Genomic DNA, 54493 nt, shown 5'->3' on the forward strand with positions numbered 1-54493 from the left:
GCCTGTTTCAGCAGCGCCGAATCTTCGCCGTCGTCGTCGGCGAACACGTTGTTGCCGGCGCCGTTCAGCATGCTGATGTGCACATGCATGCCGCTGCCGGCGTGCTCCTCATACGGCTTGGCCATAAAGGTCGCCTGCATGTTGTGGTTCTCGGCCACCATGCGCACCAGCCGCTTCAGCGCCAGCGCGTGATCGCAGGCCTGCAGCACGTCGTCAGTATGGTGCAGGTTGACCTCGAACTGCCCCGGCGACGCCTCCGCCACCGCGCCGTCCGCCGGAATACCCTGCAAACGCGCCAGTTCGTCGATCTCGCTCAGCACATCGGCGAAATGGTTCAGGTTATCGACGGAATATACCTGGCTTTGGGTGTTGCGCTCTTGCGTGCCCGGCGCGCACGGCGGCTGCAGATAGCCCTCCGCATCGCGCTGACGATCGATGAGATAGAACTCCAACTCTACCGCTACCACGGGGGAAAGCCCGCGCTGACGCAAACGCTGCCACACTCGGTTCAGCACATTGCGCGGTTCAACGTCAAAGGGAGTGCCATCTTCATCCAGCATGGTGAGCAGCACCTGCGCAATATATTGCGGGTCCGCCGCCGACGGCGTCAGCGTGCCCGGCACCGGCACGCATACGTGATCCGGCTCACCCAGCTCCTGCCCCAGCCCGGCCTCTTCGACGACGTTGCCGAGAATATCCATCGCAAATACCGACGCCGGGAAGTAACACCCCTTCTCCAGCTTATTCAGGCCGCCGACCGGGATGCGTTTGCCGCGGAAGCTGCCGTTCAGATCGGTCAACAGTACGTCGACATGTTGGGTTAACGGATAACGTTCCAGGTACTTCTTCACTTCGCGCTGGAACGCGCTACTTCGTCTCTCTTCACTGTGCTGAACAAAGTTTTCCACTTCTACGATGTTGGTCTGCATGGTTCACCCGCCGTTTGTGTTTTGCTGTCGTCGATGTTTATTGACCGTCTTGTTCAATATAATGCCCACAAATGAAACGTAGATGAAACAAATTTGTTTTGCAAGTGTTACTTTTGGTTTGAGTATTGCCCAATCGACTGCTAGATTTATAGAATATTGAACGAAATCGGCGGTGGAGAAGCTTATCGTTCATAATTTCGAACGTACCAAGGGGATAGCATGGACAATATATTTAACAGACCAGTCATCGGCGTCGTCATGTGCAGGTATAGGTTAAACGGGCACCTAACACAGACCTTGCAAGAAAAGTACCTGAATGCCGTCATCACCGCCGGCGGCTTGCCGATCGCCCTGCCGCACGCGCTGGCGGAGCCGGAAATGCTGGCGGAACTGCTGCCGCGCCTCGACGGCATTATGCTGCCGGGCAGCCCCAGTAATGTGCAGCCGCACCTTTATGGTGAAAACGGCGATGAGCCTGACGCCGATCCTGGCCGAGACGCGTTGAGCCTGGCGCTGATCCGCCAGGCGTTCGACAGGCGCATTCCCCTTTTCGCCATTTGCCGCGGCATGCAGGAGATGGTGGTCGCCACCCAAGGCACCCTGCATCGCCGCCTGTACGAACTGCCCGAGCTGCTGGAGCATCGTGAAGATCACGATCTGCCGCTGGAACAGCAATACGCCCCCGCCCACGAAGTCATCGTTCAGGAAGGGGGGCTGCTTTCGCAACTGATACCGGATTGCAACAGATTCTGGGTGAACTCGCTGCACGGCCAGGGCGCCAAAACCCTGGGCGCGAGCGTTCGCATCGAGGCGCACGCCGCCGACGGGCTGGTGGAGGCGATCAGCGTGCGCGATCAGCCCTTCGCGCTCGGCGTACAGTGGCACCCGGAGTGGAACAGCGATGAGTACGCCCTGTCGCGCCTGTTGTTTGATGGTTTCATCACCGCCTGTCGGAACTATCAAAAGGAAAAACGCCCATGAGCGACGTCAGCTTGGCACCGGGAAAACGTCTGTCGCAGATCCGTCAACAATTGGGGTTGTCGCAGCGCCGGGTCGCCGAACTGTCTGGGTTAACCCACAGCGCCATCAGCACTATCGAGCAGGACAAGGTCAGCCCGGCCATCAGCACGCTGCAAAAGCTGCTGACGGTGTACGGTCTGTCGCTGTCGGCGTTTTTCGCCGAGCCGGAAAAACCAACGGAGCCGCAGATCGTGATCGGCAGTGACGATCTGATCGAAATCGGCAGCCAGGGCGTTTCGATGAAGCTTATCCACAACGGCGACCCGAACCGCACGCTGGCGATGATGATCGAGACTTACGAACCGGGCACCACCACCGGCGAGCGCATCAAGCATCAGGGGGAAGAGATCGGCACGCTGCTGGAGGGTGAAGTGGTGCTGCAGGTCAACGGCCAGAGCTATCACCTGCTGGCCGGGCAGAGCTACGCCATCAATACCGGCATCCCCCACAGTTTCAGCAACACGTCGGCGCGCATTTGCCGGATTATCAGCGCCCATACGCCGACGACATTCTGATCAACGGAGCCAGGCATGAACTTTCACCATTTGCAGTATTGGCAACAACGGGCGCAGGCCCTGAAGATTGAGCACCAGCTGTTTATCGACGGCCGCTACCAGCCGGCCGCCGCGGGGAAACGTTTCGCCGTGGAAGATCCCGCCGGCCGCCGTGAGCTGGCGCAGGTCGCGCGCGGCGAAGCCGCCGACATCGATCGGGCGGTCAGCGCGGCACGCGCCGCCTTTGAGCGCGGCGACTGGGCACAGGCCGCCCCGACGCAGCGCAAAGCCACGCTGCTGCGCTTCGCCGATCTGATGGAACAGCATCACGAAGAGCTGGCACTGCTGGAAACGCTGGACACCGGCAAACCGATTCGCCACAGCCTGCGCGATGACGTGCCGGGCGCCATCCGCTGCATCCGCTGGTACGCCGAAGCGATCGATAAGGTCTACGGCGAAATCGCCCCCACCGGCCGCGAGGCGCTGGCGCTGATCGAGCGCGAACCGATCGGCGTGGTCGGCGCCATCGTGCCCTGGAACTTCCCGCTGCTGCTGGCCTGCTGGAAGCTCGGCCCGGCGCTGGCCGCCGGCAACAGCGTGGTGCTCAAACCCTCCGAAAAATCGCCGCTGAGCGCCATCCTGCTCGGCAAACTGGCGCAGCAGGCCGGACTGCCGGACGGCGTGCTGAACGTGGTGCCCGGCTATGGCCACGACGCCGGCAAGGCGCTGGCGCTGCACCGCGACGTCGACGCCCTCACCTTTACCGGCTCCACGCTGGTGGCGAAACAGCTGATGATTTACGCCGGCGAATCGAACATGAAACGCGTCTGGCTGGAGGCCGGCGGCAAGAGCGCCAACATCGTCTTCGCCGATTGCCCGGATCTGGATCAGGCCGCCCGCAGCGCCGCCGCCGGCATCTTCTATAATCAGGGGCAGGTGTGCATCGCCGGCACTCGCCTGCTGGTCGAAGCGAGCATTGAGCAAGCGTTCCTGCAGGCGCTGCGCAAACACGCGGCGGCCTTCGTTCCCGGCGATCCGCTCGATCCCGACACGGTGATGGGTACGCTGATCGACAGCGGCCACTGCGAAAAAGTGGCCGGCTATATCGATCGGGGGCTGAGCCAGGGCGCCGCACTGTTCCTCGACGGGCGCGACCATCCGCAGGGCGACCACGCTGGCTATCTGGGGCCGACCATCCTCACCCAGGTGAACAACGCCATGAGCGTGGCGCGCGATGAAATCTTCGGCCCGGTGCTGGCGGTGACCACCTTCGACAACGAGCAACAGGCGCTGCAGCTGGCCAACGACAGCGAATACGGCCTCGGCGCCGCGGTCTGGACCCGCGATTTGGCCCGCGCGCACCGCATGGCGCGCCAACTGAAAGCCGGCACGGTGTTCGTCAACAACTACAACGATGGCGACATGACCGTACCCTTCGGCGGCTACAAGCAGAGCGGCAACGGCCGCGACAAATCGCTGCACGCGCTGGACAAGTTCACCGAATTGAAAACCACCTGGATCTCGCTGGAATAAGGGCTTATCTCATGACTGAACACGTAAAAAGCTACTATGCGGCCACGGCCAACGCACATCAGCCCTATCCGCAACTGAACGAATCGATCGAGTGCGACGTCTGCGTGATCGGCGGCGGCTATACCGGCCTCTCCTCCGCGTTGTTCCTGGTGGAGGCCGGCTATAACGTGGTGGTGCTGGAAGCGGCGCGCATCGGTTTCGGCGCCAGCGGCCGCAACGGCGGCCAGTTGGTCAACTCATACAGCCGCGACATCGATGTGATTGAAGAGCGCTACGGCGCGGAAAGCGCCCGCCTGCTCGGCAGCATGATGTTTGAAGGCGCGGAGATCATCCGCAGCCGCATCAGCCGCTACGCCATCGACTGCGACTACCGCCCCGGCGGCATCTTCGCCGCGCTGAACAACAAGCAGTTCCATGCGCTGATCGAGCAAAAGCGCAACTGGGAGCGCTACGGCAATACCCAACTCGAGCTGCTCGATGCAGATCGGGTGCGCCAGGAAGTCGCCAGCGATCGCTACGTCGGCGCGCTGCTCGATCACAGCGGCGGCCACATCCATCCGCTCAACCTGGCGCTGGGCGAGGCCGAGGCGATTCGCCTGCAGGGCGGGCGCATCTTCGAACAATCGGCGGTGACGAACATCCACCACGGCGAACCGGCGCTCATCAGCACGGCCAACGGCCTAGTGAAGGCGCGCTTCGTCATCGTCGCCGGTAACGCCTATCTGGGCGACAAGCTGGAACCGCGGTTGGCCAAGCGCAGCATGCCGTGCGGCACCCAGGTGGTGACCACCGAACCGCTGGCGCCGGAGATCGCGCAGGCGCTGATCCCGCAGAACTACTGCGTGGAAGACTGTAACTACCTGCTGGATTACTACCGCATCACTGCCGATCATCGTCTGTTGTACGGCGGCGGCGTGGTGTACGGCGCGCGCGATCCGGACGACATCGACAACCTGATCCGGCCGAAGCTGCTGAAGACCTTCCCGCAGCTGAAAGGGGTGCGTATCGACTATCGCTGGACCGGCAACTTCCTGCTGACGCTGTCGCGCATGCCGCAGTTCGGCCGGCTGGAGAATAACGTGTACTACATGCAGGGCTACAGCGGCCACGGCGTGACCTGCACCCATCTGGCGGGCAAGCTAATCGCCGAGCTGATGCGCGGCGACGCCGAACGCTTCGACGCCTTCGCCAAACTGCCGCACCTGCCGTTCTTCGGCGGGCGCAATCTGCAGATCCCGTTCACCGCCATCGGCGCGGCCTACTACACGCTGCGCGACCGTATCGGCGTCTAAAACAGCAGGCCCGGTCATCATGGCCGGGCCTGTGCGTTAACGCTTAGACGATCTTCGGTTGGCCGTCCGAGGCGGTCGCCCCACCGTCGACCGGAATGTTGGCGCCATTGATAAAGCTGGCGTCGTCGCTGGCCAGAAACGCCATCACCGCCGCCACTTCTTCCGGCTCCGCCGCACGCCCCAGCGCGATGCGCTCATTGAACTTGTCGCGGATTTCCTGTGGCCAACCGTTGGTCATGTTGGTTTTCACCAGGCTCGGGCAGACCGAGTTGATGCGCACGCCGTCACCGCCGTGGTCCAGCGCCATGGCGCGCGTCAGGTTGACCACCGCGCCTTTCGCCGCGCAGTAATAGGCCGCGCCCCAGTCACCGCCCAGACCGGACACCGACGCGGTATTGACGATGCAGCCCTTGGTCTTCAGCAGGTGCGGCAAGGCGAATTTGGAACAGAACACCACGCCGTCGATATCGACCCCAGCGATGCGGCGCCAGTCGTCGACGCTGGTTTCCAGCACGCTGCCCGCCACGTGTACGCCGGCGTTGTTCAGCAGGACGTCGATGCGGCCCAGTTTTTCCGCCACCTCGTTCATCATTTTTTCAACCGCGACGTGATCGGACACGTCGATATGTACCGCCATCGCCCGGCCCTTCGGCAGCGAAGCGGCAACCTTATCTACCGCCTCTTTGGCCCAGTCGGCCAGCACCACGATGGCGCCCTCGGCGGAGAAACGCCGTGCCGCCGCTTCCCCCATGCCGTTGCCCGCACCGGTGATAACCACGACTTTATTGTCAAAACGCATGAGACCTCCTCCATGTGAACGTATTTATATAAGTCATACAAATCTCATTACCCCGAGGATAAGACTCCCCGCCCCTGAGAGCCAGTCAAAACGTGCGGTTTATTAACCAAAAGGAGGTATGTCAGTGATTTCAATGCGCTGGATTAACCTTTATCGGATTTTGGCCAACATACTGATGGATAAAATAAAATTACGGAGAGTCACTATTTGTCAGGCGGATTGTCAGTGGGCGAGACTATTGCAGGTGTGCGGTTATGGCCACACAGAGATAAACGATGTGAATGAAAAACGGCAGCCGCCCGCAGGCGGCCGCAACTATTTTTTCTCGATGGGGACAACCAGCAGATCGACGTTCAGTTCGTTGATCGCCTGACGCGCCGAAGAGATCAGTCGGCTCCAGACATCATGATGGTGGCCGAAGATCACCAGGTCGAACCCTTTTTCCTTCGCCACCCGATTCAGTTCTTCCGTCAACGCGCCGCGGCTGACGATCACCTCTTCGACCGGATAGGACGACTGCCCTTTGATCGCATTGAGCATATTCTTCACCCGCTCCGAAAAGGTGCGATCGGTGTAGTTGTAATCGCCCACGCCCAGATCGACGTAATAACCGGCGCGATGAATGTCGATATAGATCAGGGAAAGTTTGGCATTGAGCGCAGCGGCCAGCCTGGCGCCCTTGCCCAGCAGGAACTCGGCGTCTTCGCTGAGATCCGTGGCGACAACAATATGCCGGTAAGCCATGATGGCGGCCCTCCTCGTCAGATCCGTAAACAGGATGGCGCTCCTTGCCGCATGTTTCTTATGCACCTTAAGTTTAGCCCAGCGCCGGTTCACTCGCCTGCCGCACCGTCGTTCCATCCGTGGAACGATGCATCCCGACTGCACGGTCTACCGGATTTTTCTCCCCTCCCTACACTGTAGGCAAGTGCTGAGTTTCAGCCTTATCAATCAAAGAAGATACCCACTGACCTCACGACGAGAAAAGGAAAACACCATGAGCACTCCAGCCAACTTCAACGGCCAGCGTCCTGTTATTGATGCCAATGACGCGGTCATGCTCCTGATCGACCACCAGAGCGGCCTGTTCCAAACCGTCGCCGATATGCCGATGACTGAACTGCGCGCCCGCGCCGCCGCCCTGGCCAGCATCGCCACCCTCAGCAAACTGCCGGTGATCACCACCGCCTCTGTGCCGCAGGGCCCGAACGGCCCGCTGATCCCGGAAATTCACCAAAATGCGCCGCACGCGCAATATGTCGCCCGCAAAGGGGAAATCAACGCCTGGGACAACCCGGACTTCGTGGCGGCGGTCAAAGCCACCGGCCGCAAAACCTTGATCATCGCCGGCACCATCACCAGCGTCTGCATGGCCTTCCCGTCCATCAGCGCGGTGGCCGAAGGCTATAAAGTGTTCGCGGTGATCGACGCCTCCGGCACCTACTCGAAAATGGCGCAGGAAATCACCCTGGCACGCGTGGTGCAGGCCGGCGTGGTACCGATCGACACCGCCGGCGTGGCCTCGGAGCTGCAGGGCAGCTGGAATCGCGCCGACGCTCAGCAGTGGGCCGAGGTTTACACCAAAATCTTCCCGGCCTATCAGTTGCTGATCGAGAGCTACCTCAAAGCGCAGGACGTGGTGAAAAACAACGAACGGCTGGACTCGCAGCGTTAAGATCGTGGGCATAAAAAACCCCGGCCAAGGCCGGGGCTATTAATCGCGTGCCGGTGACTTTCCCGGCTGTCATGTTATGGCGTAAGCGTCCATCCAACACTCCAACATTACGCAGCCTAAGCGCGACTTTTTCACAACAGAAAAATAGACTGAAACGCGGCGTTATTAATTCTGCGGCAATCTGTTTTTCTGTTGCCAATAATAATTAATTATTGGAACGTCATCGAGGAATCGAACCCCAGTCCGCCAACGGATAATTTCGCTGCCGCTCTTCCTGCTGAGCTAATGACGTATTGGTAAAGACTCCGGGCGAACCCGGAGTTTATTCAGGCTGAGGACGTTATTTCTTAACTGCTCCGGCTTAAACCCTCATCGCTGTCGTAAGAAATCGTACCTCGGCCGAAAATTATAACGCGACCACGTTGCCGGCAGAAGGGCCCTTCATGCCATTTTCGATAGTGAACTCAACCTGTTGGCCTTCGTCCAGCGTTTTGAAATCGTTGCTCTGGATAGCAGAGAAATGTACGAACACGTCTTTGCTGCCGTCTGCCGGGGTGATAAAGCCGAAGCCTTTACCTGCATCAAACCATTTTACCAAACCTGTCATTTTAGTAGACATAGAGATATTTCCTTTATATTTTTGCGACGCCATAGGGCGATAGAGGTCTGTTTTTATTGGAAACTTATGGGGCACTAGAGAAGAAAATTCGCGGAAGAAGAGGTATCTGAGGGATATCGCTAATACTGAGAACTGCTTTACTAAAACTGCTTTCATAAGGTCTGTACTACAAACCGATGACCCTATTTACACACGAATGAGTTATTTAAGCAAGCAATATTTAAATTATATTCATATGGCTCATAAATTTATTATCGCAAAAGGCCGCTGACGCCTGTCGCTACGGGCAGGTAAAAAAAGGTCTCGCCCTGCTGGATCACATCGGCGATTCATTATAAAACTAAGACTACCCCGTTTCTTACAGGCCGTTAACCGATGATCGATATGCCAGCCGTGCTCGCCGTTTTCACCGTCTATATCGTCGGCGTGGTGATCCCCGGCCCCAATTTTGTCGCCGTCGCCCACAAAGCCGTTTCCGCGCGCCGCAGCGAGGCTTTCGCTCTGGTGGCGGGCATTGTATTGGTCAACCTGTTCTGGGCGAGCAGCGCCCTCCTCGGCATCGGGATAATTTTCGCCTTGTTCCCCTGGTTGGCGCTAGCGGTAAAAGTGGCCGGCGCCGGCTATTTACTGTGGTTCGGCTATCGGCTTATCGCCCAGGCGGCGCCTTCTTCCGGCCCCTCCACGGTGACCGGGAAAAGCGGTTTTCGCGTCGCTTTTCTGCAGGGCATCGCCACCAACATCGCCAATCCCAAATCCATTGCGTTTTACGCCGCCGTCTTCTCATCAGCGGCGCCCGCCCATGTTTCTACGCCGACCTTCCTCGCCATGCTGTTGGAAGTCGCGGCGATAGCCAGCTTGTGGTACGGGCTGGTGGCGCTGGTGTTGTCGCACGCCCCTGTCGCCGGCGCCTACCGCCGCAGCAAGGCTTGGATCGATCGCGCCTGCGGCACGTTGATTATCGTACTGGGGCTGCGGCAGCTGCTCAGCCGATGATCGCGATCCCCAGCCGCTCCAACAGCTGCGCGGCCTGGTGGCTGTCCATTTTAACGCCCTGCAGATCGGTGGTACGTAAATCCAACTCGCCCAGTTCCGCGTTGCTCAGATCGCACTGGGTGACGTCGGCGGCACGCCAGTCGAAACCGGAGAATTCGCCGCCGGACAGATCCGAGCCGCTGAAGCTGGCGCCAAGCACCTGTGCGCCGTGCCAGCGGTTTTCCCACAGCTCGCATTTCTCCAGCACCACCTTGGCGAAGTTGGCATAGCTCAGGTTGCTTTTGGTGATATAGGCGCTGCAAAACCAGGTGCGGCTGGTGATCATGTTCATAAAACTGGCGCCGCGAAAATCGGCGCCCTGCGCGCGGCATTCGCGGATTTCGATGCCCAACGCGTTGGCATGACGAAAATCGGCCATCGATAAATCACAGCTTTTAAAACTCGCGTCTTTCAGTATCGCACGGCTGAAATTGCCGCCCTGTCGGCTGTCGCGATCGTAAAACTGGCAGCCGATAAACTCGGTGCCGGTCAGATCGGCGCCCGAAAAATCACACAGCATAAAGCTGCCGTTTTCAATCTTCTCGCCGGTAAAGCGGTTACGGTCTATCTTTTCACCCTTCAACATCAGACTCATCGCAGCGCACCTGTTTATTTATACAGTCAGTGCGGCATTTAATCCTATTCCGGCAGGGTTGGCAACCGTCGCCGATCGGCGGGCCTCCGTTCTAACGCCACCTTGACGATGCTGAATGTCCTGACGCTCTCCGCCTGAGCGACGTCGGCAAACAAGCGGGGGTAACGGGAGTTGACCACCCACACCTCGCCATCGCGCAGCGCGGCGCCGGTCGGCCCATCCAATCCCGGCGGCGTGGCGACCGCGGCGACATGGGCGCTGGCCCAGCCGTCGGCCGAGGCGAGCAGCGTCACGTCGCCGGACATGCTCCCTTTTTCACCCGGAAAAGACTGTACGATTACCAATTCGTTGGCGTTTTTGAGCCGCAGCCCGTCCGGCCCTTTCAGCCGCTGCGGCAGCCTGATTTCACTTACCGCAGGTGCGTTATCCAGCGTCACCTTCCACAGCAGCCCGCGGGTGTAGTCCGACGCAATCAGGTAGCCATCCGGGTGAGACACGATGCCGTTGAGATAAGGCTGCGTGCCCTGCGCAGCGGCGGGGGCGTCGGCCGGCATCAAACGCGCTGAGCGCACCAGAATCGACACCTGGCGCGTTGCCCGGTCGATCTTGTAAATCTGCGGCTGGAAGCTGTCGGTCACATAGATATTGCCCTTTGCGTCGAGCGCCAGATCGTTGGCCAACGTCGGACCACGGCTTAACGACGAAAGATCGTACGTCTGCTGCAGCGCGCCGGTATCGAGACTGAACTCCAGCACCTGCGCCACGCGATTGCGCGTGCCGGTGGCCGAGTAGAGGGACACGCCCACGTCTTCGTTGCACACCAGCACCCGGTTGCGCTCGGCGTCCACCAGCATGCCGGAGGTAGTGATGAGCCCCTTACCGGTGGAAAACCGCCGATAGCGGCCATCCGGGTAGACCAGGCCAAGCTGCCCACCGCGCAGGGAGGAGACCAGGAACGCACCGGCGCGTGCATTCCAGGCGATGCCCTCAGGGTAAGCGCCGGCGACATCCGGCGAGAATTCGATGCGCTGCGTGGCCTGCGCCTGCATGACGCCGCTGAGAAACAGCGCGACGCCGGCCAACGGGGTGACGCGTCGGTGCCACGGCAATAAGAAAGAAAAGAGGCTGAAACGGAACATGTGCATGACCCTGATGAGGACTCGGATCGCTAGAGTAGGATCGCGCCGCTCACGGCACCAGCCGGGAAAAAGGCAATGCGCCACTAAAAAAATCGCAGTAATCAGCGCAAAAAAACCGCCCGATGCGGGCGGTTGAGGTGACGGCGAACCGTTACTTCAGGGCTTCCTGAATGGCGTCGGCCATCGGGCCGATGTGCTTTTCCGCCGCCTTCAACTGGAAATCTACGCCGTTGCCGTCGTTGGTATCCGACAGCGTGGCCTTGATCAATTCCAGCGCCGCCTGCACCGCCACCAGCCGTTTGTGCTGTTCGTCCGTGACCGGGTCGGCGCCCATATTGGCCGGATAGTAATGTTCTAACATCGCGATCTCCTTTTGATGACGTTAACCTCTAACCTACCAGAAAACCGCGCATTTACTAAGGAAACCAGGCCCTGCGCGGCCGAGTGGCGATAAATTGCACTATACTGGGCAAACACTTTCCCCTGTAACAGGATCATCGCCATGTCATTCCAGGGAAGCTGCCACTGCGGCGCCGTCACCTTCTCCGTGGACGCCGAACTGCCCGCCGACGCCCTCAGCTGCAACTGTTCGATCTGCCGCCGCAAAGGGCTGTTGCTGTCTTTCTTCCCCATCAGCGCATTCACGCTCAACAGCGGCCAGGACCAGCTCAGCACCTACACCTTCAATCACCACAAGATCCGCCATCAGTTCTGCCGAGTCTGCGGTGCCCAGCCCTTCGCCTACGGCACTGCGCCGGACGGCGCCGCGATGTGCGCCGTCAACCTGCGCTGCGTGCCTGACATTGCGCTGGATGCGTTGCAGATCCACAGTTACGACGGCGCCAGCGTCTGAGATCCCGCGTTTTCAGCGGTAGACGGAGAATTTCTTGGTCAGCGGCTTAAGCTGTTCGGCGTCGCCGTAGAGCGCCACCGCCACGAAATCCAGCTGTTCGTAAGGGGTGTTGGCGGTGTCGGCGATCTGCTGTTCGGCGGAGTGCGACAGCATGGTGGTGGTGAAGAAGTTGGACAACACGCCCTCTTCCTTGCACTTCAGAATCAGGTTGCTGAGCTGGCTGCTGTTCTTGGCCTGCAGGATCACGATCGGATAGTGGCTCATATTGGCGCTGACGCCGTCGAGGCTGCTCGGATAGTGGTGAAACTCGCGCTGCTCGATCAGATCGGTGATGCCCGCCGTCAGATGGCAGGAAGCGTTAAACAGCGTGGCCGGTTCGTGATTACGGTTGAGGATGATATAAAATTTTTTCTCGTTGTCGCTGTACATGCTCTTCTCCTTGAATAGGCAGCCAGTTTTACCCAACCGGCGCACGGTTTCAAGGCGCGATAAGGGGCCGCGTCCGGCCCCCGTAATCACGCTGCCGACTCAGACGGCGCCTTCACCCGGACCGAGCGGCTGCGCCACCTGATGCAACACGGTGATGTTCTGCAAAAGCGTGCCGCCGTCGATCGGTTTCATCTGACCGTCGCGATCTTTATAGTGCGTCGGCTTGGCACCGTGGAAAAACAGCCCGGCGTTGACCTGCACGCCCAGATAGCCTGCGCTGGCCGGCAGGCGCTGCACGTCGGTCCAGGGGTTGGAAACCGGCACGTACTGAAAGCCTTCGCTCGTCTTGGCGTACAGCGGGCGCAGCAGCGTAACAAAGGCCATCATCGGCGACAGCGCGTCTTTAAAGATCTGCACCGGCCGATCGACCGTCATCAGGAAGCCCTGCGGCTGCTCCTCAACCGTGTCGAGGCTCAGGCTGCTGCTGATATCATCACCCCGGCCGCCATAGCTCCATTCAATGGCCGGCGCTCCACTCTCGTTCATCATCTCTGACATACACTGCTCCTTATAAAATGAATACAACACGCCTGCTGCGTGCCGGAACAGTAAACCGCTGCGGGGGGACCCGCGTCCACGCCGGGCGGCACGCTGGCGAACCAAACAACGAAGGCGCGCAATCAATAAAGCTCGAAATGAATAATTTCTCCGCGTGATAGCGCAGCATTTGAACGACCTCAGCCGTTGCAAGAGCACATAGTGATGGCGTTACCGCCACTGGAGAGTGTTATGACCACGATTAAACCGGACGCCATCGACCGCGTCTTTCCTGCCGCTACGCCCTGGTTAGCCGTCGTCAACGTGCTGTTCGCCGGCATCGCCGCGGCGCTGCACGTGGGTAAGGCCACCATCGCGCTGCCTGCGCTGCAGGCCGAGTTCGGCCGTTCGCTTGAGGCGCTGAGCTGGGTCATCTCGGCCTTTCCTTTCGTCGGGGTGTTCGGCGGTATCGCCGCCGGGCTGCTGGTACGCCGCTGGGGCGACCGGCGCCTGCTGGCAGTAGGGTTACTGATCATCAGCGCCGCCAGCTTCACCGGCGCCACGCTGCACGACTTCAGCGGATTGGTCGTCAGCCGCTTTATCGAAGGCCTCGGCTTCGTGATCGTGGTGGTCGCCTCGCCGGCGGTGCTGAACCGCATCGTCGCCCCGGCGCAGCGCAGCCTGGTGTTCGGCATCTGGAGCACCTTCATGCCGGCGGGCATCGCCATTTCACTGTTTTTCGGCCCCCATCTCGCCGACTGGCAACAAAGTTGGCAGGCCGGTGCGGCGTTGACGCTATTGGCCGCCGTGCTGCTGCCGCTGACCACGTCCCGCCGTGCCGCCGAGGCGCACGTTCCGCCGTTACATCTGCGGCAAGCGCTGGGCGCGATGCTGCGGGCGCGCCGGCCGCTGTTGCTGGCGTTAATGTTCACCACTTACAACCTGCAGTTTTTCTCGGTGATGACCTTCCTGCCGATCTTCCTGATGCAACGCATCGGCCTGTCGCTGGCGGCCGCCGGCGGCATCAGCGCGGCGGCGGTAGCGGCGAACATCATCGGTAACCTCGCCGCCGGGCTCTTGCTGTCGCGCGGTCTGCGGGCCGGGAGCCTGCTCGCGGCCACCAGCCTGGTTATCGGCATCTTCGGCATCGGCATTTTCCTGCCGATGACGCCCAACGGCCTGCTGATCCCCTTGTGTTTCCTGTTCTGCGCCATTGCCGGCATGCTGCCCGCCACCATTCTGGCCGCCACGCCGGCGGCGACGCCGGAACCGACGCTGCTGCCGCTGAGCCTGGGGCTGGTGATGCAGGGGAACTATCTCGGCCAGGTGATCGGCCCGGTCGCGCTGAGCGCCATCGTGGCCGCGGCCGGTTGGGCGGCTCCGGCCTGGCTGGTGCTGGCGGCGGCCCTGTTGGGGGCGCTGTTGGCGCTGGCTTTTCTCAGCCGGCGGCATAATGCGGGGTGATAAGCGGAAAGGTCGTTCTGTTTGTTATAAGCGGTGCTGAATTTTCCCTGGTGCAGGTGCCTGCCTATCGTGAAGGATATGGCCAGTGATGATCAAGGCCCGATAATGACAAGGCGCCGGTGGCCGCGAAATACATCAGCAGGCCGGCAAAGGCGATCAGTAGCGTTTTCTCGATGACGCCGAGTCGTTTGTGTTCAGTCATTTGCATACTCCTTCGTGATATCGGGCGAACGGCCGCCCTCATCAACACTAGGAAAGCCTGGCGCAGGCGGCAAGCGTGGCTCACAAAATGAAACACAATCGATAAATTTTGTTAATTATTTAGCCCTCTTTCTTTTCTCACGCCGCCGCCTGTTCACCGTACGGCGCCCGCCTTGCCCTTAATAACCCTATGGAATACGCCACTAAAAATCCCCTACCGGTTAAGCAAAGGTGATGATAGTGTTGTTTTCATTCAGTTCATCTATGCTGAAAATTCATCTTTTGAGGGACGACTATGATGTCTAAAGGCATTTCCAAGGGATTCTTTATTCTGATCCTGTTTATCGTTACCGCCGCCTTTCTTGACGTGCTGGGGCCTTACTACTCCTCAGTGCTGTGGGCGATTATTCTGGCGGTGATTTTCCATCCGGTGAAAAAGAAGCTGAAGCAGTACGTCGGCGAACGCAACGGCGTGGTGTCGCTGCTGACGGTGGCGCTGATCTGCCTGATCGTGTTCACGCCGTTGGCGATCATCGCCTCGTCGCTGGCGATGGAATTCAACGTGATCTACACCAAACTGCAGACCAACAACAGCCAATTGCCGACCATGCTGGCGGACTTTATGCGTCACCTGCCCGGCTGGGCGCAGCGCTTCCTGGCGGAACATAACCTCAACAGCGCCGCCGAGATCCAAAAGCAGCTTTCCGAGGTGGCGCTCAAGGGCGGGCAATACCTGGCGGGCAGCGTCTTCCTGATCGGCAAGGGCACCTTCAACTTCGTCGTCGGCTTCGGCGTAATGCTCTACCTGCTGTTCTTCCTGCTGAAAGACGGCCCCTACCTGGTGAACCTGGCGCTCGAAGCGCTGCCGCTCTCCCAGCACGTGAAGCACCACCTGTTCGTGAAGTTCGCCGCCGTCTCCCGCGCCACCGTCAAGGGCACGGTGGTGGTCGCCGTGGTGCAAGGCGCGCTCGGCGGGCTGGCGTTTTACTTTACCGGCATCGACGGCAGCCTGCTGTGGGGCGCGCTGATGGCGTTCCTGTCGATCATCCCGGCCGTGGGCTCCGCCATCATCTGGGTGCCGGCGGTGATCTACTTCTTCGCCACCGGCATGCTGTGGAAAGCCATTTTCCTGGTGGTGTTCTTCGTGGTGGTGATCGGCCTGGTGGACAACATCCTGCGCCCCCTGCTGGTGGGCAAAGACACCAAAATGCCGGACTACCTGATCCTGATTTCCACCCTGGGCGGCATGGAGATCTACGGCATCAACGGCTTCGTCATCGGCCCCTTGATCGCCGCGCTGTTCATCGCCTGCTGGAACATTCTGTCCGGCCGCGACAGCGAGGAGAACATCGAAGAGATCGACGAAGCGTTTATCGAGGAAGGCAAGAACCATCCCGACGCGGTGGAGTAAACCTCCCGCAGCGAATCACGCAGGGGGCCAATTGGGCCCCTTTTTTTGTCTGTGGTATCCTTGCCCGGCTCACAAGGAAGAACGGGTTTCGTTATGCTTATTTTTTACGCCACGCTGGCTATCGCTTTCACTCTGCTGTGTCTGCTAGCCTTTATCTATTGCGCTTACCAGCTGTCGAAGCACGGCGACGTCAAGTTTTTGGCCTCGCTTTCGGTACTGATCTTCGCGCTGCTGGCCTTCTATGCCGCTTACGGCTACGTCAGCACCTGGCTGCAACAGCAGGCGGTCGATGTCCGGCTGTATTAGCGCGATGGGATGAAAAAGACCTGCTCCGGGTCGCCGTCATCGAGATTGTCAATTTGGCCGCTGGCGACAAACCCGGCGTTCAACAGCAGCCGCTGCATCGGCAGGTTGGAGCGATTGGTGGAGGTGAACAGCTTCGGGTGTCGGCAATGGGATTTCAATGCCGCAATCAGCGCCAGCCCGACGCCCCGGCGGCGATAGCGCTCGCCGACCATCAGCATCTCGATAAAGCCGCAGCCGAAGAAGTGATAGTGCAGCACGCCGTAGCCCATCACCACGCCCCGTTCTTCGGCAAGATAACAGATGCTCTGCCCGCACCAGGTGCGGATCTGCGCCGCGCGCTGCGGCTCACGCAAGGCAACGCTGTCGAGGGCGATCAGGGCTGCGGCATCGGTTTCAGTGGCAAGACGAACAGGCATGTTTACCCCCTCATGCTTATGGGTGACGGCGGCACCGCTTCAACGAAACGGCAACCGAAGCGGGATAACTTTTACATCCCCGCCGAATTTTGTAATCCTATTATAGAGTTACTAAAACACACGCCAAGGAAGGAAAGCATTTCCCGATGAGAATACCGCAAATCTCCGCCGCCCTGCTGTGTACCCTGCTGCTGACGGGCTGCCAGTTCCACAAAACCGTGTTCCCGCCGCCGTATATCGGCACCCCGCAAGAGATCAGCACCTACGAAGTGAAAGGGCTGACGTTCGTCACCACCGTCACCTTCAGCGGTCTGTTCGCCGAAGACCTGGTGCGCGAATACGCACAGAAACATCACTACCGCTATTACGTGGTAACGATGCGCAGCAACGGTTTTAAAGATCGAGCCGAGCGCGTGAGCGCGATGATGTATCGGTAGGTATTGGCAACATATGCCGTGAAAGAGTGCCGAAAAATCCAGGTTCAGCATAGGAAAGCGCGATACGGAACGTGGCAAAGCCACAGGCCGCATGAAAGTGCGGCCTGTGGCTTCTTTTAACCCAGTTGCCGCCCTTTACCTTCTACTGTCACTACGGGCGAAATTCCAACGTGATAATTTGGAACGCATTATGAACCTCTGGCGTTGGCGGCTTAGGCAGACGCGCATCGGCAACCGCCTTCATGGCGGCACGGCAAAGATCCGGATCGCCACCTTCAGTTCGAACACCGACTGGCATGCCGTCCGGCGCCAGCGTGATACGCAATGTACAGCGTTGGCCTGAGTAAGTGGCGGCGTCTTTTAAATGGCGTTGAATCTCAGCTTGCACCTGAGTCATGTAATGTAATTTCTCTTTTCCCGGCGCCGGCGTCTTTGGGTCGCCAAGGTTGGCGAAAAGATCATCGACCTCTTTATTCGCCGTATCGTTTTGGCTGGGGGCAGTACTCTTGGCACACCCCGTTAACGTCAGCGCGGTCATCGCCGCCAATAGTATCGCGATGCCGGTTTTGTAGCCTGAATGCGTTATTTTCATATCCCTGTCCTTTTGGATGATTATCAGCCGAATCAACGTTGTATTCGAAAAAATCCCCGATGAATACTTATACAGAATTAACGCCAAACCACCAGAGACATTGTTAGTATCAAGCATCGGCATGCGGAGTATCTTGGGCCGATGGTGACATGAAGCCATAGCGCACTCACCGGGCAGTACGTCTGCGAACCCTGACCTATTGATAACTTTGTTATCCGAACGATCAATCACCCCATCAATAAATTAAGAAATTCTTAATTTTTTATCGCATTAAAAGCGTTTCAACGCTAACAATCTGGAGATTCTGCCTATAATTACTTTCCTGCTATTAAATTCATTTAAGTAACCAGGATGGTGAGTATGAAAAATAAACGACTCTTTGCCGCGCTTCTTACTGCGACTACGGTGATGTTCATAGCGGGCTGCGCTTCCAATCAGGCGATCAAAACAACGGATGGCAAGACCATTGTCACCGACGGCAAGCCTCAGGTCGATAAAGATACCGGGTTAGTCTCCTATCGAAATGCAGAAACGGGCAAAACGGAACAGATCAATCGAGACCAGATTGCAAACATGAGTGAGTTGGATAACTAAAAGGAGCTACAAATGAAAAAAACGCTTGTTCTTCCCGCGATCGCCCTGGTTGCCATCGCCGCACTGTCAGGCTGCACACGCACCAGCTACGCCATCCATACCCACGACGGTCGAACGCTCATCAGTGACGGCAAGCCGAAAGAAACCGCTGCCGGGTTGATCGGTTATACCGACGCCAATGGCGTTAAGCAGCAAATCAACAAGACGGAAGTCAAAGAGGTTTCAGAGATCCCTCATTAAGGTTCCGATAACCTTAGCCAGCTAAAATCAAGGGGGCCAATGGCTCCCTTTCTACTCAAAAAACCGGCGTACTTGCCTGCATTTAACGATAACGTCGATAAACACCTGACATTTAGCGCCAACGTTCTCAGGTTTGCCATACGGATCTCTCCTTTCCCTGCATCAAGCAGCTATAATCCAAAAAGTGGAGTTTTTTGATAATGATAAGGAGGGAGTATGTATAAAACTATCTTGGTTCCCGTGGATATTACCGAGCCGGAATTAACACAGCAGGTCATCCCGCATGTCAACGCGCTCGCCAGGCTCGAAGACTCCCACGTCCATTTCCTGGCGGTGATCCCGTCGCGCGCCACCTACGCCGCTTTCGGCTTTGCCGCCACAGCGGCGATAGAAACCAAAGACGAAACCATTGCGCTAGCGACCGAGGGGCTGGCAAAAGCGGCAAAAGAATTCAGCGTGCCTGAAGATAGAGTGACCACGCACGTTGCCGTCGGCGATCCTAAAGATCAGATCCTGGAACTCGCTGATGCGCTTAACGCGGAGATTATTGTGATGGGTTCCAACCGCCCTTCTGCGATCACTTACCTCCTCGGTTCCAATGCCACCGCCGTCGTCCGCCACGCCAATTGCCCGGTGCTGGTCGTGCGTGAATCGGCTAACGCCGCTCGGTGAGCCTATCCGATACCTCACTCACATTTGAACAATAAAAAAACGGGAGCCCTAAGGCTCCCGTTCTCATTCAAACGCCAAACACCCTTACATATGTTTAACGATAGCGTCGCCAAACTCTGAACATTTCAGCAGTTTAGCGCCTTCCATCAGGCGTTCGAAGTCATAGGTCACGGTCTTGGCGGCGATGGCGCCTTCCATGCCTTTAACGATCAGATCAGCCGCTTCGAACCAGCCCATGTGGCGCAGCATCATCTCTGCGGACAGAATGATGGAACCTGGGTTCACTTTGTCCTGGCCGGCGTACTTCGGCGCGGTGCCGTGAGTCGCTTCGAACAGCGCGCAGTCGGAGCCGATGTTGGCGCCCGGCGCGATGCCGATACCGCCTACCTGGGCCGCCAGGGCGTCGGAGATGTAGTCGCCATTCAGGTTCATACAGGCGATCACGTCGTATTCCGCCGGGCGCAGCAGGATCTGCTGCAGGAAGGCGTCGGCGATCACGTCTTTAACCACGATCTCTTTGCCGGTGTTCGGGTTCTTGATCTTCAGCCATGGGCCGCCGTCGATCAGCTCGCCGCCGAACTCTTCACGCGCCAGCTCATAGCCCCAATCCTTGAAGGCACCTTCGGTGAACTTCATGATGTTGCCTTTGTGAACCAGGGTCACGGAGTCACGGTCGTTGGTGATGGCGTATTCGATCGCCGCACGCACCAGACGCTTGGTCCCTTCTTCGGAGCATGGCTTCACGCCGATACCGCACTGCTCTGGGAAGCGGATTTTCTTCACGCCCATTTCGTCGCGCAGGAATTTGATCACTTTGTCCGCTTCGGCGGAGCCGGCTTTCCACTCGATGCCGGCGTAGATGTCTTCGGCGTTTTCGCGGAAGATCACCATGTCGGTCAGCTCAGGCTGTTTCACCGGGCTTGGGGTGCCCTGGTAGTAACGCACCGGGCGCAGGCACACGTACAGATCCAGCTGCTGGCGCAGGGCCACGTTCAGAGAACGGATGCCGCCGCCGACCGGGGTGGTCAGGGGGCCTTTGATGGCGACGCGGTAGTCGCGGATCAGGTCCAGAGTTTCGTCCGGCAGCCACACGTCTTTACCGTAAACGTGGGTAGATTTTTCGCCGGTGTAGATTTCCATCCAGGAGATTTTACGTTCGCCGTGGTAAGCCTTTTTAACGGCTGCATCAACCACGTGGATCATGGCAGGAGTCACGTCAACGCCAATGCCGTCGCCTTCGATGAACGGGATGATCGGGTTATGAGGAACAACCAGTTTACCCTGGGCGTCAACCGTGATTTTTTTACCTTCTGCCGGAACAACTACTTTGCTTTCCATCAACCTCTCCTTCAAGCGCAATTTTGTTAATGCTTTGTAAGATGCGTGTAGATACTACTTGAATATTCGGTCCGCGCCAATCCGAAACGGATTCGGTTATAATGCGCTTATCATCCGTAATCTCAACTGTTATGAAAAAATTCTCTGTTAGAAATCACAACGTTAAACGATTCAGCAAGCCGAATGCCGCCAAACCCGCCGCGCCGAAAGGGCCGCGCCGAATTGTGTTATTCAACAAGCCCTTCGACGTGTTGCCGCAGTTCACCGACGAAGCCGGCCGCGCCACGCTGAAAGAGTACATCCCCTTCCCCGACGTTTACGCCGCCGGGCGCCTGGATCGCGACAGCGAGGGGCTGCTGGTGCTGACCAACGACGGCCAGCTGCAGGCGCAGCTCACCCAGCCGGGCAAGCGCACCGGCAAAATCTATTATGTGCAGGTCGAGGGCGCGCCGCAGGAGAGCGATCTGGCGCCATTGCGCAGCGGCGTCACGCTGAAAGACGGCCCCACGCTGCCCGCCGGGGTGGAGTTGGTGGCCGAGCCGCAGTGGCTGTGGCCGCGCAACCCGCCGATCCGCGAACGTAAATCCATTCCCACCCACTGGCTGAAAATCACCCTGTATGAAGGGCGAAACCGCCAGGTGCGTCGCATGACGGCGCATATCGGGTTCCCTACCCTGCGCCTGATTCGCTACAGTATGGGTAATCTTTCGCTGGGTTCACTGCAACCCGGTGAATGGAAAACTATCGATTCCCTGTAGACCGATAACTGATGGAGGCGACATGAAGAACACACTGACCGCGCTGCTGTTCACCGCACTGGCGGCCCCACTCGCCGCCCAGGCCGCCAGCTTCGACTGCGCCAAGGCGGCAAGCCGCGATGAGCGCGCCATCTGCGCCAACCGCACGCTGAACGATCTGGACGTGCAAATGGCCACAAAATACCAATTCCTGCGCGGCCTGTTCGCCATGGGCGCGCGCGGCGCGATGCAGGACAGCCAGCAGGACTGGCTGACAAAACGCCAGCGGTGCGGCGGGGATACCGCCTGCCTGCTGCAAAGCTACCGCACCCGCATCGCCGAGCTGGACGACATCTACCGGCGCATCGACAAACCGTTGTAAGGAGAGCGCATGTTCAAACCGCACGTCACCGTGGCCTGCGTGGTGCACGCCGCCGACAAATTTTTGGTGGTCGAAGAGACCATCAACGGCAAAGCGCTGTGGAACCAGCCAGCCGGCCATCTGGAGGCCGACGAGACGCTGGTGCAGGCCGCCGAGCGCGAGCTGTGGGAAGAGACCGGCATCCGCGCCACGCCGCAGGCGTTCCTGCGCCTGCACCAGTGGATCGCGCCGGATCACACGCCGTTCCTGCGTTTTTGCTTCGTTATCGAGTTGGAACAGCCGCTGCCGACCGAGCCGCAGGACAGCGACATCGATCGCTGCCTGTGGCTGAGCGCCGACGAGATTTTGCAGGCGCCCAACCTGCGTTCCGCGCTGGTGGCGGAGAGCATTCGCAGCTACCAGCAGCCGGAGCGCTACCCGCTATCGCTGGTCGGCAGCTTCGCCTGGCCGTTTTAAGGGCGCCGGGCAGCACAAGATGAACAGTGCGCCGGCGCGGCCAACGTGGTAAAATCCTGCGCTTGTTTTTATCAGCACGGTTCGTGTTCAAGTTCGTGAGATCCCCATGTCAGACAACAGCCAGAAAAAAGTAATCGTCGGTATGTCCGGCGGCGTCGACTCTTCCGTTACCGCCTATCTGTTACAGCAACAGGGCTATCAGGTCGCTGGGCTGTTCATGAAGAACTGGGAAGAAGACGACGACGAAGAGTACTGCTCCGCCGCGACCGATCTGGCCGATGCGCAAGCGGTCTGCGACAAGCTGGGCATCGAACTGCACACGGTGAACTTTGCGGCGGAATACTGGGACAACGTGTTTGAGCTGTTCCTGGAAGAGTACAAGGCCGGCCGCACGCCGAACCCGGACATCCTGTGCAATAAAGAGATCAAATTCAAAGCCTTCCTGGAGTTCGCTGCCGAAGATCTGGGGGCCGATTTTATCGCCACCGGCCACTACGTGCGCCGCCAGGACGTGGACGGCAAGAGCCGCCTGCTGCGCGGCGTCGACGGCAACAAAGATCAGAGCTACTTCCTCTACACCCTGAGCCACGAGCAGGTGGCGCAGAGCCTGTTCCCGGTCGGGGAGCTGGAGAAGCCGGAGGTGCGCCGCATCGCCGAGCAGCTGGAGCTGGTCACCGCCAAGAAGAAAGACTCCACCGGCATCTGTTTTATCGGCGAGCGCAAGTTCCGCGACTTCCTCGGCCGTTACCTGCCGGCGCAGCCGGGCCCGATCGTCAGCGTCGACGGCCAGACCGTCGGCGAACACCAGGGCCTGATGTATCACACCCTGGGCCAGCGTAAAGGGCTGGGCATCGGCGGCATGAAAGACAGCAGCGAAGATCCGTGGTACGTGGTGGATAAAGACGTGGCCAACAACGTGCTGGTCGTCGCGCAGGGGCACGATCACCCGCGCCTGATGTCCGTCGGCCTTATCGCGCAGCAGTTGCACTTGGTGGATCGCCTGCCGCTGAGCGGCCCGTTCCGCTGCACGGTGAAGACCCGCTATCGCCAGCAAGACATCCCTTGCACCGTGACCCCGCTCGACGACGAACGCATCGAAGTGCGTTTCGACGAGCCGGTCTCTGCCGTCACCCCCGGCCAGTCGGCGGTGTTCTATCAGGGCGAAATCTGCCTCGGTGGCGGCATCATCGAACAGCGCCTGGCGTAATTCGCCTGCCACCCAAGAAAAACGCTGCGTTTATCGCAGCGTTTTTTTTATTCAAAATTCCACCTGCGCACCCAGTTCAATGACGCGATTCGGCGGGATTTCGAACAGGTCCGGCGCGCGCAGCGCATTGCGCTGCAACAGTTGGAACACCTTGCCGCGCACGCGCAGATACCAGGGCCGCTTGCCCAGCACCAGCGTATCGCGCGACATGAAGAACGAGGTCTCGTTCATGGTGAAGCTCATCCCTTCCAGGCCGCAGCGGTAAAGGATGTCCGTCACGTTGGGCGTCTCACGCCAGCCATAGCTCGCCACCACCCGCCAAAAGCTCGCCGACAGTTGTTCGATCGCCACCCGCTGCACGTTGTGCACGTACGGCATGTCGGTGGTGACGATGGTCAGCAACACCACGCGCTCATGCAACACCTTGTTGTGCTTCAGGTTGTGCAGCAGCACCAGCGGCACCGCGTGCGGCGTGCGCTCCATAAATACCGCGGTGCCCGGCACCCGCTTCGGCGGCGCCTTCTCCAGCGACTCGATCAGCGCGCTCAGCCCTTCCTGATTGTCGCGCAGCCGGCGGATCAGGCGCGAACGCTCGGTCTTCCAGGTCAACATGATCAGCAGAATGGTCAGCCCAAGCGCCACCGGCAGCCAGCCGCCGGTCGCCAGCTTGATCAGGTTGGCGCCGAACAGCGGTACGTCGATGCACAGCATGACAACCAGCATCAGTCCGCCCAGCGCGCGCGGCCAGCCCCAGTTTTTGACCGCCACGATGCTCAGCAAAATCGACGACAGCAGCATGGTGCCGGTCACCACGATGCCGTAAGCCGAGGCCAGGTTACTGGAATGTTTGAAACTGATAATCACGATCAGCACCGCCGCGAACAGCAGCCAGTTCACTACCGGAATGTAGATCTGCCCGGACTCCTGATCGGAGGTATAGATGATGCGCATCGGCGGCAGGTAGCCCAGCCGCACCGCCTGCCGCGTCAGCGAGAACACGCCCGAGATCACCGCCTGCGAGGCGATCACCGTCGCCAGCGTGGCGATCACCAGCAGCGGGATCAGCGCCCAGGTCGGCGCCAGCAGGAAGAACGGGTTGTTGATCGCCGCCGGATTGGCCAGCAGCAGCGCCCCCTGGCCGAAATAGTTCAGCACCAGCGCCGGCGCCACCAGCGTAAACCACGCCAGACGGATCGGTTTTTTACCGAAGTGGCCCATATCGGCGTACAACGCTTCGGCGCCGGTGACCGACAGTACCACCATGCCCAGCGCAAAAAACGACACTGCCTTGTATTCGAAGAAGAAATTCACCGCCCAGTAAGGGTTCAGCGCCCGCAGCACGCCGGGATGATGCAGAATCCCGCCGATACCCAGCAGCGCGAGCGTCAGAAACCAGATAACCATCGCCGGGGCGAACAGTTTACCGACGCTGCCGGTGCCGCGTTTTTGGATCGCAAACAGCGCGGTCAGCACCAACAGCGACAGCGGTACGATAAAGCTGTCCAGCTCTGGGGCGATAATCTGCAGCCCCTCGATGGCCGAGAGCACCGAAATGGCCGGGGTGATCACCCCGTCGCCGTAAAAGAAGCTGCCGCCCACCAGCCCGATCAGCACCGCTGCCGGCACCCAGCGCGCATCCAGCTTGCGGATCGCCAGCGACATCAGCGTCAGGATCCCTCCCTCGCCGTCGTTGTCGGCACGCATCACAAAACAAATGTACTTAATGGACACCACCAGCGTCAGCAGCCAGAAAATCAGCGACAAAAAGCCGTAAATCGAGGCCGGCGTCAGAGTGATGCCTTCCTCCGCCGTCAGGCATTCGCGCAGGGTATACAGCGGGCTGGTGCCAATATCGCCGTACACTACGCCGATGGCCGCCAGCGTCACCGTCGGCAGCGGCTGCTTGTTTTTTACGTGCATATTAAGATCTTTATTTGAGGGCTCACGTTGGCAGTATAGATGCAGCCGCCGCACTTTATTTGCCGCCGCAACAATAAGTTCGCGTCGCCACGCCGGCGATTTTCGCCGCCTATTTGCACAGTTCTGCGCCGCACGGCGCCTCCGCCTCGTCACGGGCGTATTAGACGCTGGGTTTACCCTCGATTTTGTGGCATGATCCGCGGCATTCGTTGTCATCGTTGTTACAGCCACGCCCGTTCGTTAACGTTCGCGGCCGCCGCCGTTACCCCTGCGATACACACAACCTTATGCAGTAAGCCATGTACCGTTCACAGCGTTTACAGGAGTAATCGTGGCGAAGAATTATTATGACATCACGCTGGCCATGGCGGGTATCAGCCAGGCGGCGCGTTTGGTTCAGCAGTTGGCCCATGAAGGGCAATGCCACCGCGAAGCCTTTCAGACCTCGCTGAAGAGCCTGCTGCAGATGGATCCGCCCTCCACGTTGGCGGTGTTCGGCGGTGAAGAACGCAACTTGCTGGTCGGCCTCGAAACCCTGATGGGCGTGCTTAACGCCAACAACAAAGGGCCGGGCGCGGAACTGACCCGCTACACCATCAGCCTGATGGTGCTGGAGCGCAAGCTCAACGCCAACAAACAGGCGATGAACACGCTCGGTGAACGCCTCAGCCAGCTCGAACGCCAGCTGGCGCACTTCGATCTTGAGTCGGACACCATCATCAGCGCGCTGGCCGGCATTTACGTCGACGTGGTCAGTCCGCTCGGGCCGCGCATTCAGGTGACCGGCTCGCCGGCTATCTTGCAGAACCCGCAGGTGCAGGCCAAGGTTCGCGCCACGCTGTTGGCCGGCATTCGCGCCGCCGTGCTGTGGCAACAGGTCGGCGGCAGCCGTCTGCAGTTAATGTTTTCCCGTAATCGTCTGTTCAAACAGGCGCAAAATATCGTTGCTCATTGTTAATCGATCCCAGGAGTTGCTACCGATGGAATTATCCTCACTGACCGCCGTTTCCCCCGTTGATGGACGCTACGGTGATAAAGTCAGCGCACTGCGCCCCATTTTCAGCGAATACGGTCTGCTGAAATTCCGCGTACAGGTTGAAGTACGTTGGCTGCAAAAACTGGCGGCCTGCGCAGAAATCAAGGAAGTTCCCGCTTTTGACGCCGACGCAAACGCTTTCCTCGACAAAATCGTCGCGGAATTCAATGAAGAAGACGCTCAGCGCATCAAAACCATCGAGCGCACCACCAACCACGACGTGAAAGCGGTCGAGTATTTCCTGAAGGAAAAAGTGGCGGCGGTGCCTGCGCTGCACGCGGTGTCCGAGTTCATCCACTTTGCCTGCACCTCCGAAGACATCAACAACCTGTCGCACGCGCTGATGCTGCAAAGCGCCCGTCAGGACGTGGTATTGCCTTACTGGCGCAAGATCATCGACGCGCTGAAAAGGCTGGCGCTGGAATACCGCGATATTCCGCTGCTGTCGCGCACCCACGGCCAGCCGGCGACCCCGTCGACCGTCGGCAAAGAGTTCGCCAACGTGGCTTACCGCATGGAACGCCAGTACCGCCAGCTGGAGCGCGTGGAGATCATGGGTAAAATCAACGGTGCGGTCGGCAACTACAACGCCCACATCGTCGCTTACCCGGAAGTGGACTGGCACCAGTTCAGCGAGGCGTTCGTGACCTCGCTCGGCATCACCTGGAACCCGTACACCACCCAGATCGAGCCGCATGACTACATCGCTGAGCTGTTCGACTGCGTAGCGCGTTTCAACACCATCCTGATCGACTTCGACCGCGATATCTGGGGCTACATTGCCCTGAACCACTTCAAGCAGAAGACCATCGCCGGTGAAATCGGTTCTTCCACCATGCCGCACAAGGTCAACCCGATCGACTTCGAAAACTCCGAAGGCAACCTGGGCCTGGCCAACGCCGTGCTGGGCCACCTGGCGGGCAAACTGCCGGTGTCCCGCTGGCAGCGCGACCTGACCGACTCCACCGTGCTGCGTAACCTGGGCGTAGGCCTGGGCTACGCGCTGATCGCCTATCAGGCCACCCTGAAAGGCATCAGCAAGCTGGAAGTGAACCAGGCGCACCTGCTGGACGAACTGGATCACAACTGGGAAGTGCTGGCCGAGCCGATCCAGACCGTGATGCGCCGATACGGCATCGAGAAGCCTTACGAGAAGCTGAAAGAGCTGACCCGCGGCAAGCGCGTGGACGCCGCCGGCATGCAGGCATTCATCGATGGCCTGGCGCTGCCGGAAGAAGAGAAAACCCGTCTGAAGGCGATGACCCCGGCCAACTACATCGGCCGCGCCACCACCATGGTCGACGAGCTGAAGTAAGCGCTTTAGCCCGATAAAAAGGCGGCCCGCGGGCCGCCTTTTTGCTTATCATTCGCCGCGCAACACCTGCAGCCGGGCTATCTGCTGCCCCTGTGCATCGAAGTTATCCTCGCTCAGCCAGCGCGCCAGCGCCTGCCGCACCGCCGGCCAGCGATCGGCGGTGATGGCGAACCAGTCGGTATCCCGGCTGCGCCCCTTGACGATCACCGCAAAGCGGAAGTTGCCCTCGTAGCGAAAGCCAAAGCGCAGCGCGGCCTGGCGGGACGGCGCGTTATGGCTGTCGCACTTCCACTCGCAGCGGCGGTAGCCCAGCGTGTCGAAGGCATAGCGCAGCAGCAGCGCGATGGCTTCGGTGGCGCTGGAGCGCTGTTTCATCAACGGCGACCAGCTGACGTGGCCGATCTCCAGCACGCCGTTGGCCTCGTCGATGCGCATCAGCGCCACCGTGCCCACCGGCGCGTCGCTGGCGGCGTCGAACACCGTCAGATTGACCAGCGCCGGGTTGGCCTGCAGCGTCTCCAGATGTTGCAACATCGCCGCCGGCGTATCGGGCCGTTCAATAGACAGATAGGTCCAGTCGCGGCCGTCCGGCGCCAGTTGAAACGCCTCGAACAGCGCGGCGTAATCCCGCTGCGGCTCGAGCGGCGCCAACGAGCAGAAACGCCCGCCGAGCGTCGCGCCGCCCGGGCGGCGAGCCGGCTGCCAATCCGGCATCGGTTCCCCGACCGGCTGACCATAACGATTCATTGCCATAAACGCCCTCCTGCGATTAACGGGAATAAACGATAAACGAGCTTCTTCTGCCGATTTTGTCGTACAGCGAGCGCGCCGGCGCGTTGTACTCCTGGGTCATCCAGTAGACCCGATCGCTGCCGCGCGTCTCTGCCAATCGGTACGCCTGTTCGAACAGCTTTTCCGACACCTTGTGGCCGCGCGCCTGCGGCGACACATAGAGATCTTCGATATAACAATAGCCGACCGCGCTCCAGGTGGACGGGTGGAACACCAGGTTCATCAGCCCCAGCAGCCGTCCCTCGGCATCCTCCGCCACCAGCCCGTACACCTGTTCATCCTGCCCCAGGCGTTCGAAGGTGCGATCGGTCACCTGCGGCGCCACGTCGGCGCGGTAAAAATCGAGATAGCCCTGCCACAGCGCCAGCCATTGCGCTTTGTCGTCGCCATTGATTCTGCGGATAGTCACTTCAGGGTTGGATGGGTTCATAGCGCCTCACGGAGTAAGATATTATTTCCATTAGGGAAATAATCGGATAGCGGCAGAATACACCGCGCAGCGGCGGCGCAATACGGACCAATTCAAAACGCAGAGCAGACCAATTTTAACCGTCGCTTGCCGCCGGCAGCGCGCTGAACACCTGCGCCAACGCAGTGATAAAGCGCACGATCTCATCCGGCGTATAGGCCGAGAAGCCGAGCACCAACGCCCCGCGCTGCGGCGTACCGGTGTAGAAGTCCGCCAGGCCGTACAGCCGTATCCCCCGTTCGGCCGCCGCCACCACCAGCCGCCGCTCCGTTGCCGCATCCGCCAACGGGCAAACCAGCTGCAGCCCGCCCTGCGGCAACGCCGGACGCGTCCAGGCTGCCAGGTGACGATGCACCGCGTCGTACAACGCGTCCAGCCGCGCCTTGTACAACGTGCGCATATTGCGCAGATGCTCGGCGTAGCCGCCCTCGTGCAGGAAATGGAACAGCGTCATCTGCGCCAGCGCCGACGTGTAGCCGTCCTGAAACTGCCTGGCGGCGACCAACGGCCGCACCAGCTGCGGCGGCGCAATCATGAAGCCGATGCGCAGCCCCGGAAACAGCGTCTTGCTGAAGGTGCCGATGTACAGTGTACGCCCGCCGCCGTCCAACCCCTGCAGCGCCGCCTTGGTTTGCCGGTCGTAGTTGAACTCGGCGTCGTAGTCGTCTTCGATGATCCAGGCCCGTTGCCGCTGCGCCCACTGCAACAACGCCAGCCGCCGATCGAGACTCAGCGAATACCCCAGCGGATAGTGATGGGACGGCGTGATGTAAACGCCTCGTCCGCCGCCCGAGGCCTGCATCAATTGCCCGACGTCCAGCCCCTGTTCGTCGATGCCGATCGGCCGCGCCTGCAGACCCGCCGACTGCACCAGTTTTTTCGCTCCCTGATAACCCGGTTCTTCGACGAACACCGCATCGCCGGGATCGAACAGCACCTGCGTACACAGCGCCAACGCCTGCTGAGAGCTGGTCACCACGATCACCTGTTCCGCCGTCGCCTTGACGCCCCGCTCCCGCTGCAGATAGTGCGCGATCTCCGCACGCAGCTCCGGCAGCCCTTGCGGATCGGCATACCCCAACAACCGCTCGCCGTGCCGCCGCAGCGCCTGCTTTTCCTGCTGCAGCCATTGCTCGATGGGGAACGCCCGCAGGTCTGCCAGCGAAGGCGTCAGCGAAGCCTGGCGACAAGTGTGCGGCGTATGGCTGACTGCCAGCAGCGCCCGGCCGCGATCGCTCAGCTCAGGCTCCGCCAGCCGCGCCTCTTGCCCCGTCGCCGTCGCCAGCAGTTCGCGGCCGAGCAGCGTGTCACTGCGATAACGCACAAAGCTGCCGCGCCCCACCGTTCGGCTGATGAACCCCTCCGCTTCCAGCCGCGCGTAGGTCTGTTCCACCGTGTCGCGCGCCACCGTCAGCCGGGCCGCCAACACACGGCTCGGCGGCAGCTTCGTCCGCCAGGCCAGTTCTCCGGCGGCAATCAGTTGCAACAGAGCCTGATGCAGCGCCGAACGTCGGGTCAGACCTTGCCGCCGCTGCTGCGCGAAGGCGGCCAGGATAGCTGCATCGTCCGCGTGTCGTGGGGTGTCGCTCATGGGGAATTTGTGTCTCCTGATTCAGGGTACCGACGCACTACTCTACCTCATTTCCTTCCAGCGGCGGTGGCAGTTGCGCTGCCCGGCGAAATCCCCTTAAATAAGCCATCGCATTGCGGCTACAGGACTTCCGTCGGCTATGAGCAAGGAGACCAACCAGCGTCTGCTGGACAAACTGCAGCAGGATCTGGCCAGCGCGGGCGCGATGCCGCTGTATTTGCGCTTCAACGCCTCAGTGCGCCAGGCTATCGATCAAGGATTGCTGAATGCGGGGGATTTTTTGCCCAGCGAGCGCCTGTTCACCGAACGGCTCGGCATCTCGCGCATCACGGTGCGCAAAGCGCTGGCCTGCCTCGAGCAGGACGGCATCATCGGCCGTTCGCGCGGCTACGGCACCTTTATTCAACCGCAACGGCCCGAGCCGAAGCTGTTCTATTCATTGGCGGACGTCAAAGGATTCTCGCGTGAGGTGATACAGCAAGGGCGCCGGCCGGACACGCAGTGGATCAGCCGCGAACGGATGCCCGCCGGCGTTGAACTGGCTGAAAAGCTCCAGCTGGCGGCCGGAACGCCGATCTACCAACTCAAACGCATTCACTTGATCGATCGGCGGCCAATGTCGGTGGCGGTGTCCTACGTGGTGGTGACGGCAATTGTCAACGTCGACGAGATCGGCATTTCGCTGTACGACTACTTCCGGCGCAATAAGGTCGAGATGGGATCGCTGCGCAGCCAGGTCAGCGCGGCGATGGCCGACGACGATATCCGCCAGGCGCTGCGGCTCTCGGAGCCAATGCCGCTGCTGATCGTGCGCCAGACGCTGTTCGACCACCATAAAAAGCCGATCGAATACAGCGAAAGCTTCTGCCGCAGCGACATGTACGAATTTACCAGCGAAAGTTGACCCGTTGCGTCACGCGGCCGCTCACGCCTCGCCCTGCCGGCGGCGGCGAAAACGCGCGAACGCCTGAACGTAAGCCTCGATATCCAGCAGATTCACCCGTTTTAACGCCGCCAGCAATCCGGGTTCGATCGCTTCTGCGCCGCGCAGCGCGCCGCAAATCGCGGTGGCCATCGCGCCAATGGTGTCGGTGTCGCCGCCCAGGTTGGCGCACAGCACGGCGCACTGTGTAGGGTCGGTTTGCGCCAGCTGCACCATCGCCAGCGCCGCCGGCACCGACTCGATGGTGCTCACCCCGGCGCCGATCAGCTGATACACCCGTTCGGAGGCCTGCTCGGTGTCGGTGGCTTCATCCACCACCTGAAACGCCAGTTCGATACGCGCCGCCAGCGAGGGGCTGAACGTCGTCTCCTGCCGGCGCTGGGCATACTCCGCCACCCCCGGCAATGCCAGGCGAATCGAGGCCCAGTCCGCCCCCTCCACCGCCCGCGCAACGGCCCAGGCGATCGCCACTGCACCGGCAACGGCGATGTCGGATTTGTGCGTCGGGCTGCAGGCCAGCCACACCTGCTGGCAGAAATCCTCCAGAGGCGCGGACGGCAGCACGCAGCCCAAAGGCGAAATGCGCATCGCCGCACCATTGGTGATGCCGTTGTTTTCCAACTCGGCGATCGGCGTGCCCGCTTTCTGCTCGCTCAGCGCCAGTTTGGAACTGGGGCCGAGAATGTTCTTGTTGAAGGCGTCAAAACTGTCCACCCAGCGGATCACGTTGCGGGCAATCAGTTCCGGCACCACCTCGCCTTCCGCTTCCCGCAGCGCATCGGCCAGCGCCAACGCCATCGCGGTATCGTCGGTATATTGCCCGGCCTTGAAGTAACAGGCGGCGGTGTTCTCCGCCGGCCCATCGAGAAAGCCGTCTATCCAGCCGAAATGGCGCTTAACCCGCTCGCGCGGCCACAGCTCGGAAGGCATGCCGAGCGCGTCGCCCAGCATCTGTCCGTAAAGTGCGCCCGCTATGCGTTCTGCCTGGGTTAACTGCTTCATCCGTCGCTCCTGAGAAAATATGCCGATGCCTCAATAATACCTTATTAGTACCTTTAAAGCTTATCAAGCGCCCCGGTTCACACTTTCCTTTCTGGCAATGCCCGGCGCGTTTAAGTTGCGTTTAACGTTGCCCCGCCGCTGTTTATCCGACGTTTATCAGAACTTGTCGATAATGTCGGCGAACAAATTGATAACGCTTATTTTAATACATTGCTTCGGCTCTCTTGCGGGCCGAGCGGGTTATACCTACCATAGCCTCAGCACTTTTTGTCAAAATGGTTCAGGTGGCCGCGTTATCCCCTGACACGCCGCAGAGCGTGTTCCCTTTTATCGCGTGGGTGACAGGACGTTCACCCGCACAGTCACAGGAGTTCGCCATGCGAGTACTGGTTGTTGAAGATAATGGTTTGCTGCGCCACCACCTTTCCGTTCAGATGCGCGAGATGGGCCATCAGGTCGACGCGGCCGAAGACGCCAAGGAAGCCGATTACTTCCTGCAGGAACACGCGCCGGATATCGCCATCGTCGATCTCGGCCTGCCGGGTGAAGACGGCCTGAGCCTGATCCGCCGCTGGCGCGCGCACCAGACCAAGCTGCCGATCCTGGTGCTGACCGCCCGCGAAAGCTGGCAGGACAAAGTGGCGGTGCTGGAAGCCGGCGCCGACGACTATGTCACCAAGCCGTTCCACCTGGAAGAAGTGATCGCCCGCATGCAGGCGCTGATGCGCCGCAACAGCGGCCTGGCTTCGCAGGTGATCGTGCTGCCGCCGTTCCAGATCGATCTGTCGCGCCGCGAACTGAGCGTTAACGATCGGCAAATCAAGCTGACCGCTTTTGAATACACCATCATCGAAACCCTGATCCGCAACGCCGGCAAGGTGGTGAGCAAGGATTCGTTGATGCTGCAGCTTTACCCGGACGCCGAACTGCGTGAAAGCCATACCATCGACGTGCTGATGGGCCGCTTGCGTAAAAAAGTGCAGGCGGAATACCCCCATGAAGTGATTACCACGGTACGTGGCCAGGGCTACCGTTTTGACGCGAAGTGAACATGATGTTCAACAAGAATAAAAAACCGTTTTCGCTACGTGCACGCTTCCTGATGGCGACCGCCGGGGTGATCCTGGCGCTGTCGCTCTCTTACGGTTTGGTGGCGGTCGTCGGCTACATCGTCAGCTTCGACAAGACCGCCTTCCGCCTGCTGCGCGGCGAGAGCAACCTGTTCTTCAGCCTGGCGCAGTGGAAAGACAACAAGCTCACCATTGCCATTCCCCCCGATATCGATCTCAACTTCCCCACGCTGGTGTTTATCTATGACGATAAAGGCAACCTGCTGTGGAGCCAGCGCAAAGTGCCGGAGCTGGAGAAGCTGATCAACAAGGAATGGCTGGAAGAGGCCGGCTTTTACGAAATTGATACCGATACCCGCATCAGTAGCGAAGTGCTGGGGGACAACCCCAAAGCGCAGGATCAGCTGAAGAATTATGACGATACCGATCAGAACGCGCTGACTCACTCGGTGGCGGTCAACACCTATGCCGCCACGCCTCGCCTGCCGGCGCTGACCATCGTGGTGGTCGACAGCATTCCGCAGGAGCTGCAGCGATCCGACGTGGTGTGGGAGTGGTTCAGCTACGTGCTGTTGGCCAACCTGCTGCTGGTGGTGCCGCTGCTGTGGCTGGCGGCCTACTGGAGCCTGCGGCCGATCAAGGCGCTGGTCAATCAGGTGGGCGAGCTGGAGAACGGCGAGCGCGATCAGCTGGATGAGAACCCGCCCAGCGAGCTGCGCGGGCTGGTGCGCAATCTGAACATTCTGGTGCGCAACGAACGCCAGCGCTACACCAAGTATCGCACCACGCTGTCGGATCTGACCCACAGCCTGAAAACGCCGCTGGCGGTGCTGCAAAGCACCCTGCGCTCGCTGCGCAGCGGCAAACAGACCACCATCGAAGAAGCCGAGCCGATCATGCTGGATCAGATCGGCCGCATCTCGCAGCAGATCGGTTACTACCTGCACCGGGCCAGCATCAACTCCGGCCAGACGGTGTTGACGCGCGAGATCCACTCGGTACCGGCGCTGCTCGACAGCCTGGTGGTGGCACTGAACAAGGTTTACCAGCGCAAAGGGGTGGCGATCACGCTGGACATCTCGCCGGAAGTGACCTTTATGGGCGAGAAGAACGACTTTATGGAAGTGATGGGCAACGTGTTGGAAAACGCCTGCAAATACTGCCTGGAGTTCGTGGAAATCACCTCGCTGCACTCCGAGAAAAACCTCACCATCGTCATCGACGACGACGGCCCGGGGATCCCGGAAAGCAAGCGCCAGCTGATCTTCCAGCGCGGCCAGCGGGTGGATACCCTGCGCCCTGGCCAGGGCCTCGGCCTGTCGGTGGCAGCAGAGATCATCGAGCAGTACGACGGCGAAATCGTCATCAGCGACAGCCCGCTCGGCGGCGCGCGCATGCAGGTGACCTTTGCCCGTCAGCACGACACCCACCACAACGAGTAAATTATGCCTCTTCGGCCCCGATCCACGGGGCCAAACTTCCGTTATAATCGCACACAGGCTCACTCCTCTCTCCTGGAATAGAACATGGATTATCAATTAGACCTGGACTGGAACGATTTTTTGCAACGTTATTGGCAAAAGCGTCCGGTGATTCTCAAGCGCGGCTTCAAAAACTTTATCGATCCGATCTCCCCGGATGAGCTGGCCGGGCTGGCGATGGAAAATGAAGTGGACAGCCGCCTGGTCAGCCACCAGGACGGCCGTTGGCAGGTTGCGCACGGCCCCTTCGAGAGCTTCGATCACCTGAGCGAAAACAACTGGTCGCTGCTGGTGCAGGCGGTGGACCACTGGCATGAGCCTTCCGCGGCGCTGATGCGCCCATTCCGCCAACTGCCGGACTGGCGGATGGATGACCTGATGATCTCCTTCTCGGTACCGGGCGGCGGCGTCGGCCCGCACCTCGATCAGTACGACGTGTTCATCATTCAGGGTACCGGCCGCCGCCGCTGGCGCGTCGGGGAAAAAACGCCGCTGAAACAACACTGCCCGCATCCGGATCTGCTGCAGGTAGAGCCGTTCGACGCCATCATCGACGAAGAGATGGAGCCGGGCGACATTCTCTACATTCCGCCGGGCTTCCCGCACGAAGGCTACGCGCTGGAAAACGCGCTCAATTATTCGGTGGGCTTCCGCGCACCGAACGGCCGCGAGCTGGTGAGCGGCTTCGCCGATTACGTGCTGGCGCGCGAGCTGGGCAGCAAGCGCTACGGCGATCCGGACGTTAAACTGCGCGAACACCCGGCGGAGATCCTGCCGCAGGAAGTGGACGCCTTACGGCAGATGATGCTGGATCTGGTGCAACAGCCGGAACACTTCCAGCACTGGTTCGGCGAGTTTATCTCCCAGTCGCGCCACGAGCTGGATCTGGCGCCGCCGGAACCGCCGTATCAGGCCGGGGAAATCTACGAGCTGCTGCAACAGGGTGAAGCGCTGCAGCGCCTGGGCGGGTTGCGCGTGCTGCGCGTCGGCGATCGCTGCTTCGTCAACGGCGAGCTGATCGACACCGACCAGCTGCAGGCCGCAGACGCCCTGTGCCAGAACTTCAGCGTCGACGCCGCCCTGCTCGGCGACGCGGTAGACGACCCGTCGTTCCTGGCGCTGCTGACCGCGCTGGTCAACAGCGGGTATTGGTATTTTAACGACTGAGTTCTCGGGACCGTGGCTCCTGTTGAACATATATAACGGCCCGCTTATGCGGGCCTTTTCTTTGGGGTGTAAAAAGTTGGCAACACTTCGACACATGGAAACAAAATATTAATAGTTGTGAAACTGAAACGAAATAATATTGAACTACCTTTTTAATACATTAACGAAATTTCATGGACGATGAAAAATGGAAAATTACGTAATACAAGGAAAGGTCATTAAATTACTACGTATGGACTACCCCAAAGTTAATCATTTTCATACGGATATACGCTTACTTTTAGACAGAACACAAATATTGATTCAGAATACATCCTTTGAATACAGGCAATTACTGGAAAATGCAAACCAGGTAATTGAGGATAAAAGGATCCAACCATTACAGCATCGCTTAAGCGCCTATGTGGATCTCGACATATTTCCCAGCGAAAACTCAACAAGCCAGAACGAAGCCATCTTCTATCATCAGTTTTACCCCACGCTTTCCGACATCGTTAACAATAATCTATCATTTATCCAATTCATTGAAAAAATAGGAAGTGAAATAACGAGACGGTCGATCCCCGTTAGAAAAGCAAATATAAGAACTGTCCCCGATAAGGATGGAAGCTACACTGAATTCATTGATATTTCACTATTAAGCGAATCACTCTCCAACCTGCGAGAGTACGCAAAGGGAAATAGCGATGAAAACAAATTACTTCATGCTATCATTTTCGCAGTCATGTTTATGCATATCCACCCTCTGCAAGATGGGAATGGACGCGCCGCCAGAATCCTTTTTAATCTCATGCTACAAATAAAGCCGCTTAGCTACCTCCCTCTTACTGAGCTTTGTCATTTTGCACGAAGTGGTTATGTACTTAGCTTACGCGAAGCCTTTTTATTTTCCGAATGGGACAACATTATTAAGTTTTATTGTAATTGCATCCACCTGCTTTACGGTTCTGCAACGAGTGAGTTAACTAGCATGCAGTAAACATTGCATGCTACTTAGCTAATTTAATGACAATGGAGTATATATGTTAACTGAAAAAGACATTCTGTTAATCAAGACAACCACCATGACCGATACTCAGGTCGATAAAATCAGTACGCAGCGATAGCTGAGCTTGGCATGAAATAGAATTTGTTTATCAAATGATTTTCAAGAGTATGGTGTGGGCCCGCATCATACTGTAAAGAAGATTAAAGGTAAAAAGATGGAAAAAATACTATTTTTATTGAAATATTTCAACAAGTCATCAAGTTACACAGTAAAACGTCAATTTTACACTTTGATTTTAATCTCGGTGATCGCCACATTTTTATTTTCTGTGCAACCGGTAATTATGGCTTACCTAATCAATGCCATTGAGGAAAAAGAATTCAGTTTATCTCTTTCCATCATTACCCTTGCTATCAGTTATATCGCCATTATGAGCATGCGAAAGCTCTCTTCAGCATTAAATTTCATATTAATCACATCGCTACGTAATAATGTCGTGATCAACATGACTGATAATTATTTTAAAAGCCTTTTCAATTTGAAAGAAGTAAATAGCCATGAAAACACGGGAGATATCACCCAACGTTTAAATCAGGCTATAGATGAATTGACAATTTTACTGAGAAATATCTCACACAACCTACTCCCCCCTCTATTCCAGCTAGGATTCAGCATTACAATTATTTTATTATCCGGAGACTACCTCGTATCATCACTATTCTTAATTTATTTTACCCTTTACCTTCACACTAAGAAAAAATTCAACAAAAAAATCTCTGAACTTTACTCTGACTTTTACTCTACCTCGGTAAAAAAATACAGCATCATCACTGACAGCGTTAAGAACATGGAGGCTGCCAGAGTTTGCAATACATATGATTTTTTATTTAACAGGTACAAAACACTCCTTAACAAGATTGAAGATAAACATGAGGCATTACTCAAAACAGATTTCAAACTCTTACTTATTGAAGCATTACTAAGTATCTTTTTCTTCGGCTCATCGTTTTTACTTTCTCTTTATTTGGTTATAAGCAAGGGGATTACCTTAGGTCACTTTGTCATGATAGCCTCTTACATCATGTTATTGGCGACTCCCTTAGAGAACATCGGCTCCATGTATACGGCGATGCAAAAGTCCACAGCATCTTTATATACATTTATTACATCAATCAAGCCACCGACAACTCAAAACTCTCACACCGCCGATTTACAAGACACGGCAGTTTCGATCACGCTAAGAGATGTGCAATATTCATATGATAAAAACGGGAAATATGCCATTAAAAATATGAACATTGAATTCTCGCACGCTGGCTTTTTCACTTTAACGGGACCTAGCGGAGCAGGAAAAAGCACGTTAGCAAAATTGATTTCAGGTGAACTGGAACCTGATGCGGGAAGGATATATTTAAACAGCAGTGAAATAAATGCACTCTCAATTAAACAGCGCGCTGAAATAATTTTCCACGTCACTCAAAATGACTATATATTTATGGACACACTCCGATTTAACCTGAAAATTGCGTGCCCAGATGCCTCTGATGAAAAACTCCTTATGGCTTTGAAACACGCACAACTCAATGACCTTCCACTTAATAATTCAACCTCGTTATTGGATCTCAGAATTGGCGACAATGGCATGACATTATCCGGAGGGCAGCGCCAGCGATTATCTTTGGCTCGACTGTTTTTACGTCACCCTAAAATTATCATTTTGGATGAAGTGACTTCATCTCTTGATATCATTAATGAAAGAGAGGTACTGGGAAACATCAAAGCCGCTTATCCATCTTCTATCGTGATTAATATCAGCCATCGACGTTCCACCTTCGATTACTCAGATGAAATCATCGTGCTGGATCAACAAGGCATTGCAGATAGGGGGGAGCTGTCCTCATTGGCTGATAGAAACATCTATATTCAATCCATTCTGCATAAAAATACATTGGACGCCGCTGTCTGAAAGAATCAATACCAACACCCCGACAGCATCAGTAGCGTAACCAGGCTCGTCATCCAATGTACCAATCATAAAGTTTTTATCCCTGGCGCGCCTGTGCGCGGTAATCCGCCAGTTCCCCCGCCGCCATGCCCGCCTGCTCCGCCGCCAAGCCAATCTGCTGCCAGGTAGTGGCATCGATCGGGATGCCCTGCTCCAGCCGCGCCGCGCGGTTGGCGTCTTCCCACTCTCCCGGGACGGCGATCGGCTGTTCGCCGCTCGGCGGCGACGCCTTCACCCAACCGATAAACGCTTCGGCCTCGGCCTGCATTTGCGGGGCGTCGAACGCCTGAGGATCGAGGATCAGGGTCGTCATGCAATTGAAGATGGCGTCGCTGTCGGCTTTCAACGTGGCGTCGTGGGTGGTGCGGCCGCCGGAGAGCGCGCCGCCGAGGATCTCGCACATCGCCGCCAGCGCATAGCCTTTGTGCAAGCCGAACGGCAGCAGCGAACCGAACGGCGCTTCATGCATCACCTTCGGTTCGGCAGTTGGCTGCCCGTGTTCGTCGATCAGATAGCCCGGCGCCACCGACAGCCCTTTGTTATAGGCTACCCGGGTTTTGCCGAAGGCGATACCGCTGGTGGCAAAATCCAACAGCAGCGGCGTGCGGCCCGGCCGCGGGAAAATGGCGCAGAACGGGTTGGTGCCGAAGCGACGATCGCTGCCGCCGAACGGCGCCACCATCGGATCGCCCACCACGTTGACGAAGTGAATCGAAATGAAACCGGCGCGGGCACACTGCTCCGCCCAATGGCCGATGCGGCCGATATGGTGCGCGTTGTGCAGCGCCACCGCCGCCAGGCCCAGCTTGCCGGCGCGTTCAATGCCCAGCGCCATCGCTTCGCTGGCCACCACCTGACCGAAGCCGCGTGCGCCGTCGAGCGTCAGCACTGCGCCGGCGTCGCGCACCACCTCGGCATGCTGATTGAGCTGCAATTGCCCCTGCGCCAACGACGCCATGTAGCTGGGGATCATGCCGACGCCGTGCGAGTCGTGCCCGGCCAGATTGGCCTGCACCAGATGATTGGCCACCAGCTCGGCTTCACGCGCCGTGCTGCCGGCCTGGCGCCAAATCGCCTGAACGAACTGCGCCAAATGCGGGCTGGCGATACGGTATTCGGTGCTCATCATGCGGTCCTTATGCGTGGGGAATAGGCTTCCACACTATGAGCAACGCCTTGTTACGGCAAGCGATTATGCCGATCGCAAGCGTCCTGTTTACCGCGCCCGCTCGGCGGCCAGCGCTGCGATGCGCATGATCACCGCCACCGCTTGCTCCATGCCTTCCAGGGTCACGAACTCGTGCTTGCCGTGGTAGTTGTAGCCGCCGGTGAACAGGTTCGGGCACGGCAGGCCGCGGAACGACAGCTGGGCGCCGTCGGTGCCGCCACGGATCGGCTTCATCACCGGTTCGATGTCGCAATCGCGCATCGCCTGCTGCGCCAGCGCGATCACGTGCGGGTGCTCCGCCACCTGTTCGCGCATGTTGTAATAACTGTCTTCGATGCTCACTTCTATATAGCAATCGCGCGGCAAGCCTTTGCCGACCTCGCGGGCGATGTCCACCATCTTGCGCTTGCGCGCCTCAAACCCCTCGCGCTCGAAGTCGCGCAGGATATAGTGCATTTCGGCGCGCTCTACGCTGCCCTTGATGCTGCTGAGGTGATAAAAGCCCTGGTAGCCTTCGGTGGTCTCCGGCGTTTCATCCGCCGGCAGCGCCTGATGAATGCGGGTGGCCAGCGACAGCGCGTTGACCATCACGCCCTTGGCGCTGCCGGGGTGCACGCTGTTGCCGAGGATTTTGATCGTCACCGAGGCGGCGTTGAAGTTCTCGCACTCCAACTCGCCGACGCCGCCGCCGTCCACGGTGTAAGCCCATTCGGCGTTGAAGGCCGCCACGTCGAACAGCTGCGCCCCCTTGCCCACCTCCTCGTCCGGGGTGAAGGCCACGCGGATGTCGCCGTGCGGGATTTTGCGCGCGCGCAGGCGCACCATGGCGGTGAGGATCTCGGCGATGCCGGCCTTGTCGTCGGCGCCCAGCAGCGTTTTGCCGTCGGTGGTGATCAGGGTCTGCCCCAGCATCTGGTGCAGGATCGGGAACATCACCGGCGACAGCACTTCATCGCCGATGCCGAGCGCGATGTCGCCGCCGCGATAGTTCTCGACGATCTGCGGATTGACGTTTTTGCCGCTGAAATCCGGCGAGGTATCCAGATGGGCGATGAAACCGACCGCCGGCACTGGCCAGGCGACGTTGCCCGGCCAGGTGCCCATCACGCAGCCGTGTTCGCTGAGCGACACCCGCTCGAAGCCGAGCGCGATCATTTCCTGCTGCAACGCGCGCGCCAGCTTCAACTGCCCGTCGGTGCTCGGCACATGCTTTACGTTCGCTTTGGACTGGGTGTCGAAAGAGACGTAGTTGAAAAAGCGGTCAAGTAATTTGTCCATGGTAGCGGCCCCTCAGAATATCGCGTTTCATTATGCGGAACCGATCAGGATCAAATATTGCGTCAGGTCATTTTTAACCAGAATTCGCCAATATCATTAATCTTTGTGATGATTTCTGAGGGAAATAACGCTGTCATCACAGGGTCATTTGTCGCTATCATGATGAAAAACGCGGCATCTGGGCCGGATCGGCTTTCAATTCCGGCATTCAGCGTCTATCATGCGCGCTCGAAAAATTTCCATTGGCGTAACTGGTTTGAGCTTCATTTGATCAGCGGGCATCCCGCAAGCTCCGGCAGTCTTTTCCAGTTGCGGTTCTATCTGCATTAGCCCACGGGATAGAGTAATACGATAAATGACTGAGACATCCTCTCCGACTCCCCTTGTTGAACTGCATGCCCTGAGCAAAGCGTTCGATGGCAAAACCATCATTGCCGATCTCGAACTGGCGATTAACCACGGCGAATTCCTCACCATTCTCGGCCCCTCCGGCTGTGGCAAAACCACGGTGCTGCGCCTGATCGCTGGTCTTGAAGACGCCGATTTGGGCCGCATCGTGCTCGACGGCCAGGACATCACCGCCATTCCGGCCGAACATCGCCACGTCAACACCGTGTTTCAGAGCTATGCCCTGTTTCCGCACATGTCGGTGTTCGACAACGTCGCCTTCGGCCTGCGCATGCAAAAGGTGCCGGCGGCGGAACTGACGCCGCGCGTCGAAGAGGCGCTGCGCATGGTGCAACTGGATGCGTTCGCCCAGCGGCGGCCGGGCCAGCTCTCCGGCGGCCAACAGCAACGCGTGGCCATCGCCCGCGCCGTGGTTAACAAGCCGAAGGTGCTGCTGCTGGACGAATCGCTCTCGGCGCTGGACTACAAGCTGCGCAAACAGATGCAGAACGAGCTGAAGGCGCTGCAGCGCAAGCTGGGCATCACCTTCGTGTTCGTCACCCACGATCAGGAAGAAGCGCTGACCATGTCGGATCGCATCGTGGTGATGCGCGAAGGCCGCATCGAGCAGGACGGCACGCCGCGTGAGATCTACGAAGAGCCGAAGAACCTGTTCGTCGCCAGCTTCATCGGCGAGATCAACATTTTCGACGCGGTGGTCTTGCAGCGCCTCGATCCGCAGCGGGTGCGCGCCAACGTCGAGGGCCGCGAGTGCGACATCTATGCCGATCTGCCGGTAGAGCCGGGCCAAAAGCTGAAGGTGCTGCTGCGCCCGGAGGATCTGCGGGTGGAAGAAGTGAACGACAGCGCGCAGCACGACGGGCTGATCGGCTACGTGCGCGAGCGCAACTACAAAGGCATGACGCTGGAGTCGGTGGTTGAGCTGGAGAGCGGCAAAACGGTGATGGTCAGCGAGTTCTTCAATGAAGACGATCCGGACGTCGACCACTCGCTCAACCAGAAGATGGCGGTGACCTGGGTTGAAAGCTGGGAGGTGGTGCTGGCCGATGAAGAAATCGCGTAAAGTCTTCCAGAATGTGGTGATCGTCGGCGTCGTCGCCTGGCTGTTGCTGTTCGTGTTCATGCCGAACCTGATGATCATCGCCACCAGCTTCCTGACCCGCGACGACGCCAACCTGGTGCAGATGGTGTTCACGCTGGACAACTACCGGCGCTTGTTCGACCCCTTGTACGCCCAGGTGCTGCTGCACTCGCTGAACATGGCGCTGATCGCCACCCTGTGCTGCCTGGCGATCGGCTATCCGTTCGCCTTTATCCTGGCGCGGTTGCCGCAGAAGGTGCGGCCGCTGCTGCTGTTTCTGCTGATCGTGCCCTTCTGGACCAACTCGTTGATCCGCATCTACGGCCTGAAGCTGTTTCTCAGCACCCGCGGCTATCTCAACGACGCGCTGCTGTGGATCGGCGTCATCGACAAGCCGCTGCGCATCATGTACACCTCGGAAGCGGTGATCCTCGGCCTGGTGTATATCCTGCTGCCGTTTATGGTGATGCCGCTCTACTCCAGCATCGAAAAGCTCGATAAGTCCTGCCTGGAGGCGGCGCGCGATCTCGGCGCCAGCAAGCTGCAGACCTTTATCCGCATCATCGTGCCGCTGACCATGCCGGGCATTATCGCCGGCTGCCTGCTGGTGGTGCTGCCGGCGATGGGGCTGTTCTTCGTCGCCGATCTGATGGGCGGCGCCAAGAATCTGCTGATCGGTAACGTGATTAAAAGCCAGTTCCTCAATATCCGCGACTGGCCATTCGGCGCGGCTACCAGCATCTGCCTGACGCTGGTGATGGGGCTGTTGCTGCTGGTCTATTACCGGGCCGCCCGTCTGTTGAACAAGAAGGAGGATCTGGCATGATCGGACGTCTGCTGCGCGGCGGCTTTATGACGCTGGTATACGCCTATCTGTATATCCCGATCGTCATCCTGATCGTCAACTCCTTCAACGCCTCGCGTTTCGGTATCAGTTGGCAAGGAGCCACCACCAAGTGGTACAGCACGCTGCTCAACAACGACAGCCTGCTGCAGGCCGCCGGCCATTCGCTGACCATGGCGGTGCTCTCCGCCACCTTCGCCACGCTGATCGGCTCGCTGACCGCGGTGGCGCTGTACCGCTACCGCTTCCGCGGCAAGCCGTTCGTCGGCGGCATGCTGTTCGTGGTGATGATGTCGCCGGACATCGTGATGGCCATCTCGCTGCTGGTGCTGTTCATGCTGCTGGGCATTTCGCTCGGCTTCTGGTCGCTGCTGTTCTCGCACATCACCTTTTGCCTGCCGTTCGTGGTAGTGACCGTCTACGCGCGCCTGAAAGGGTTCGACGTGAAGATGCTGGAAGCCGCGCGCGATCTCGGCGCAAGCGAGTTCACCATTCTGCGCAAGATCATTTTGCCGCTGGCGATGCCGGCGGTGGCGGCCGGCTGGCTGTTGAGCTTCACCCTGTCGATGGACGACGTGGTCGTCTCCTCCTTCGTCACCGGGCCGAGCTACGAGATTTTGCCGCTGAAGATCTATTCGATGGTGAAAGTCGGCGTCTCGCCGGAGGTCAACGCGCTGGCCACCATTTTGCTGCTGCTGTCGCTGGTGCTGGTGATCGCCAGCCAGTGGGTGATGCGCGATCGCTCGCCCAAGGCCGAATAACCCTTCCCGCCGGGCGCTGTGGCGCCCGGTTGTGATCCCCTTCACAACCGGCACCGGTTGTCATCCGCTGACCATCGGTGCCTATTTCCGCCCCGCCGATTGCAGCGGCGAAAACTTCCCCCTATAACTGAACCCAGGCAAGGTGCCTTATTTTTTCTCGCTTCCAGGGAGTTTATTCAGCAACGTCGTCATCCATTAAAATATAAAAAGGAACTGCCATGAAAGGTATTATCGATAATATCTTAAGCAAGCTGCAGCTTTTCTCCAAAGCCATGATGGGGCCGATATTTTTCCTGCCGGTAATCGGTCTGATTCTGGCGCTCAGTTCTATTCTCACCAATGCCACATTAATCAATGAACATTCTGCCATCTTCACTATCGGTAAAATGATCGGCGATACCTTCTGGCCGTTATTCGGTAATCTCGGGCTGATTTTCTGCATCGGCATTACCTACGGCCTGGCCAAAGACAAAAAAAGCGAAGCGGCGCTGGTCGCGGTGATGTGCTTTATCATGTTCCTCGGCGCCAATTCGTCTTATCTGCAGCTCAGCGGCCACGTCGCGGCCAAGATCAACGGCGAATATTACGGCACCGGGCAGACGGAACTGCTGGGCTTTACCGTGGTGGATATGGGCATTTTCCTCGGTCTTATCCTCGGCGTCACCCTCGCCTGGGTGCACAACCGCCTGTGCAACGTCGAACTCAACGGCGTGTTTTCGGTCTATGGCGGCGCCAAGCTGGTGCTGATCGCCATGACGCCGATCATCATGCTGTACGCCGTCGCCTTCAGCTACCTGTGGCCGGCCATCTCGCAGGGCCTGATCGCACTGACCGGCTTTATGAAAAGCTCCGGCTCACTCGGGGTATTCGCCTACGGTTTCTTCGAGAAATTCCTCATCCCCACCGGGCTACACCACTTTATCTGGTCGCCGTTCCAGCTCACCAGCATCGGCGGTTCAATCGTGCAGGACGGCCAGACCGTCTCCGGCTCGCAGGCGATTTTCCTGGCCTATATGCGCGACCCGAGCATCTCGCCGCTGATGAACGAGGCGCTGCGCTTCTCGCAGCAAGGGATGGTAACCATCTTCGGCCTGCCGGGCGCGGCATTGGCTTTCTATCACACCGCCAAACCGGAAAAGAAAATGCTGGCCAAGGCGATTCTGATCCCGGCCATCACCACTTCGATCCTGGTCGGTATCACCGAGCCTATCGAGTTCACCTTCCTGTTTATCTCTCCGCTGCTGTGGGTGATCCACGCCGTGTTGACCGCGTTGTCGCAGGTGGCCTGCAATCTGTTCCAGGTACGCCCTTGGGGCGCCAGCGGGCTGGTCGAGTTCCTGGCCTACAACTTGCCGCTGCCGGTCTCCCTCACCCGCTGGCCGCTGTATGTGGTCATTGGCCTGGTGCAGTTCGCGGTGTATTACCTGGTGTTTAAAACGCTGGTGCTGAAGCTCAATCTGAAGACGCCGGGCCGCGAAGATGATCAGGACGTCAAACTCTACTCCAAACAGGATTACCGGAACCGCAAAAATACCCCGGACGAGCCGAGCGGCATCATTATTCGCGCGCTGGGCGGCAAGGAAAACATTATTTCCGTCGATAACTGCTTTACCCGGCTGCGGGTGGAATTAAAGGATATGGCGCGGGTGGATGAGGCCGCGTTGAAAAGCACCGGCGCCAAAGGCGTGGTGAAGAATCGCCGTGAAGTCCAGGTAATTTACGGCGTCACGGTCGGCAAGGTCAAAAATCAGGTAGAGAAATATTTAGCGGCACTCTAACGCTTTATTAATGGGAGATATCGAATGAAATTAACCGTTCTCGGCGGCGGCGGCGTACGTTCCCCGTTCCTCGCCAAATCCATTGCCTATAACGCCCATCGCATCGGCATTACCGAAGTGGTGTTTATGGATACCGATGAGCGCCATCTGGCGATCTACGGCGCCCTCGCGCAGGGCGTGTTCCAGCGCATTCGCGACGACATTGCTTTCAGCCTCAGCAGCGATCCGCGCCAGGCACTGCAAGGCGCCGACTACATCATCACCACCCTGCGCATTGGCGGCGAGGAAGGCCGCATCCATGACGAGCGCATCGCGCTCAATCACCAGTTGCTCGGGCAAGAAACCACCGGCGCCGGCGGCTTCGCCATGGCGATGCGTTCGATTCCGGCGATCCTCGATTATTGCCGCCTGATCGAGCAGCTTTCCTCGCCGGACGCGGTCTTGTTCAACTTCACCAATCCTTCCGGCATGGTGACCGAGGCGATCATCAAATCCGGCTTCCAGCGCCGGGTCTACGGTATCTGCGACGCCCCCAGCGAGTTCATTCGCGAACTGGCCGAGCTGCTGGGCTGCCGCGAAGACCAACTGAGCGTCGATTGCTTCGGCCTCAACCATCTTTCCTGGTTCCGCAATGCGCGCGTCAACGGTGAGCCGGTCACGGAACGGTTGCTGGCGGATCCGCGCCTGTATCGCGAAACCTGCATGAAATACTTCTCGCCGGAGCTGGTGGCGCTGTCGGACAACCTGATGCTCAACGAGTATCTCTACTATTACTACTACCGTGAGCAGGCGATCGCCGCCATCGTCGAGGGCGGCGAGACCCGCGGCGAACAAATCGCGGCGATCAATCGCCAAATGCTGTCGGCGTTGGGCGAGCTGGACATCCCCCGTCAGTTGGAACACGCCTTCTCTGTCTACTTCAGCCATTACCTGCAGCGCGAAAACTCCTACATGCAGCGCGAGTCCAACCAGGGCAAGGTGAAAACGCGTGAGATGCTGACGCTGCAACAGTTTATCGAACAGCCGGACAGCGGCGGCTATGCCGGGGTAGCGATCGACATTCTAGAGGCAGTCAACAGCGGCCGGCAAAAACGCGTGGTGGTATCGATGCAAAACCGCGACACGCTCGATTTTCTGCACCCGGAAGACGTGATCGAAATCAGCTGCGAATTGAGCAGCGCCGGCATTCAGCCGGTCAAAATGCGCGATATTCCCGACACCCAGAAAAACCTGATTTCGCAGGTGAAAGAGTACGAACGGCTGGCGGTGGCGGCGATCCTGACCGGCAACCGCCAACTGGCCATCAAGGCGCTGATGGTACACCCGCTGGTCAACTCCTACTCGCTGGCGAAAACGCTGGTGGAGGAGTACCTGCAGGCCCACCGTCAGTATGCCGTGCACTGGCGCTAAGCGATGCGGCGCGGCCGTCAGCGGCCGCGTCGTTCAAACCAGGCGGTGATCACATTCTCGAATCCCAACAGACAGTGGCCGAAAAACGGGTTGGGATAGTAGATATCGTGATCGTATTTTTGCCGGTCCTCAAACAGAAAGGTCATGTCGGCCTGCTGCGCCAGCGGGCTGTCGCCGTCGCCGCAGAAAGCCGCCAGCAGAATGCGGTTACGCTTCACCGCCTCGCCCCAGCTCAGCGCCGAGCCGCTGTTGCCCGACTTTGAAATCACGATCACCATATCGAAGCGAAAGCGCGTCTCACGGTCAAGAATGTCGAAATCCGGCCACAGCGACAGGTAACTGTCTACGCCCAGCGTCATAAACTTGTTGTACATATACTGCGCCACCAGCTGCGAAAAACCGCTGCCGTGGATCAGGATTTTGCCGCTGTCGAGCAGATCGAGAAACTGCGCCTGCTGGGCCGGCGGTGCCGCCGACGTCACGCGTTCCGCCTGGTAGGCCGGCGCCATCGTCAGGTTAAATTTGATGAAATAGACCAGTTCGAGATAGCCGCGAAAGCCCAGCTTTTTGGCCAGCCGCACCAGCGTTGAGGGGGAACTGTAGCAGCGTGTGGACACCGCGCGGATGCCGTCGTCGATGCAGGCGTCCGGATTGTCGAGAATGCAGTGCAAAATCGTCAGATCCGTCTTGCTGAGCTCCGCCTGGCTGAAGACCTGTTTGAAATTCATCGCCGCCCTCGTTTATTCGCCAAAATTATTGTTTCGCACGCGCTTCACCGCCTGTCCAGCGCGAGACAATCAAATTGTGATGCACTTTAAGCCGCCAAACCCCTTGATTTGCCAGCGGGATAACCGCCTTTACCCACCTCACCCCGGCCCCTATAATGGCCCCTTTCTGGGGTATGGCGCTGCCGCCAAACGGTTTGCCCATACGGGTTCGGCTCACTACTGCTGAAGGATACGCTGCATGAAAAAGTGGTCACATCTGCTCGCAGCCGGGATGATGGCGCTGAGTTTCTGCTCTGCAAACGCCTCTGACGGCAAGACACTGTACTTCTATAACTGGACTGAATACGTCCCGCCGGGGCTGCTGGAGCAGTTCACCAAGGAAACCGGCATCAAGGTGATCTATTCCACCTATGAATCCAACGAAAGCATGTACGCCAAGCTGAAGACCTACAAAGACGGCGCGTACGATCTGGTGGTGCCTTCCACTTACTTCATCGCCAAGATGAGCAAGGAAGGCATGCTGCAAAAAATCGACAAGAGCAAGCTCAGCCACTTCAAGGATCTCGATCCTACCCTGCTGAACAAGCCGTTCGATCCTAACAACGACTATTCCATTCCTTACATCTGGGGCGCTACCGCCATCGGCGTCAACAGCGACGCGCAGGATCCCTCTACCGTTACCGCCTGGGCCGATCTGTGGCAGCCGCAGTACAAAGGCCGCCTGCTGCTGACCGACGACGCGCGCGAAGTGTTCCAGATGGCGCTGCTCAAGCTGGGCTATTCCGGCAACACCACTGACCCGAAAGAGATCGAAGCCGCCTATCACGAACTGCAGAAATTGATGCCGAACGTGCTGGCCTTCAACTCCGACAACCCGGGCAACCCGTTTATGGAAGGGGAAGTCAACGTCGGTATGGTGTGGAACGGTTCGGCCTTCGTGGCGCGCCAGGCCGGCACGCCGCTGGAGATCGTTTGGCCGAAGGAAGGCGGGATCTTCTGGATGGACAGCCTGGCCATTCCGGCCAACGCGCGCAACGTCGAGGGGGCGCTGAAGCTGATAGACTTCCTGCTACGGCCGGAAATCGCAGTGCAGGTGGCGGAAACCATCGGTTACCCGACGCCGAACCTGGCGGCGAAGAAGCTGCTGTCGCCGGAGATCGCCAACGATAAATCACTCTACCCGGATAAGGCGGTGATTGAGCACGGCGAGTGGCAAAACGACGTCGGCGACGCCAGCACGCTGTACGAAAGCTACTTCCAAAAGCTGAAAGCCGGGCGCTAACACGCCCCGCCATCCCATCAGGGCGCGCAGTGCGCCCTGATGCCTTTCTCAGGGCCTGTCGGCCCGCGCCACCTTGCCCACCAGGAATTTGTGCACAAAACGCGGCACCACTTCGCTGGCAAGACCGTAGTGTTTCTCGTCGAACTGGCTCTCTACCTGGCTCGGTTCCAGGTTCAGTTCCATGGCGTAGGCGCCGCCCAGCCGCGCCTCATGCACGAAGCCGGCCGCCGGATAGACGTGGCCGGAGGTGCCGATGGCGACGAAGAAATCGGCCTTGCTCAGCGCCTGGTAAATGTCGTCCATGCCCAGCGGCATCTCGCCGAACCACACCACGTGTGGCCGCAGCGGCGCCGGGAACTGGCAGCAGTGGCAACGGTCGTCAACGCTGAGATCGCCGGGCCATTCGAACACCTGGCCCGACTGGGTGCAACGCACCTTCAGCAATTCGCCGTGCATGTGCAGCACCCGCTTGCTGCCGGCGCGCTCATGCAGGTTATCGATGTTTTGCGTGACCAACAGGAAGTTGTCCCCCAGCCACTCTTCCAGGTCCGCCAGCGCACGGTGCGCGGCGTTCGGGGCGATCTCTTCCGTCTGCAGCTGGCGGCGGCGTTCGTTGTAAAACGCCTGCACCAGCGCCGGATCGCGCTGAAAACCTTCCGGCGTGGCGACGTCCTCCACCCGGTGCTCTTCCCATAGCCCATCCGCGGCGCGGAAGGTGCGAATGCCCGACTCGGCCGAAATGCCGGCCCCGGTCAACACCACCACAAACGGCTTTTTCAGCTCGGCCGCCGCCATGGTGTCACGGTGAAAAATGCGTGAACGAAAGCGCTGATGCAGCACATGCTTACTCTTGCGAAACTGACACAGCCGATGGCGAGTGTGCATTAACTCTCTCCTTACTTTTCCCTGTTGACCAAATTGAGGAACGCTGCACCGCGCACGCCGCCGGCGTCACCATAGCGCGCCTTCTCGATGCGCGGCAGCCGGGCCACCCGCAGCAGGTGCGCCGGCAGCCGCTGCGGCAACGCCTGGTAAATGGCGTCGAAGTTCGACAGCCCGCCGCCGATCACCACCAGGTGCGGATCCAGCACCGTCAGCAGGTTGCCCAGGCAGATCGCCAGCACGTCCATAAAGCGGTCGACGTGGGCCACCGCCTGCGGCTCACCCGCCTGATAATGCGCAATGATCTCGGTGGCAGGCAAGTGCCGGCCATAGAAATGGGCGTACATCCATTCGAAACCGCGGCCCGATATGTAATTTTCAATGCAACCCTGATGGCCGCACCCGCAGGCAACGCGAGGCACATCACGCCCCAGCACCTCGAGCGCGTCCACCGGCAGGCGCAAATGGCCGAACTCGCCGGCGATATAGTTGCGCCCAGGCACCGTCTTGCCGTCGACGATCAGCCCGCCGCCAACGCCGGTGCCGAGGATGATGCCCAGCACCGTCGGGTAGCGGCGAAACTCGTCGTCCCAGGCCTCCGACAGCGCAAAGCAGTTGGCGTCGTTATCGACCCGCACCTCGCGCCCGATCAGCGCCGCCAGATCGCGCGGCAGCGGTCGCCCCATCGCCGCCGGCACGTTGGCGGTAAACAGCGTGCCGTCATCATCGTTGGGCAGGCCTGGGATGCCGATGCCGACGCTGCCGCGCCGGCCGCAAAACGCATCCGCCTCAAGGGTCAGATCGCACAGCGTGGCCAGCAGCTGCCGGTAATCCTCACGCGGCGTCGGCACCCGCTTTTGCCAAATGCGCTGCAGGCGGTCGTCGAATACCCCCAGCTCAATCTTGGTGCCGCCCATATCGAAACCGTAGTACATAACCCATCCCCAGGCTAAAAAAACGGGGCGGCATCGCTGCCTCCCCGTGGGTTTTATTGTCCGCTCAGCACCCGCGCCGGATCGATGCGGCTGGCACGCCTGGCCGGATACCAACTGGCCAACAGGCTCAGCACGATGGCGGTCGCCAACACGATCAGCACATCCAGCCAGTGCAGCTCGGAAGGCAGGAAATCGATGAAGTAGATATCGCCCGACAGGAAGGAGTGGCCGACCAGTTTCTCGATGCCCCGGATGATGTTGGTCAGCTGCAGCGAGGCGATCACCCCGATCACCACGCCGCTCAGGCTGCCCAGCAGCCCGGCCAGCAGCCCATACCAGATGAAGATGGCGCGGATAAAGCCGTCTTTGGCGCCCAGGGTGCGTAGCACCGCAATGTCGGCGCTTTTGTCTTTCACCGCCATCACCAGCGTGGAGACAATGTTGAAGCAGGCTACGCCGATCACCAGCACCATCGCCAGATACATGATGGCGCGGATCATCTGGATGTCGCGGTACATATAGCCGTATTTGCCGATCCAGCTCTTGATGTAAATGTAGGCGTTGGTCACTTCGCCGGCGTCGCGCACCAGTTTGTTGGCGGCGAACACGTCGTTCATCTTGAGCGCGATGCCCGTGACGCTGTCACCCATGTCGAGATACTGCTGCGCGTCGGCCAGTGGCACCAGCGCCAGGCTGTGATCGAGCTGGCCACTGAGCTGCAAAATGCCGGTCACGTGCAGACGAATGCGCTTTGGCTGCAGCAGCTTCATTTCCGGGTCGCTGTTGGGGATCATCACCGTCACGTAGGCGCCCTGCTTGACGCCCAGCGCGTCGGCCACGCCCCTGCCGAGGATCACCTGCTGCTCGCCGGGCTTGAAGTTGGCCCAGGCGTCGCCCTGCACATACTGCGGCAGCGCGCTCAGCCGGCTTTCCTGCTGCGGATCAACGCCCTTGACTTCCACCGCGCGCAGCTGTGCGCCGTTCTCCATCAGGCCGGTAAAGTTGATGTACGGCGCGGCGGCCACAATGCCCGGCACCTTTTCCACCCGCTGCAGAATCGACGGCCAGCCGCTGAACGGCTGATTGACCGGTTCGAGTTCGCCGTGCGGCACCACCGCCAGAATGCGGTTCTTCAGCTCGCGCTCAAAGCCGTTCATCGCGCTCAGGCCGACGATCAGCACCGCTACCCCCAGCGCAATGCCGATGGTGGAGATGACCGAGATCAGCGACACCATGCCGCCGCGTTTACGGCCGCGGCTGAAACGCAGGGCCGTCAGGAAGGACAGTGAGGCTCCCGCCATTACTCGGCCCCCATCAGGGTCAGCTGCGCCTGCAGGTGGCCGTCGGCCATTTCCAACTGGCGGCTCAGACGCTTGGCCAGCTGCAGATCGTGCGTCACCACCAGGAAAGCGGTGCCCTGACGCACGTTCAGCTCGCCCAGCAGATCGAAGATGCTGTCCGCGGTGCGTTTGTCCAGGTTACCGGTCGGTTCGTCCGCCAGCACCAGCGCCGGATTGTTAACCAGCGCACGCGCGATCGCCACGCGCTGACGCTCGCCGCCGGAGAGCTCTGACGGGCGGTGTTTGCTGCGTTTTTCCAGCCCGACCGCCGCCAGCATCTCCCGCGCCTTCTCCTGCGCCTGCGCCGGCTTGGCGCCGCCGATCAGCAGCGGCATGGCGGCGTTTTCCAGCGCGGTGAAGTCCGGCAGCAGATGGTGGAACTGATAGATGAAGCCCAGTTGGCGGTTGCGCAGCTCGGCCTTGGCCGCCGAAGACATGGCGTTCAGCGATTCGCCCTTGAAAATCACCTCGCCGGAGGTCGGTGAGTCCAGCCCGCCCAGCAGGTGCAACAGGGTGCTCTTGCCGGAACCCGAGCTGCCGACGATCGCCATCATCTCGCCCTGCTGCATGGCAAAGCTGACGTTGCGCAGCACGTCGGTGTGCAGATTGCCTTCCTGATAGGTCTTGCACAGGTTGTCACACTGCAGCAAAAGATGGTTACTCATAACGTAAAGCCTCAGCGGGTTGTACGGCGGCAGCGCGCCATGAAGGATAAAGCGTGGACAACAGGGAAACCGCCATCGCCACCACGGCGATGATCGTCACCTGCAGCGGATCGACCGCCACCGGCAGCGAAGCGCCGTCGATCAAGGCGCCGAGGATCGGCATCAGGTTATTCAGGTTGGTGGCCAGCAGCACGCCGAGCAGCGTGCCAAGCAGCGAACCGATGATGCCGGCGCTGGCGCCCTGCACCATAAACACCGACATGATCTGGCGGCGAGTCAGCCCCTGGGTCTGCAGAATGGCGACTTCACCCTGCTTTTCCATCACCAGCAGGCCGAGCGAGGTAATGATGTTAAACGCCGCCACCGCCACGATCAGGCTGAGCAGCAGCCCCATCATGTTCTTCTCCATGCGCACAGCCTGGAACAGCTCGCCCTTGCGATCGCGCCAGTCCTTCCAGACCGTGCCCGCCGGCAACGGCTGTTGGCTGAGGGTATCGACCGTCAGCGGCTGTTGCAGGAACAGGCGCCAGCCGGTGATGTTACCTGCCGGGTAGCGCATCAGGCGCGAAGCGTCCTGTTGGTTGACCAGCAGCTGATAGCCGTCCACCTCGCTGTTGGCGTGGAAGGTGCCGATGAGGGTGAACAGACGCTGGCTGGGAATGCGGCCCATCGGCGTGAACTGGCTGGCGCTTGGCACCATCACGCGCAGCGAATCGCCGCGCTTGACGCCGAGTTGCCCCGCCAGCTGTTCACCG

59 protein-coding genes and 1 pseudogene (2 of these 60 only partly in view) are annotated in these 54493 nt (G+C 59.1%); 33 read left to right on the plus strand and 27 right to left on the minus strand.

All coding sequences use genetic code 11. The annotated features are described in order from the left end of the window. Positions 1-929 carry the 5' portion of a glutamine synthetase family protein gene (locus C9411_RS09140; protein ID WP_063989631.1) on the minus strand. Its footprint begins 490 nt before the window's first position, so only the first 929 of its 1419 coding nucleotides appear in the window; its start codon is at positions 927-929; the stop codon falls past the left edge of the window. A gap of 219 nt (positions 930-1148) precedes the next feature. On the opposite strand from C9411_RS09140, the gene puuD reads away from it, so the two are divergent. From puuD to C9411_RS09160, 4 genes are read left to right on the plus strand one after another with little or no spacing between them, the layout of a single operon-like run. Then, positions 1149-1910 carry a gamma-glutamyl-gamma-aminobutyrate hydrolase gene (gene puuD, locus C9411_RS09145; RefSeq protein WP_039566470.1) on the plus strand — a complete coding sequence of 254 codons (762 nt, stop codon included), beginning with the start codon at positions 1149-1151 and terminating at the stop codon, positions 1908-1910. Next, positions 1907-2464, plus strand: coding sequence for an HTH-type transcriptional regulator PuuR (puuR, locus tag C9411_RS09150; protein ID WP_049288046.1), 558 nt, complete (start codon positions 1907-1909; stop codon positions 2462-2464). The genes puuD and puuR overlap by 4 nt, the downstream gene beginning before the upstream one ends. A gap of 15 nt (positions 2465-2479) precedes the next feature. Further along, positions 2480-3976 carry an aldehyde dehydrogenase PuuC gene (gene puuC, locus C9411_RS09155; protein WP_063989630.1) on the plus strand — a complete coding sequence of 499 codons (1497 nt, stop codon included), beginning with the start codon at positions 2480-2482 and terminating at the stop codon, positions 3974-3976. Between the two features lie 11 nt (positions 3977-3987). Then, the gene (locus C9411_RS09160) at positions 3988-5268 is read left to right on the plus strand and encodes an FAD-binding oxidoreductase (protein ID WP_107226915.1); all 1281 of its coding nucleotides are present in this window, start codon (positions 3988-3990) and stop codon (positions 5266-5268) included. 43 nt (positions 5269-5311) lie between these two features. On the opposite strand, the gene C9411_RS09165 is transcribed toward C9411_RS09160, so the two are convergent. Both C9411_RS09165 and C9411_RS09170 read right to left on the minus strand, forming a co-directional pair. Then, complete coding sequence (locus C9411_RS09165) at positions 5312-6067, minus strand: SDR family NAD(P)-dependent oxidoreductase (RefSeq protein ID WP_025302549.1); 756 nt, start codon at positions 6065-6067, stop codon at positions 5312-5314. Between the two features lie 315 nt (positions 6068-6382). After that, entirely contained in the window at positions 6383-6811 is a 429-nt protein-coding gene (locus C9411_RS09170; RefSeq protein WP_063989628.1) for a universal stress protein, read from the minus strand. Positions 6812-7064: 253 nt separating this feature from the next. On the opposite strand from C9411_RS09170, the gene C9411_RS09175 reads away from it, so the two are divergent. Next, a complete protein-coding gene (locus tag C9411_RS09175; RefSeq protein ID WP_038877740.1) occupies positions 7065-7742 on the plus strand; it encodes an isochorismatase family protein in 678 nt (225 codons plus the stop codon). Between the two features lie 213 nt (positions 7743-7955). Here the strand turns inward: C9411_RS09175 and C9411_RS09180 are convergent. Continuing rightward, positions 7956-8034: pseudogene (locus tag C9411_RS09180) on the minus strand. A 114-nt stretch (positions 8035-8148) separates the two neighbouring features. Then, on the minus strand, positions 8149-8361 hold the full coding sequence (gene cspA / locus C9411_RS09185) for an RNA chaperone/antiterminator CspA (protein ID WP_033638238.1): 213 nt from the start codon (positions 8359-8361) through the stop codon (positions 8149-8151). A 375-nt stretch (positions 8362-8736) separates the two neighbouring features. On the opposite strand from cspA, the gene C9411_RS09190 reads away from it, so the two are divergent. Continuing rightward, positions 8737-9354 (plus strand): LysE family translocator, encoded by a 618-nt coding sequence (locus tag C9411_RS09190; RefSeq protein ID WP_063989627.1) that lies wholly within the window; start codon positions 8737-8739, stop codon positions 9352-9354. On the opposite strand, the gene C9411_RS09195 is transcribed toward C9411_RS09190, so the two are convergent. From C9411_RS09195 to C9411_RS09205, 3 genes are all read right to left on the minus strand, one after another. Continuing rightward, on the minus strand, positions 9344-9988 hold the full coding sequence (locus C9411_RS09195; protein WP_063989626.1) for a Qnr family pentapeptide repeat protein: 645 nt from the start codon (positions 9986-9988) through the stop codon (positions 9344-9346). The genes C9411_RS09190 and C9411_RS09195 overlap by 11 nt on opposite strands. Positions 9989-10032: 44 nt before the next feature. After that, complete coding sequence (locus C9411_RS09200) at positions 10033-11127, minus strand: SMP-30/gluconolactonase/LRE family protein (protein WP_233221888.1); 1095 nt, start codon at positions 11125-11127, stop codon at positions 10033-10035. Positions 11128-11278: 151 nt separating this feature from the next. Then, complete coding sequence (locus C9411_RS09205) at positions 11279-11488, minus strand: hypothetical protein (RefSeq protein WP_063989625.1); 210 nt, start codon at positions 11486-11488, stop codon at positions 11279-11281. A 141-nt stretch (positions 11489-11629) separates the two neighbouring features. Here C9411_RS09205 and C9411_RS09210 point away from each other — a divergent pair, with 141 nt between their 5' ends. Then, complete coding sequence (locus tag C9411_RS09210; protein ID WP_107226917.1) at positions 11630-11980, plus strand: GFA family protein; 351 nt, start codon at positions 11630-11632, stop codon at positions 11978-11980. Positions 11981-11992: 12 nt separating this feature from the next. Here the strand turns inward: C9411_RS09210 and C9411_RS09215 are convergent, their stop codons facing one another. Together C9411_RS09215 and C9411_RS09220 are read right to left on the minus strand one after the other, a co-directional pair. After that, positions 11993-12409 (minus strand): DUF2000 domain-containing protein, encoded by a 417-nt coding sequence (locus tag C9411_RS09215; protein WP_033638236.1) that lies wholly within the window; start codon positions 12407-12409, stop codon positions 11993-11995. A gap of 99 nt (positions 12410-12508) precedes the next feature. Then, a complete protein-coding gene (locus C9411_RS09220) occupies positions 12509-12967 on the minus strand; it encodes a hypothetical protein (protein WP_100396298.1) in 459 nt (152 codons plus the stop codon). Between the two features lie 231 nt (positions 12968-13198). Between C9411_RS09220 and C9411_RS09225 the strand changes: the two genes are divergently transcribed. Continuing rightward, positions 13199-14410 (plus strand): CynX/NimT family MFS transporter, encoded by a 1212-nt coding sequence (locus C9411_RS09225; RefSeq protein WP_107226918.1) that lies wholly within the window; start codon positions 13199-13201, stop codon positions 14408-14410. Between the two features lie 64 nt (positions 14411-14474). On the opposite strand, the gene C9411_RS25820 is transcribed toward C9411_RS09225, so the two are convergent. Continuing rightward, complete coding sequence (locus C9411_RS25820; RefSeq protein WP_197816679.1) at positions 14475-14612, minus strand: hypothetical protein; 138 nt, start codon at positions 14610-14612, stop codon at positions 14475-14477. 294 nt (positions 14613-14906) lie between these two features. On the opposite strand from C9411_RS25820, the gene C9411_RS09230 reads away from it, so the two are divergent. Beyond that, positions 14907-16022 (plus strand): AI-2E family transporter, encoded by a 1116-nt coding sequence (locus tag C9411_RS09230; protein ID WP_107226919.1) that lies wholly within the window; start codon positions 14907-14909, stop codon positions 16020-16022. 93 nt (positions 16023-16115) lie between these two features. Continuing rightward, positions 16116-16328 (plus strand): hypothetical protein, encoded by a 213-nt coding sequence (locus tag C9411_RS09235; protein WP_063989619.1) that lies wholly within the window; start codon positions 16116-16118, stop codon positions 16326-16328. On the opposite strand, the gene C9411_RS09240 is transcribed toward C9411_RS09235, so the two are convergent. After that, complete coding sequence (locus C9411_RS09240) at positions 16325-16744, minus strand: GNAT family N-acetyltransferase (protein ID WP_063989618.1); 420 nt, start codon at positions 16742-16744, stop codon at positions 16325-16327. The genes C9411_RS09235 and C9411_RS09240 overlap by 4 nt on opposite strands. Positions 16745-16890: 146 nt before the next feature. Here C9411_RS09240 and C9411_RS09245 point away from each other — a divergent pair, with 146 nt between their 5' ends. Next, positions 16891-17181 carry a hypothetical protein gene (locus tag C9411_RS09245; protein WP_060440112.1) on the plus strand — a complete coding sequence of 97 codons (291 nt, stop codon included), beginning with the start codon at positions 16891-16893 and terminating at the stop codon, positions 17179-17181. A 151-nt stretch (positions 17182-17332) separates the two neighbouring features. Here the strand turns inward: C9411_RS09245 and tolA are convergent, their stop codons facing one another. Continuing rightward, positions 17333-17896, minus strand: coding sequence for a cell envelope integrity protein TolA (tolA, locus tag C9411_RS09250; protein ID WP_233221889.1), 564 nt, complete (start codon positions 17894-17896; stop codon positions 17333-17335). Positions 17897-18133: 237 nt separating this feature from the next. On the opposite strand from tolA, the gene C9411_RS09255 reads away from it, so the two are divergent. From C9411_RS09255 to uspF, 3 genes are all read left to right on the plus strand, one after another. Then, the gene (locus C9411_RS09255; protein WP_063989616.1) at positions 18134-18367 is read left to right on the plus strand and encodes a YgdI/YgdR family lipoprotein; all 234 of its coding nucleotides are present in this window, start codon (positions 18134-18136) and stop codon (positions 18365-18367) included. 12 nt (positions 18368-18379) lie between these two features. Next, positions 18380-18607: a YgdI/YgdR family lipoprotein gene (locus tag C9411_RS09260; protein WP_038877767.1), complete on the plus strand. Its 228-nt coding sequence runs from the start codon at positions 18380-18382 to the stop codon at positions 18605-18607. 216 nt (positions 18608-18823) lie between these two features. Beyond that, entirely contained in the window at positions 18824-19279 is a 456-nt protein-coding gene (gene uspF / locus C9411_RS09265) for a universal stress protein UspF (protein WP_049202743.1), read from the plus strand. An 84-nt stretch (positions 19280-19363) separates the two neighbouring features. Here uspF and icd read toward each other — a convergent pair whose 3' ends face one another. Continuing rightward, positions 19364-20617 (minus strand): NADP-dependent isocitrate dehydrogenase, encoded by a 1254-nt coding sequence (icd, locus tag C9411_RS09270; protein WP_015377612.1) that lies wholly within the window; start codon positions 20615-20617, stop codon positions 19364-19366. A 131-nt stretch (positions 20618-20748) separates the two neighbouring features. On the opposite strand from icd, the gene rluE reads away from it, so the two are divergent. The 4 genes from rluE (at position 20749) to mnmA (ending at position 23399) form a co-directional block, all read left to right on the plus strand. Continuing rightward, a complete protein-coding gene (gene rluE / locus C9411_RS09275) occupies positions 20749-21375 on the plus strand; it encodes a 23S rRNA pseudouridine(2457) synthase RluE (protein ID WP_107226920.1) in 627 nt (208 codons plus the stop codon). A 22-nt stretch (positions 21376-21397) separates the two neighbouring features. After that, positions 21398-21736: a lysozyme inhibitor LprI family protein gene (locus tag C9411_RS09280; protein ID WP_107226921.1), complete on the plus strand. Its 339-nt coding sequence runs from the start codon at positions 21398-21400 to the stop codon at positions 21734-21736. 9 nt (positions 21737-21745) lie between these two features. Then, positions 21746-22192 carry an NUDIX hydrolase gene (locus C9411_RS09285; RefSeq protein WP_063989613.1) on the plus strand — a complete coding sequence of 149 codons (447 nt, stop codon included), beginning with the start codon at positions 21746-21748 and terminating at the stop codon, positions 22190-22192. A 106-nt stretch (positions 22193-22298) separates the two neighbouring features. Beyond that, a complete protein-coding gene (gene mnmA / locus C9411_RS09290; protein WP_107226922.1) occupies positions 22299-23399 on the plus strand; it encodes a tRNA 2-thiouridine(34) synthase MnmA in 1101 nt (366 codons plus the stop codon). A gap of 51 nt (positions 23400-23450) precedes the next feature. Here the strand turns inward: mnmA and kup are convergent, their stop codons facing one another. Next, entirely contained in the window at positions 23451-25319 is a 1869-nt protein-coding gene (gene kup, locus C9411_RS09295) for a low affinity potassium transporter Kup (protein ID WP_063989611.1), read from the minus strand. 331 nt (positions 25320-25650) lie between these two features. Here kup and hflD point away from each other — a divergent pair, with 331 nt between their 5' ends. Both hflD and purB read left to right on the plus strand, forming a co-directional pair. Then, positions 25651-26277, plus strand: coding sequence for a high frequency lysogenization protein HflD (hflD, locus tag C9411_RS09300; RefSeq protein WP_063989610.1), 627 nt, complete (start codon positions 25651-25653; stop codon positions 26275-26277). 22 nt (positions 26278-26299) lie between these two features. After that, on the plus strand, positions 26300-27670 hold the full coding sequence (gene purB, locus C9411_RS09305; RefSeq protein WP_063989609.1) for an adenylosuccinate lyase: 1371 nt from the start codon (positions 26300-26302) through the stop codon (positions 27668-27670). A 48-nt stretch (positions 27671-27718) separates the two neighbouring features. Here purB and C9411_RS09310 read toward each other — a convergent pair whose 3' ends face one another. The 3 genes from C9411_RS09310 to C9411_RS09320 form a co-directional block, all read right to left on the minus strand. Further along, the gene (locus C9411_RS09310) at positions 27719-28423 is read right to left on the minus strand and encodes a GNAT family N-acetyltransferase (protein WP_107226923.1); all 705 of its coding nucleotides are present in this window, start codon (positions 28421-28423) and stop codon (positions 27719-27721) included. Between the two features lie 16 nt (positions 28424-28439). After that, positions 28440-28892: a GNAT family N-acetyltransferase gene (locus C9411_RS09315; RefSeq protein ID WP_063989607.1), complete on the minus strand. Its 453-nt coding sequence runs from the start codon at positions 28890-28892 to the stop codon at positions 28440-28442. A 115-nt stretch (positions 28893-29007) separates the two neighbouring features. Then, a complete protein-coding gene (locus tag C9411_RS09320; protein WP_107226924.1) occupies positions 29008-30522 on the minus strand; it encodes a PLP-dependent aminotransferase family protein in 1515 nt (504 codons plus the stop codon). 139 nt (positions 30523-30661) lie between these two features. On the opposite strand from C9411_RS09320, the gene C9411_RS09325 reads away from it, so the two are divergent. Beyond that, on the plus strand, positions 30662-31426 hold the full coding sequence (locus C9411_RS09325; RefSeq protein WP_107226925.1) for a GntR family transcriptional regulator: 765 nt from the start codon (positions 30662-30664) through the stop codon (positions 31424-31426). A 21-nt stretch (positions 31427-31447) separates the two neighbouring features. Here the strand turns inward: C9411_RS09325 and C9411_RS09330 are convergent, their stop codons facing one another. Next, complete coding sequence (locus C9411_RS09330) at positions 31448-32467, minus strand: ADP-ribosylglycohydrolase family protein (protein ID WP_107226926.1); 1020 nt, start codon at positions 32465-32467, stop codon at positions 31448-31450. A gap of 377 nt (positions 32468-32844) precedes the next feature. On the opposite strand from C9411_RS09330, the gene phoP reads away from it, so the two are divergent. From phoP to C9411_RS09355, 5 genes are all read left to right on the plus strand, one after another. Next, positions 32845-33516 (plus strand): two-component system response regulator PhoP, encoded by a 672-nt coding sequence (gene phoP / locus C9411_RS09335; RefSeq protein ID WP_025302513.1) that lies wholly within the window; start codon positions 32845-32847, stop codon positions 33514-33516. 5 nt (positions 33517-33521) lie between these two features. Continuing rightward, positions 33522-34979 (plus strand): two-component system sensor histidine kinase PhoQ, encoded by a 1458-nt coding sequence (phoQ, locus tag C9411_RS09340; RefSeq protein ID WP_063990334.1) that lies wholly within the window; start codon positions 33522-33524, stop codon positions 34977-34979. A gap of 84 nt (positions 34980-35063) precedes the next feature. After that, positions 35064-36185, plus strand: a complete 1122-nt coding sequence (locus C9411_RS09345) for a cupin domain-containing protein (RefSeq protein WP_033638200.1) — start codon at positions 35064-35066, stop codon at positions 36183-36185. Positions 36186-36372: 187 nt separating this feature from the next. Beyond that, the gene (locus tag C9411_RS09350) at positions 36373-37164 is read left to right on the plus strand and encodes a Fic family protein (RefSeq protein WP_063989603.1); all 792 of its coding nucleotides are present in this window, start codon (positions 36373-36375) and stop codon (positions 37162-37164) included. Positions 37165-37387: 223 nt separating this feature from the next. After that, positions 37388-39139, plus strand: a complete 1752-nt coding sequence (locus C9411_RS09355; RefSeq protein WP_107227001.1) for an ATP-binding cassette domain-containing protein — start codon at positions 37388-37390, stop codon at positions 39137-39139. A gap of 76 nt (positions 39140-39215) precedes the next feature. Here the strand turns inward: C9411_RS09355 and C9411_RS09360 are convergent, their stop codons facing one another. Continuing rightward, positions 39216-40304 carry a malate/lactate/ureidoglycolate dehydrogenase gene (locus tag C9411_RS09360; RefSeq protein WP_107226927.1) on the minus strand — a complete coding sequence of 363 codons (1089 nt, stop codon included), beginning with the start codon at positions 40302-40304 and terminating at the stop codon, positions 39216-39218. Between the two features lie 90 nt (positions 40305-40394). Next, entirely contained in the window at positions 40395-41624 is a 1230-nt protein-coding gene (gene pepT / locus C9411_RS09365) for a peptidase T (protein WP_063989602.1), read from the minus strand. A gap of 57 nt (positions 41625-41681) precedes the next feature. Here pepT and C9411_RS25585 point away from each other — a divergent pair, with 57 nt between their 5' ends. The 6 genes from C9411_RS25585 (at position 41682) to C9411_RS09390 (ending at position 47906) form a co-directional block, all read left to right on the plus strand. Next, positions 41682-41954 carry a hypothetical protein gene (locus tag C9411_RS25585; RefSeq protein WP_127146169.1) on the plus strand — a complete coding sequence of 91 codons (273 nt, stop codon included), beginning with the start codon at positions 41682-41684 and terminating at the stop codon, positions 41952-41954. A 25-nt stretch (positions 41955-41979) separates the two neighbouring features. Next, positions 41980-43095: a spermidine/putrescine ABC transporter ATP-binding protein PotA gene (gene potA / locus C9411_RS09370; protein WP_107226928.1), complete on the plus strand. Its 1116-nt coding sequence runs from the start codon at positions 41980-41982 to the stop codon at positions 43093-43095. Further along, positions 43079-43939 carry a spermidine/putrescine ABC transporter permease PotB gene (gene potB / locus C9411_RS09375; protein ID WP_063989600.1) on the plus strand — a complete coding sequence of 287 codons (861 nt, stop codon included), beginning with the start codon at positions 43079-43081 and terminating at the stop codon, positions 43937-43939. The genes potA and potB overlap by 17 nt, the downstream gene beginning before the upstream one ends. Beyond that, a complete protein-coding gene (gene potC / locus C9411_RS09380; RefSeq protein WP_047727722.1) occupies positions 43936-44718 on the plus strand; it encodes a spermidine/putrescine ABC transporter permease PotC in 783 nt (260 codons plus the stop codon). The genes potB and potC overlap by 4 nt, the downstream gene beginning before the upstream one ends. A gap of 218 nt (positions 44719-44936) precedes the next feature. Beyond that, positions 44937-46496, plus strand: a complete 1560-nt coding sequence (locus C9411_RS09385; RefSeq protein WP_107226929.1) for a PTS transporter subunit EIIC — start codon at positions 44937-44939, stop codon at positions 46494-46496. A gap of 24 nt (positions 46497-46520) precedes the next feature. Then, positions 46521-47906: a glycoside hydrolase gene (locus C9411_RS09390; protein WP_063989598.1), complete on the plus strand. Its 1386-nt coding sequence runs from the start codon at positions 46521-46523 to the stop codon at positions 47904-47906. Positions 47907-47923: 17 nt separating this feature from the next. Here C9411_RS09390 and C9411_RS09395 read toward each other — a convergent pair whose 3' ends face one another. Beyond that, a complete protein-coding gene (locus C9411_RS09395) occupies positions 47924-48634 on the minus strand; it encodes a MurR/RpiR family transcriptional regulator (protein ID WP_063989597.1) in 711 nt (236 codons plus the stop codon). 238 nt (positions 48635-48872) lie between these two features. Between C9411_RS09395 and potD the strand changes: the two genes are divergently transcribed. Further along, positions 48873-49916: a spermidine/putrescine ABC transporter substrate-binding protein PotD gene (gene potD, locus C9411_RS09400; protein WP_033633291.1), complete on the plus strand. Its 1044-nt coding sequence runs from the start codon at positions 48873-48875 to the stop codon at positions 49914-49916. A 48-nt stretch (positions 49917-49964) separates the two neighbouring features. On the opposite strand, the gene cobB is transcribed toward potD, so the two are convergent. The 5 genes in view from cobB to lolC are tightly spaced (at most 53 nt apart) and all read right to left on the minus strand, a layout consistent with a single transcriptional unit that may run on beyond the window. After that, on the minus strand, positions 49965-50801 hold the full coding sequence (gene cobB, locus C9411_RS09405) for a Sir2 family NAD+-dependent deacetylase (RefSeq protein ID WP_015377583.1): 837 nt from the start codon (positions 50799-50801) through the stop codon (positions 49965-49967). A gap of 11 nt (positions 50802-50812) precedes the next feature. Further along, entirely contained in the window at positions 50813-51733 is a 921-nt protein-coding gene (gene nagK, locus C9411_RS09410) for an N-acetylglucosamine kinase (protein WP_063989595.1), read from the minus strand. Between the two features lie 53 nt (positions 51734-51786). Beyond that, positions 51787-53034 carry a lipoprotein-releasing ABC transporter permease subunit LolE gene (gene lolE / locus C9411_RS09415; RefSeq protein WP_063989594.1) on the minus strand — a complete coding sequence of 416 codons (1248 nt, stop codon included), beginning with the start codon at positions 53032-53034 and terminating at the stop codon, positions 51787-51789. Continuing rightward, positions 53034-53738, minus strand: coding sequence for a lipoprotein-releasing ABC transporter ATP-binding protein LolD (lolD, locus tag C9411_RS09420; RefSeq protein WP_004941120.1), 705 nt, complete (start codon positions 53736-53738; stop codon positions 53034-53036). Before lolD ends, lolE begins: the two co-directional genes overlap by 1 nt. Continuing rightward, positions 53731-54493: the 3' portion of a lipoprotein-releasing ABC transporter permease subunit LolC gene (lolC, locus tag C9411_RS09425; RefSeq protein ID WP_107226930.1), read on the minus strand. Its footprint extends 440 nt past the window's final position; only the last 763 of its 1203 coding nucleotides appear in the window; its start codon lies beyond the right edge, outside the window; its stop codon occupies positions 53731-53733. The genes lolD and lolC overlap by 8 nt, the downstream gene beginning before the upstream one ends.

This window comes from Serratia sp. Nf2, assembly GCF_003028435.1.
GTDB lineage: Bacteria > Pseudomonadota > Gammaproteobacteria > Enterobacterales > Enterobacteriaceae > Serratia > Serratia marcescens_L.

Excerpts from the sequence above, each read along its gene's own strand:
- C9411_RS09385 (WP_107226929.1), top strand. The coding sequence starts at position 44,937 with ATGAAAGGTATTATCGATAATATCTTAAGCAAGCTGCAGCTTTTCTCC.
- C9411_RS09200 (WP_233221888.1), bottom strand. The coding sequence starts at position 11,127 with ATGTTCCGTTTCAGCCTCTTTTCTTTCTTATTGCCGTGGCACCGACGC.
- rluE (WP_107226920.1), top strand. The coding sequence starts at position 20,749 with ATGAAAAAATTCTCTGTTAGAAATCACAACGTTAAACGATTCAGCAAG.
- pepT (WP_063989602.1), bottom strand. The coding sequence starts at position 41,624 with ATGGACAAATTACTTGACCGCTTTTTCAACTACGTCTCTTTCGACACC.
- C9411_RS09245 (WP_060440112.1), top strand. The coding sequence starts at position 16,891 with ATGAGAATACCGCAAATCTCCGCCGCCCTGCTGTGTACCCTGCTGCTG.
- lolE (WP_063989594.1), bottom strand. The coding sequence starts at position 53,034 with ATGGCGGGAGCCTCACTGTCCTTCCTGACGGCCCTGCGTTTCAGCCGC.
- C9411_RS09215 (WP_033638236.1), bottom strand. The coding sequence starts at position 12,409 with ATGTACAGCGACAACGAGAAAAAATTTTATATCATCCTCAACCGTAAT.
- C9411_RS09225 (WP_107226918.1), top strand. The coding sequence starts at position 13,199 with ATGACCACGATTAAACCGGACGCCATCGACCGCGTCTTTCCTGCCGCT.
- C9411_RS09285 (WP_063989613.1), top strand. The coding sequence starts at position 21,746 with ATGTTCAAACCGCACGTCACCGTGGCCTGCGTGGTGCACGCCGCCGAC.
- nagK (WP_063989595.1), bottom strand. The coding sequence starts at position 51,733 with ATGTACTACGGTTTCGATATGGGCGGCACCAAGATTGAGCTGGGGGTA.
- C9411_RS09220 (WP_100396298.1), bottom strand. The coding sequence starts at position 12,967 with ATGTCAGAGATGATGAACGAGAGTGGAGCGCCGGCCATTGAATGGAGC.
- tolA (WP_233221889.1), bottom strand. The coding sequence starts at position 17,896 with ATGCCGATGCTTGATACTAACAATGTCTCTGGTGGTTTGGCGTTAATT.
- icd (WP_015377612.1), bottom strand. The coding sequence starts at position 20,617 with ATGGAAAGCAAAGTAGTTGTTCCGGCAGAAGGTAAAAAAATCACGGTT.
- C9411_RS09170 (WP_063989628.1), bottom strand. The coding sequence starts at position 6,811 with ATGGCTTACCGGCATATTGTTGTCGCCACGGATCTCAGCGAAGACGCC.
- C9411_RS09190 (WP_063989627.1), top strand. The coding sequence starts at position 8,737 with ATGATCGATATGCCAGCCGTGCTCGCCGTTTTCACCGTCTATATCGTC.
- potC (WP_047727722.1), top strand. The coding sequence starts at position 43,936 with ATGATCGGACGTCTGCTGCGCGGCGGCTTTATGACGCTGGTATACGCC.
- C9411_RS25820 (WP_197816679.1), bottom strand. The coding sequence starts at position 14,612 with ATGACTGAACACAAACGACTCGGCGTCATCGAGAAAACGCTACTGATC.
- C9411_RS09240 (WP_063989618.1), bottom strand. The coding sequence starts at position 16,744 with ATGCCTGTTCGTCTTGCCACTGAAACCGATGCCGCAGCCCTGATCGCC.
- C9411_RS09320 (WP_107226924.1), bottom strand. The coding sequence starts at position 30,522 with ATGAGCGACACCCCACGACACGCGGACGATGCAGCTATCCTGGCCGCC.
- C9411_RS09325 (WP_107226925.1), top strand. The coding sequence starts at position 30,662 with ATGAGCAAGGAGACCAACCAGCGTCTGCTGGACAAACTGCAGCAGGAT.
- C9411_RS09345 (WP_033638200.1), top strand. The coding sequence starts at position 35,064 with ATGGATTATCAATTAGACCTGGACTGGAACGATTTTTTGCAACGTTAT.
- potA (WP_107226928.1), top strand. The coding sequence starts at position 41,980 with ATGACTGAGACATCCTCTCCGACTCCCCTTGTTGAACTGCATGCCCTG.
- puuD (WP_039566470.1), top strand. The coding sequence starts at position 1,149 with ATGGACAATATATTTAACAGACCAGTCATCGGCGTCGTCATGTGCAGG.
- potB (WP_063989600.1), top strand. The coding sequence starts at position 43,079 with ATGAAGAAATCGCGTAAAGTCTTCCAGAATGTGGTGATCGTCGGCGTC.
- cspA (WP_033638238.1), bottom strand. The coding sequence starts at position 8,361 with ATGTCTACTAAAATGACAGGTTTGGTAAAATGGTTTGATGCAGGTAAA.
- C9411_RS09210 (WP_107226917.1), top strand. The coding sequence starts at position 11,630 with ATGTCATTCCAGGGAAGCTGCCACTGCGGCGCCGTCACCTTCTCCGTG.
- cobB (WP_015377583.1), bottom strand. The coding sequence starts at position 50,801 with ATGCACACTCGCCATCGGCTGTGTCAGTTTCGCAAGAGTAAGCATGTG.
- purB (WP_063989609.1), top strand. The coding sequence starts at position 26,300 with ATGGAATTATCCTCACTGACCGCCGTTTCCCCCGTTGATGGACGCTAC.
- C9411_RS09175 (WP_038877740.1), top strand. The coding sequence starts at position 7,065 with ATGAGCACTCCAGCCAACTTCAACGGCCAGCGTCCTGTTATTGATGCC.
- C9411_RS09260 (WP_038877767.1), top strand. The coding sequence starts at position 18,380 with ATGAAAAAAACGCTTGTTCTTCCCGCGATCGCCCTGGTTGCCATCGCC.
- C9411_RS09205 (WP_063989625.1), bottom strand. The coding sequence starts at position 11,488 with ATGTTAGAACATTACTATCCGGCCAATATGGGCGCCGACCCGGTCACG.
- C9411_RS09360 (WP_107226927.1), bottom strand. The coding sequence starts at position 40,304 with ATGAGCACCGAATACCGTATCGCCAGCCCGCATTTGGCGCAGTTCGTT.
- C9411_RS09390 (WP_063989598.1), top strand. The coding sequence starts at position 46,521 with ATGAAATTAACCGTTCTCGGCGGCGGCGGCGTACGTTCCCCGTTCCTC.
- kup (WP_063989611.1), bottom strand. The coding sequence starts at position 25,319 with ATGCACGTAAAAAACAAGCAGCCGCTGCCGACGGTGACGCTGGCGGCC.
- potD (WP_033633291.1), top strand. The coding sequence starts at position 48,873 with ATGAAAAAGTGGTCACATCTGCTCGCAGCCGGGATGATGGCGCTGAGT.
- C9411_RS09195 (WP_063989626.1), bottom strand. The coding sequence starts at position 9,988 with ATGAGTCTGATGTTGAAGGGTGAAAAGATAGACCGTAACCGCTTTACC.
- mnmA (WP_107226922.1), top strand. The coding sequence starts at position 22,299 with ATGTCAGACAACAGCCAGAAAAAAGTAATCGTCGGTATGTCCGGCGGC.
- C9411_RS09330 (WP_107226926.1), bottom strand. The coding sequence starts at position 32,467 with ATGAAGCAGTTAACCCAGGCAGAACGCATAGCGGGCGCACTTTACGGA.
- C9411_RS09230 (WP_107226919.1), top strand. The coding sequence starts at position 14,907 with ATGATGTCTAAAGGCATTTCCAAGGGATTCTTTATTCTGATCCTGTTT.
- puuR (WP_049288046.1), top strand. The coding sequence starts at position 1,907 with ATGAGCGACGTCAGCTTGGCACCGGGAAAACGTCTGTCGCAGATCCGT.
- lolD (WP_004941120.1), bottom strand. The coding sequence starts at position 53,738 with ATGAGTAACCATCTTTTGCTGCAGTGTGACAACCTGTGCAAGACCTAT.
- C9411_RS09315 (WP_063989607.1), bottom strand. The coding sequence starts at position 28,892 with ATGAACCCATCCAACCCTGAAGTGACTATCCGCAGAATCAATGGCGAC.
- C9411_RS09395 (WP_063989597.1), bottom strand. The coding sequence starts at position 48,634 with ATGAATTTCAAACAGGTCTTCAGCCAGGCGGAGCTCAGCAAGACGGAT.
- C9411_RS09355 (WP_107227001.1), top strand. The coding sequence starts at position 37,388 with ATGGAAAAAATACTATTTTTATTGAAATATTTCAACAAGTCATCAAGT.
- C9411_RS09350 (WP_063989603.1), top strand. The coding sequence starts at position 36,373 with ATGGAAAATTACGTAATACAAGGAAAGGTCATTAAATTACTACGTATG.
- C9411_RS09235 (WP_063989619.1), top strand. The coding sequence starts at position 16,116 with ATGCTTATTTTTTACGCCACGCTGGCTATCGCTTTCACTCTGCTGTGT.
- phoQ (WP_063990334.1), top strand. The coding sequence starts at position 33,522 with ATGTTCAACAAGAATAAAAAACCGTTTTCGCTACGTGCACGCTTCCTG.
- C9411_RS09160 (WP_107226915.1), top strand. The coding sequence starts at position 3,988 with ATGACTGAACACGTAAAAAGCTACTATGCGGCCACGGCCAACGCACAT.
- C9411_RS09255 (WP_063989616.1), top strand. The coding sequence starts at position 18,134 with ATGAAAAATAAACGACTCTTTGCCGCGCTTCTTACTGCGACTACGGTG.
- C9411_RS09280 (WP_107226921.1), top strand. The coding sequence starts at position 21,398 with ATGAAGAACACACTGACCGCGCTGCTGTTCACCGCACTGGCGGCCCCA.
- uspF (WP_049202743.1), top strand. The coding sequence starts at position 18,824 with ATGTATAAAACTATCTTGGTTCCCGTGGATATTACCGAGCCGGAATTA.
- phoP (WP_025302513.1), top strand. The coding sequence starts at position 32,845 with ATGCGAGTACTGGTTGTTGAAGATAATGGTTTGCTGCGCCACCACCTT.
- C9411_RS09310 (WP_107226923.1), bottom strand. The coding sequence starts at position 28,423 with ATGGCAATGAATCGTTATGGTCAGCCGGTCGGGGAACCGATGCCGGAT.
- C9411_RS09165 (WP_025302549.1), bottom strand. The coding sequence starts at position 6,067 with ATGCGTTTTGACAATAAAGTCGTGGTTATCACCGGTGCGGGCAACGGC.
- puuC (WP_063989630.1), top strand. The coding sequence starts at position 2,480 with ATGAACTTTCACCATTTGCAGTATTGGCAACAACGGGCGCAGGCCCTG.